Origin of the sequence: Pseudomonas sp. NPDC086278 (assembly GCF_050280905.1) — a bacterium.
In the GTDB taxonomy this organism is placed as follows: domain Bacteria; phylum Pseudomonadota; class Gammaproteobacteria; order Pseudomonadales; family Pseudomonadaceae; genus Aquipseudomonas.
In genome coordinates, this window is record NZ_JBNNWE010000042.1 from 1 (window position 1) to 49,851 (window position 49,851).

The 49,851-nt window shown below is 58.2% G+C and carries 42 protein-coding genes and 3 pseudogenes; 26 read left to right on the forward strand and 19 right to left on the reverse strand.

Annotated elements, in window-relative coordinates:
• The coding region (locus ACQKP4_RS14920; protein WP_427634278.1) for an aminotransferase class I/II-fold pyridoxal phosphate-dependent enzyme at positions 1–1,418 on the reverse strand (1,418 nt) is incomplete at its 3' end.
• 370 nt (positions 1,419–1,788) lie between these two features.
• On the opposite strand from ACQKP4_RS14920, the gene ACQKP4_RS14925 reads away from it, so the two are divergent.
• From ACQKP4_RS14925 to ACQKP4_RS14970, 10 genes are all read left to right on the forward strand, one after another.
• Positions 1,789–3,384 carry an aldehyde dehydrogenase family protein gene (locus tag ACQKP4_RS14925; protein ID WP_427634279.1) on the forward strand — a complete coding sequence of 532 codons (1,596 nt, stop codon included), beginning with the start codon at positions 1,789–1,791 and terminating at the stop codon, positions 3,382–3,384.
• Positions 3,385–3,419: 35 nt separating this feature from the next.
• Positions 3,420–4,754 carry an acetyl ornithine aminotransferase family protein gene (locus ACQKP4_RS14930; RefSeq protein WP_427634281.1) on the forward strand — a complete coding sequence of 445 codons (1,335 nt, stop codon included), beginning with the start codon at positions 3,420–3,422 and terminating at the stop codon, positions 4,752–4,754.
• Positions 4,755–4,775: 21 nt separating this feature from the next.
• On the forward strand, positions 4,776–5,552 hold the full coding sequence (locus ACQKP4_RS14935) for a lysine/arginine/ornithine ABC transporter substrate-binding protein (protein WP_427634283.1): 777 nt from the start codon (positions 4,776–4,778) through the stop codon (positions 5,550–5,552).
• 85 nt (positions 5,553–5,637) lie between these two features.
• Positions 5,638–7,701: an FAD-dependent oxidoreductase gene (locus tag ACQKP4_RS14940; protein ID WP_427634284.1), complete on the forward strand. Its 2,064-nt coding sequence runs from the start codon at positions 5,638–5,640 to the stop codon at positions 7,699–7,701.
• Between the two features lie 34 nt (positions 7,702–7,735).
• Positions 7,736–8,422, forward strand: coding sequence for an ABC transporter permease (locus ACQKP4_RS14945; RefSeq protein WP_427634286.1), 687 nt, complete (start codon positions 7,736–7,738; stop codon positions 8,420–8,422).
• Positions 8,419–9,135, forward strand: coding sequence for an ABC transporter permease (locus ACQKP4_RS14950; protein WP_427634287.1), 717 nt, complete (start codon positions 8,419–8,421; stop codon positions 9,133–9,135). Before ACQKP4_RS14945 ends, ACQKP4_RS14950 begins: the two co-directional genes overlap by 4 nt.
• A 38-nt stretch (positions 9,136–9,173) precedes the next feature.
• Entirely contained in the window at positions 9,174–9,995 is an 822-nt protein-coding gene (locus ACQKP4_RS14955; RefSeq protein ID WP_427634288.1) for an ABC transporter ATP-binding protein, read from the forward strand.
• Positions 9,996–10,061: 66 nt separating this feature from the next.
• Positions 10,062–11,387 carry an aspartate aminotransferase family protein gene (locus ACQKP4_RS14960; RefSeq protein WP_427634290.1) on the forward strand — a complete coding sequence of 442 codons (1,326 nt, stop codon included), beginning with the start codon at positions 10,062–10,064 and terminating at the stop codon, positions 11,385–11,387.
• The gene (locus ACQKP4_RS14965; RefSeq protein ID WP_427634291.1) at positions 11,380–12,252 is read left to right on the forward strand and encodes a MurR/RpiR family transcriptional regulator; all 873 of its coding nucleotides are present in this window, start codon (positions 11,380–11,382) and stop codon (positions 12,250–12,252) included. The genes ACQKP4_RS14960 and ACQKP4_RS14965 overlap by 8 nt, the downstream gene beginning before the upstream one ends.
• A 179-nt stretch (positions 12,253–12,431) precedes the next feature.
• Positions 12,432–13,946, forward strand: coding sequence for an MFS transporter (locus tag ACQKP4_RS14970; protein ID WP_427634293.1), 1,515 nt, complete (start codon positions 12,432–12,434; stop codon positions 13,944–13,946).
• Positions 13,947–14,794: 848 nt separating this feature from the next.
• On the opposite strand, the gene ACQKP4_RS14975 is transcribed toward ACQKP4_RS14970, so the two are convergent.
• The 4 genes and pseudogenes from ACQKP4_RS14975 to ACQKP4_RS14990 form a co-directional block, all read right to left on the reverse strand.
• The gene (locus ACQKP4_RS14975) at positions 14,795–15,151 is read right to left on the reverse strand and encodes a DUF7079 family protein (protein WP_427634294.1); all 357 of its coding nucleotides are present in this window, start codon (positions 15,149–15,151) and stop codon (positions 14,795–14,797) included.
• Positions 15,136–15,499: pseudogene (locus ACQKP4_RS14980) on the reverse strand (hypothetical protein); the annotation flags it as partial. The pseudogene ACQKP4_RS14980 and the gene ACQKP4_RS14975, both read right to left, overlap by 16 nt.
• 31 nt (positions 15,500–15,530) lie before the next feature.
• Positions 15,531–15,785 (reverse strand): hypothetical protein, encoded by a 255-nt coding sequence (locus ACQKP4_RS14985; protein ID WP_427634296.1) that lies wholly within the window; start codon positions 15,783–15,785, stop codon positions 15,531–15,533.
• 11 nt (positions 15,786–15,796) lie between these two features.
• Complete coding sequence (locus ACQKP4_RS14990; protein WP_427634298.1) at positions 15,797–16,921, reverse strand: zinc-dependent alcohol dehydrogenase family protein; 1,125 nt, start codon at positions 16,919–16,921, stop codon at positions 15,797–15,799.
• 128 nt (positions 16,922–17,049) lie between these two features.
• Here ACQKP4_RS14990 and ACQKP4_RS14995 point away from each other — a divergent pair, with 128 nt between their 5' ends.
• From ACQKP4_RS14995 to ACQKP4_RS15015, 5 genes are all read left to right on the forward strand, one after another.
• On the forward strand, positions 17,050–17,625 hold the full coding sequence (locus ACQKP4_RS14995) for a cupin domain-containing protein (protein WP_427634300.1): 576 nt from the start codon (positions 17,050–17,052) through the stop codon (positions 17,623–17,625).
• Positions 17,622–18,680, forward strand: coding sequence for an L-dopachrome tautomerase-related protein (locus tag ACQKP4_RS15000; RefSeq protein WP_427634302.1), 1,059 nt, complete (start codon positions 17,622–17,624; stop codon positions 18,678–18,680). Before ACQKP4_RS14995 ends, ACQKP4_RS15000 begins: the two co-directional genes overlap by 4 nt.
• A complete protein-coding gene (locus ACQKP4_RS15005; RefSeq protein ID WP_427634304.1) occupies positions 18,677–19,054 on the forward strand; it encodes a hypothetical protein in 378 nt (125 codons plus the stop codon). Before ACQKP4_RS15000 ends, ACQKP4_RS15005 begins: the two co-directional genes overlap by 4 nt.
• 222 nt (positions 19,055–19,276) lie before the next feature.
• Positions 19,277–19,696, forward strand: coding sequence for an SRPBCC family protein (locus ACQKP4_RS15010; RefSeq protein ID WP_427634305.1), 420 nt, complete (start codon positions 19,277–19,279; stop codon positions 19,694–19,696).
• Positions 19,697–19,943: 247 nt separating this feature from the next.
• Entirely contained in the window at positions 19,944–20,960 is a 1,017-nt protein-coding gene (locus ACQKP4_RS15015) for a zinc-binding dehydrogenase (RefSeq protein WP_427634307.1), read from the forward strand.
• A gap of 74 nt (positions 20,961–21,034) precedes the next feature.
• Here the strand turns inward: ACQKP4_RS15015 and ACQKP4_RS15020 are convergent, their stop codons facing one another.
• From ACQKP4_RS15020 to ACQKP4_RS15055, 8 genes are all read right to left on the reverse strand, one after another.
• Positions 21,035–21,715: a GntR family transcriptional regulator gene (locus tag ACQKP4_RS15020; protein ID WP_427634309.1), complete on the reverse strand. Its 681-nt coding sequence runs from the start codon at positions 21,713–21,715 to the stop codon at positions 21,035–21,037.
• A 127-nt stretch (positions 21,716–21,842) separates the two neighbouring features.
• Positions 21,843–22,898 carry an ABC transporter permease gene (locus tag ACQKP4_RS15025; RefSeq protein WP_427634311.1) on the reverse strand — a complete coding sequence of 352 codons (1,056 nt, stop codon included), beginning with the start codon at positions 22,896–22,898 and terminating at the stop codon, positions 21,843–21,845.
• Positions 22,891–24,402: a sugar ABC transporter ATP-binding protein gene (locus ACQKP4_RS15030; protein WP_427634313.1), complete on the reverse strand. Its 1,512-nt coding sequence runs from the start codon at positions 24,400–24,402 to the stop codon at positions 22,891–22,893. The genes ACQKP4_RS15025 and ACQKP4_RS15030 overlap by 8 nt, the downstream gene beginning before the upstream one ends.
• An 87-nt stretch (positions 24,403–24,489) precedes the next feature.
• Complete coding sequence (locus ACQKP4_RS15035) at positions 24,490–25,731, reverse strand: sugar ABC transporter substrate-binding protein (RefSeq protein WP_427634315.1); 1,242 nt, start codon at positions 25,729–25,731, stop codon at positions 24,490–24,492.
• 79 nt (positions 25,732–25,810) lie between these two features.
• Positions 25,811–27,316 (reverse strand): aldehyde dehydrogenase, encoded by a 1,506-nt coding sequence (locus ACQKP4_RS15040; RefSeq protein WP_427634317.1) that lies wholly within the window; start codon positions 27,314–27,316, stop codon positions 25,811–25,813.
• A 64-nt stretch (positions 27,317–27,380) separates the two neighbouring features.
• Positions 27,381–28,658, reverse strand: coding sequence for a carbohydrate porin (locus ACQKP4_RS15045; RefSeq protein WP_427634318.1), 1,278 nt, complete (start codon positions 28,656–28,658; stop codon positions 27,381–27,383).
• 125 nt (positions 28,659–28,783) lie between these two features.
• Positions 28,784–29,956, reverse strand: a complete 1,173-nt coding sequence (locus tag ACQKP4_RS15050) for an iron-containing alcohol dehydrogenase (RefSeq protein ID WP_427634320.1) — start codon at positions 29,954–29,956, stop codon at positions 28,784–28,786.
• Positions 29,957–29,996: 40 nt separating this feature from the next.
• The gene (locus ACQKP4_RS15055; RefSeq protein ID WP_427634322.1) at positions 29,997–31,148 is read right to left on the reverse strand and encodes a glycerol dehydrogenase; all 1,152 of its coding nucleotides are present in this window, start codon (positions 31,146–31,148) and stop codon (positions 29,997–29,999) included.
• Positions 31,149–31,370: 222 nt separating this feature from the next.
• Between ACQKP4_RS15055 and ACQKP4_RS15060 the strand changes: the two genes are divergently transcribed.
• From ACQKP4_RS15060 to ACQKP4_RS15090, 7 genes are all read left to right on the forward strand, one after another.
• Positions 31,371–32,975: a GMC family oxidoreductase gene (locus tag ACQKP4_RS15060; RefSeq protein WP_427634323.1), complete on the forward strand. Its 1,605-nt coding sequence runs from the start codon at positions 31,371–31,373 to the stop codon at positions 32,973–32,975.
• Positions 32,976–32,990: 15 nt separating this feature from the next.
• Positions 32,991–33,791 carry a shikimate dehydrogenase family protein gene (locus tag ACQKP4_RS15065; protein WP_427634325.1) on the forward strand — a complete coding sequence of 267 codons (801 nt, stop codon included), beginning with the start codon at positions 32,991–32,993 and terminating at the stop codon, positions 33,789–33,791.
• Positions 33,792–33,819: 28 nt separating this feature from the next.
• Positions 33,820–34,512: an SDR family NAD(P)-dependent oxidoreductase gene (locus ACQKP4_RS15070; RefSeq protein WP_427634327.1), complete on the forward strand. Its 693-nt coding sequence runs from the start codon at positions 33,820–33,822 to the stop codon at positions 34,510–34,512.
• A 123-nt stretch (positions 34,513–34,635) separates the two neighbouring features.
• Positions 34,636–35,727, forward strand: coding sequence for a glycerol dehydrogenase (locus tag ACQKP4_RS15075; RefSeq protein ID WP_427634329.1), 1,092 nt, complete (start codon positions 34,636–34,638; stop codon positions 35,725–35,727).
• A 105-nt stretch (positions 35,728–35,832) separates the two neighbouring features.
• On the forward strand, positions 35,833–36,720 hold the full coding sequence (locus ACQKP4_RS15080) for a transketolase (protein ID WP_427634331.1): 888 nt from the start codon (positions 35,833–35,835) through the stop codon (positions 36,718–36,720).
• A 2-nt stretch (positions 36,721–36,722) separates the two neighbouring features.
• Positions 36,723–37,703 carry a transketolase family protein gene (locus ACQKP4_RS15085; RefSeq protein WP_427634333.1) on the forward strand — a complete coding sequence of 327 codons (981 nt, stop codon included), beginning with the start codon at positions 36,723–36,725 and terminating at the stop codon, positions 37,701–37,703.
• A gap of 208 nt (positions 37,704–37,911) precedes the next feature.
• The gene (locus ACQKP4_RS15090) at positions 37,912–39,219 is read left to right on the forward strand and encodes an MFS transporter (RefSeq protein WP_427634335.1); all 1,308 of its coding nucleotides are present in this window, start codon (positions 37,912–37,914) and stop codon (positions 39,217–39,219) included.
• An 81-nt stretch (positions 39,220–39,300) separates the two neighbouring features.
• Here the strand turns inward: ACQKP4_RS15090 and ACQKP4_RS15095 are convergent, their stop codons facing one another.
• The 3 genes from ACQKP4_RS15095 to ACQKP4_RS15105 are packed head-to-tail and all read right to left on the reverse strand — an operon-like array spanning position 39,301 to position 45,006.
• A complete protein-coding gene (locus ACQKP4_RS15095; RefSeq protein WP_427634337.1) occupies positions 39,301–40,683 on the reverse strand; it encodes an efflux transporter outer membrane subunit in 1,383 nt (460 codons plus the stop codon).
• Positions 40,676–43,858, reverse strand: coding sequence for an efflux RND transporter permease subunit (locus ACQKP4_RS15100; RefSeq protein WP_427634339.1), 3,183 nt, complete (start codon positions 43,856–43,858; stop codon positions 40,676–40,678). Before ACQKP4_RS15100 ends, ACQKP4_RS15095 begins: the two co-directional genes overlap by 8 nt.
• Positions 43,855–45,006: an efflux RND transporter periplasmic adaptor subunit gene (locus ACQKP4_RS15105; protein WP_427634350.1), complete on the reverse strand. Its 1,152-nt coding sequence runs from the start codon at positions 45,004–45,006 to the stop codon at positions 43,855–43,857. The genes ACQKP4_RS15100 and ACQKP4_RS15105 overlap by 4 nt, the downstream gene beginning before the upstream one ends.
• 240 nt (positions 45,007–45,246) lie before the next feature.
• Here ACQKP4_RS15105 and ACQKP4_RS15110 point away from each other — a divergent pair, with 240 nt between their 5' ends.
• Positions 45,247–45,411, forward strand: coding sequence for a hypothetical protein (locus ACQKP4_RS15110; protein WP_427634341.1), 165 nt, complete (start codon positions 45,247–45,249; stop codon positions 45,409–45,411).
• Positions 45,412–45,593: 182 nt separating this feature from the next.
• On the opposite strand, the gene ACQKP4_RS15115 is transcribed toward ACQKP4_RS15110, so the two are convergent.
• On the reverse strand, positions 45,594–46,496 hold the full coding sequence (locus tag ACQKP4_RS15115) for a LysR substrate-binding domain-containing protein (protein ID WP_427634343.1): 903 nt from the start codon (positions 46,494–46,496) through the stop codon (positions 45,594–45,596).
• Between the two features lie 566 nt (positions 46,497–47,062).
• Between ACQKP4_RS15115 and ACQKP4_RS15120 the strand changes: the two genes are divergently transcribed.
• A complete protein-coding gene (locus tag ACQKP4_RS15120) occupies positions 47,063–48,163 on the forward strand; it encodes an alkene reductase (protein WP_427634345.1) in 1,101 nt (366 codons plus the stop codon).
• 169 nt (positions 48,164–48,332) lie between these two features.
• On the forward strand, positions 48,333–49,265 hold the full coding sequence (locus ACQKP4_RS15125; RefSeq protein ID WP_427634346.1) for a TIGR03571 family LLM class oxidoreductase: 933 nt from the start codon (positions 48,333–48,335) through the stop codon (positions 49,263–49,265).
• 151 nt (positions 49,266–49,416) lie between these two features.
• On the opposite strand, the pseudogene ACQKP4_RS15130 reads toward ACQKP4_RS15125, so the two are convergent.
• A pseudogene (locus ACQKP4_RS15130) lies at positions 49,417–49,599 on the reverse strand (Arm DNA-binding domain-containing protein); the annotation flags it as partial.
• Complete coding sequence (locus tag ACQKP4_RS15135) at positions 49,533–49,667, reverse strand: hypothetical protein (RefSeq protein WP_427634348.1); 135 nt, start codon at positions 49,665–49,667, stop codon at positions 49,533–49,535. The gene ACQKP4_RS15135 and the pseudogene ACQKP4_RS15130, both read right to left, overlap by 67 nt.
• 40 nt (positions 49,668–49,707) lie before the next feature.
• Here ACQKP4_RS15135 and ACQKP4_RS15140 point away from each other — a divergent pair.
• Positions 49,708–49,851, forward strand: a pseudogene (locus tag ACQKP4_RS15140) (IS66 family transposase); the annotation flags it as partial.

Genomic DNA, 49,851 nt, shown 5'->3' on the forward strand with positions numbered 1-49,851 from the left:
AGGATGCGTCCCTGATCCGGAATTTCGAGCATGTTGATGCAGCGCAGCAACGTACTTTTACCCGAGCCGCTGGCGCCGATCAGCGAGATCACATCACCTTCGCGGGCGGTCAGCGATACGCCTTTCAGCACTTCGATATTGCCGAAGCGTTTGTGCAGGCCGTCGACTTCGATCATGGTCTTGGCCTTGACCGGCTCCACCACAATGTCGCTGGTCACACGGCAGATCACCGGGCGTGGCGCCTCGCCTTTCAACACCAGGACAAAGTCGCGAATCCGCTGGCAGGCCTGCTCCAGGCGTTCTTCACCGAGGGTGAAGGAGAGTCGCACAAAGCCTTGCGCCGGTTCACCGAACGCCGCCGCATCCAGCACCGAGACGCGCGCTTCGCGCAGTAAGCGCCAGGCGAATTCCAGCGAGGTCAGGCCGGTGGCCCTGACGTCCAACAGCACGAACATGCCGGCATCGGGGTTGAGCACGCTGATCCCCGGGCAATCCGACAGGCTCCTGACCACCAGATCGCGACGCCGACGATAGATGTCGCGCATGCCGTGGGTCACGTCTGCATGGGCCTGCACCGCTTTGAGCGCAGCTTCCATGACAAACCCGGGCAAGCCGTAAAGCATGCTCAGCACCAGGTTTTCCGCGTGCGCGACCAGGCTTGGGTCGGCAACGATCCAGCCGGTACGCCAGCCCGTCATGGCGTGGGATTTCGACAGGCTGCCGATCACCACACACCGCTCGGCCATGCCTGGCAACGACGCCAGGCACAGGTGATCGCGCTCGAACGTCAGGCTTTCATAGACCTCGTCCACCACCACCCACAAATCATGGGCGATGGCGAGATCGGCAATCGCTTGCAGCTCTTCGCGGTTGAGCACCACGCCGGTCGGGTTGTTGGGGTTGGAGAAGAAGATGGCCCGAGTGCGCGGGGTGATGGCCTTGGCCAATACCGCGGCGTCGAGGCGGAAACCGGAGTTCGCCGAGCACGGCACGCGCACCAGGGTGGCGCCGGAAGCCTTGAGCGTTGCCTCGTAGGTCACGTACATCGGGTCCAGGGCAATCACTTCGTCGTCCGTGTTCAGCAGGCACAGCGAGGCGATGAACAGTGCGTTCTGCGCACCCGCCGCGATGATCACGCCGGACGCTTGCAACTCACGGTCGAACAACGTGCTGTAACGCGCCGCGATGGCTTCGCGCAACGCCATGCGCCCGGCAATTTCGGTGTAATGGGTGTCGCCTTCACGCAAGGCGTGAATGGCCGCATCGGTGATGAAATCAGGCGTAGGGAAGTCCGGGTCGCCAACGCTGAGGATGATGACATCCTCACCGCGCCGCTGGGCTTCGAATGCCGCATTGTGAATATCCCAGGCGGCGACACCGTCGCCTGAAATCCGCTCAACAAAGGGTGAAAACCGCATGCCAGTGCCTCGTTCAAATTGAAGAAACGCCCTACCGGCCCCACTCAGGCCATGCCCGGCATGAAGCACGTACAAACCATATGATTCTCTCAGTATAAAAATAATACAAGTGAATCATTGCACGTTTTTTTACGTTGACTCGTGTGCCGAGAGGCCGCAAAAAAACCACCATGAGCCATTCAAACCGACGCACTCCATCCCCTTCATCTGACCGATCACCCCGCAGGGCCTGCCTCGAAACACATCCTGAGCCGGCTGTGCGACAAAACAATTCATTTGAATCTATTGACTAGTTGATGATTCAGATGAATCATTCGCTCACTGATTCAACCCCAAGTCGCCGTACCTCACCGGTACCCGAGGAAAGCCAATGAGCGATTTCAAGCTGACGTATTCCACGATGTTCAATCCACCCGCCGAGCTGCACGAGCAGTTCGAGATCGCGATGAGGGAGGTCAAGTGGGCGTTCAATGACGGCCCCCAGGACGACCAGGGCCGCGACTTCGGCGTGTTCATCGACGGCAAGAACGTAAAAACCTCAGAACAGATCGAAAAACGCAGCCCTATCGACCAGCACTGGCTGTTGGGCCGATTTCATATGGCTACCGAGGTGGAAGTCGAAGGCGCCATGGCCGCTGCCCGCAAAGCCTTCCCCGCCTGGCGTGCCACACCCTGGAAAGCGCGTATCGCGTTGCTGCGCCAAGTCGCACGCCTGATCGAAGAGCGGGTTTATCGCATCGCCGCCGCCGTCAGCCTCGAAACCGGCAAGAACCGCATGGAAGCCTTGGGCGAAGTCCAGGAAACGGCGGTGTTCTTCGACCACTACTGTGACCTGATGGAACAGAATCAGGGCTTCGACCACGTCCTGCCTAATGATCCGCTCGCAGACTTCGTCAGCACCAACCGCAGTGTCCTCAAGCCCTACGGCGCGTGGGTGGTGATTGCGCCGTACAACTTTCCATTTGCCCTGGCCGGCGGTCCGACCGCTGCCGCACTGGTCACCGGGAACACCGTGGTGCTCAAGGGCGCCAGTGAAACCCCTTGGTCCGGGTTGCTGCTGGCCGAATGCATTCGTGACGCGGGCATTCCCGATGGGGTGTTCAACTACCTCAATGGCAGCGGCAGCGTGGCTGGCCAGGCCTTGGTCGACCATCCGCACACCGCCGGCATCACGTTTACCGGCTCCTTTGACGTGGGCATGCGCATCGTCCGTGCCCAGTTCGCCAAACCGTACCCGATACCCTGCATTGCGGAGATGGGCGGCAAGAATGCGGTCATCGTCAGCCAGCACGCGGACCTCGAACGCGCCGCCCTGGGGATCATCCGTTCGGCCTTCGGCATGCAAGGGCAAAAGTGTTCGGCGCTGTCGCGCATCTACGTTGAAGAACCGGTGGCTGACGCTTTGATCGCGTTGCTCGCGGAGAAAATCAACGCCCTGCAGATCGGCGACCCGGCCGTCGCCGGCAATTGGATGGGGCCCGTCTCGACCCGCAAGGCCTACGACGATTTCGCCGGCTACAGCGCGCAACTCAAGCAACACGGCGCCCACTTGATCACCGGCGGCGAACAGCTCAAGAGCGAGTCGTACAGCGCCGGTTTCTATTGCACGCCGACCCTGGCTGAAGCGCCGCTCGACCACCCGCTGTGGACAGTCGAGATGTTCCTGCCCATCGTGATGCTCGCGCGCGTGAAGAATCTTGATGAAGCCCTGCAGCGGGCCAACGGCAGCCGGTTCGGACTGACGGCTGGCTTTTATGGCAACCCGCAGGAAACGAACTGGTTCTTCGACAACATCGAGGCCGGCGTCACGTACGCCAATCGCCCCCAAGGTGCCACGACCGGCGCGTGGCCAGGCTATCAGCCGTTCGGCGGCTGGAAAGGCTCGGGCAACACGGGCAAAGCCATCGCCTCGTTCTACTACTTGCCGCAGTACCTGCGAGAGCAATCGCAGACCCGCATCGAGTAGTCCCCCTTCAAGCGTTTTTACTGAGGAAACCGCACGTGAACAACAGCCAGAACAAACACCTGCTGACCGCCCTGCCCGGCCCCAAATCCCTCGCGATGATCGAGCGCGACAGCGCCGTCGTCTCGCCGTCCTACCCGCGTGACTACCCGTTTGTCATGAGCCATGGCCGCGGCGCCGAGGTCTGGGATGTGGACGGCAATCGCTTCATCGACTTCGCCAGCGGCATCGCCGTTTGCTCCACCGGTCACAGCCATCCCAAGGTGGTCGAAGCGGTGAAGAATGCCGCCGATAAATTCCTGCACATCTCGTCCGACTATTGGCATGAAGAGCAGGTGCACCTGGCGGAAACCATTAATCGCCTGTCGCCGTTCGGCGAGCCGGCCATGACCTTCTTCTGCAACTCCGGCACCGAAGCCGTGGAAGGCGCGATCAAGCTGGCGCGCTACGTCACCGGCCGTTCGCGCTTCATCGGTTTCATCGGCGGTTTCCATGGCCGGACCATGGGCTCGCTGGCGTTCACCGCGAGCAAGTACACGCAGCAGGCCGGGTTCTTCCCGAGCATGCCCGGGGTCACGCACATTCCTTACCCGAACAATTACCGGCCGTTGCTGGCGGGTGAAGACCAGGGTGCGGCCGTGCTCGATTACCTGGAAAACGTGCTGTTCCAAAGCAACGTCCCGGCCAACGAAGTCGCGGCCATCCTGCTCGAACCGATCCAGGGCGAAGGCGGCTACCTGGTGCCGCCGGACGGCTTCCTCGAAGGCCTGCGCGCGTTGTGCGATCGCCACGGCATTCTGCTGATTGCCGATGAAGTGCAATCGGGCGCCGGCCGTACCGGCAAGATGTTCGCCTGCGAGCACTGGGGGCTGAAGCCGGACATCGTGACCCTGGCCAAAGGTCTGGGCTCGGGCTTGCCAATCGGCCTCGTCACCGCCAAGAAAACCATCATGCAACAGTGGAAACGCGGCGCTCACGGCAACACGTACGGCGGCAATCCACTGTGCTGCGCCGCTGCGTCGGCCACCCTGGACCTGGTCGAAAACGGCTTCATGGAAAATGCAGCGCAGATGGGCGACTACCTGATGGGCCGCCTCAATGAACTGCAAGCTCGTTACCCGGACCTGATTGGCCAGGTGCGTGGCAAGGGCCTGATGATCGGCATCGAGTTGATCACCGACCGCAAAACCCGCAAGCCCGCCAAGGCCTTCGCCGACCGGTTGTTGCACACCGCCTATCAGAAAGGGCTGTTGCTGCTGACCTGCGGCGCCAGCACCGTGCGCCTGATGCCGCCGCTGATGATCGACAAAAACCTGTGCGACGAAGCCCTCGTGCTGCTCGACGCCGCATTGGCGCAAACCCTGAACGACTGATCACTCCCGAGGAAAGCAGACATGAAGAAGTTGCACGGTGTATTGGCTGTTGTATTGAGCCTGGCGGCGCTGACCGCCAGCGCCAAGGACTGGAAAGAGATTCGCCTGGCGACCGAGGGCACCTACGCCCCGTTCAACGAAATGGGCCCGGACGGCAAACCGCGGGGGTTCGACATTGATATCGCCCAGGCGATCTGCGATCAGATGAAGGCCCAATGTACTTGGACGATCCAGTCCTGGGACGGAATGATTCCGGCGTTGCTGGCGAATAAATACGACGCCATTGCGGCGTCCATGACGATCACCCCGGACCGTCAGCAAAAAATCAGTTTCACCAACAAGTACTACACCTCCTTCGCCCAACTGATCGCCAAGGCCGGTGCCCCGTATGACGCGGCCAAACCTGAAACGCTCAAAGGTGTGCGCATTGGCGTGCAGTCGGAAACCACCCATGAGAAATACGCCAGGGAGGTGCTGGCCAAGGGCGGTGCCGAGATCGTCACTTACCAGTCCCTGGAAGAAACCTACATGGACTTGAAAAACGGTCGTCTGGATGCCGCGTTGCAAGACACCATTCCGGGCATCGAAGGGTTCCTGAAGAAGCCTGACGGCATCGGTTTTGCGCTGGTCGGCGAACAGGTCAGTGACCCCAAGTACTTCGGCGAGGGCCAGGGCATCGGCTTGCGTAAAGAGGATGTCGACCTGAAGGTGGCAATGGACAAAGCCCTGCAGACGATCATTGCCAACGGCACGTACGAAGCCGTGCGCAAAAAGTATTTCGACGTCCCTATCCTCTGATGTGCTCCAGGACGCGGCATGCGTGCCGCGTCCGCCCAAAGCCTACATAACAATAGCGGCTGCCTGATCAGCCGGGAGGTTTGCCGTGTCTCGCGATCCACGTTTCGACATCCTGTTCGAGCCTATGAAAATAGGTCCCGTCACGGCCAAGAACCGTTTTTTCCAGGTGCCCCACTGCAACGGCATGGGCTGGACACAACCACGTGGCCTCGCCGAACTTCGCCGGGTCAAGGCTGAGGGTGGTTGGGGGGTTATTTGTACCGAAGAAGTCGAGATTCACCCCAGCAGCGACTGCTCGCCGTTTCATGAAGGTCGCCTGTGGAGTGACCTCGACATTCCGGCGCTGGCCCTGATGGCTGAAGCGGTGCACGGCTATGGCGCCCTGGCAGGCATCGAAATCATGCACCACGGCCCGTCGTGCGCCAATTACGACAGCCGCGAAATCCCCATCGGCCCGTCCCATCGGCCGATCACCTATTACTCACCCGTCCAGGCGCGGGCCATGAGCAAAAGCGACATTCGCGAACTGCGTCAATGGCACCGTCAGGCGGCATTGCGCGCCAAGCGCGCCGAGTTCGATATCGTCTACGTCTACGCCTCCCACGACCTCGGCCTGCCGATGCACTTCCTGCAACGGCGCAAGAATGATCGCTGCGACGAGTACGGCGGCAGCCTGGAAAACCGCGTGCGCTTGCTGCGCGAGCTGATCGAGGACACCAAGGACGCCGTGGGTGACCGTTGCGCGGTCGCGGTGCGCCTGGGCGTCGAAGAACTGCTGGGACCGGACGGCATTGTCAGCGCCGAGGAAGGCCGCGACATCATTGCCATGCTCGCCGAGCTGCCCGACCTGTGGGACGTCAACGTCAGCAGTTGGTCCAACGACAGCGTCACCTCGCGCTTCAAAAAAGAAGGTTATCAAGAGGAACACACGGCTTTCGTCAAATCCCTGACCAGTAAACCGGTGGTCGGTGTGGGCCGCTTTACCTCGCCGGACACCATGGTCAGCCAGATCCGTCGTGGCGTGATGGACTTCATCGGTGCGGCCCGGCCTTCCATCGCCGACCCGTTCCTGCCGAACAAGATCAACGAAGGCCGCACCGACGACATTCGCGAATGCATTGGCTGCAACATCTGCGTGTCCAGCGACTATTCCAGCTCCAACCTGCGCTGCACGCAGAACCCGACCATGGGCGAGGAATGGCGTCGCGGCTGGCACCCGGAAAAAATCCCGGCCAAGGGCTCGGACAAAACCCTGCTGGTGGTGGGCGCAGGCCCGGCCGGGCTGGAAGCAGCCTTGTCCGCTGCCCGCCGTGGCTACGAGGTGCACCTGGCCGAAGCCAGCAGTGAGCTGGGTGGCCGGGTGCTGCGCGAATCGACCCTGCCCGGCTTGATCGAATGGGGCCGGGTGCGCGAGTGGCGCATCGGCCAGTTGCTGCCGATGACCAACGTCACCATCTACCGCGAAAGCCCGCTGGCCGCAGCGGACATTCTTGAGTTCGGCGCCGGTCACGTAGCGATTGCCACCGGCTCTCACTGGCGCAGCGATGGCGTCGGGCGGGCCAACGGCTGGGCCATCCCGGGCTTCGACGCGCCCAATGTGTTCACCCCGGACGACCTGATGGCCGGCCGCGTCCCGCAAGGCCCCGTGGTGATTTTCGATGACGACCATTACTACATGGGCAACGTCCTGGCTGAACGCTGCGTCGAGCTGGGACTGAAAGTCACGCTGGTCACTCCTGCCGTGCAGGTCGCCAGTTGGACCAGCAACACCCTGGAATCGACCAGCATCCTCAAGCGCCTGATGACCCTGGAGGTCGACCTGGTTCGCCACCACAACGTCACCCGCCTCGAGGCCGGCGTCGTGCACCTGCGTTGCGAAATCACCGGGCAGGTCCGCCAGCTGGAATGCCACGCGCTGATCAGCGTCACCGCGCGCTTGCCCGAGGATGCCCTGCACGAAGAACTGGTCGCACAGCCCGACGCATTGAGCGATGCCGGCATCAGCACCGTCAGCCTCATCGGCGACTGCATGGCCCCCGGCACCATCGCCGCAGCCGTGTACCAGGGACACAAATTCGCGCGTTACCTGGACAGTGACCTGCCCCCCCACGAGTACGCCCGGGAACTGCCGATCATCCAGATTGGCTGACCTCCACGCACTCCCGAACAGTGAGACCGCAGACATGCTTTATGGATACGCAGACAGCATCATGACCGGCGCGTGGGTGACGATAAAAGTCGGCGTGGGCTCATTCGCCGTCGCCGTGGCGCTCGGCCTGCTGGTGGCCAACGGCAAGCTCTCGAAAAGCCGCTGGCTGGCGTGGCCGTCCACCGGGTTCACCTCGGTGATGCGCAGCGCACCGGACTTCGTCTGGTTGCTGTTCCTCTACTACGGCGGGCAAACCGCGCTGAATCTGCTGGGTCAGCGCATGGGCTTCATCGCAGTCGACATCGATGCCTTCACGGCCAGCGTGATTATCCTCGGGGTGATTTATTCGGCCTATCTGGCCGAGACGTTTCGCGGGGCGTTCATGGCCGTGGACAAGGGGCAAGCGGAGTCGGCCCAGGCCTTCGGCTTCAATAAGCTGCAAGTGCAAATGCACATCGTGTTCCCGCAAATGATGCGTTTCGCCCTGCCGGGCATCAGCAACAACTGGCTGGTGATGCTCAAGGCCACGGCCATCACCTCGATGGTCAGCCTCAACGAGCTGATTTTTCTCTCCAGATCAGCCGGCAAAGCCACCGGTCACGGCCTGGCCTTGCTGATGGTGGCGGCGCTGATTTATCTGCTGCTGAGTACGATCTCGGTGATCGCCCTGAGGATGCTCGCCACGCATTACGCGGCCGGCAGCAAGGAGATCACCTTATGAATTGGCAGATCGTCCTGGACAACATGGCGCTGTTTTTGTGGGGCGATGGCACCCGCACCACGGGACTGTTGCTGACCTTGCAGTTGTTCGTCACTTCCCTGGGACTCGGCATCGTTCTCGCGATCCCGCTGTCCCTGCTGCGAGTGTCAAGCAATCCCCTGTTACGCACACCGGTATGGCTGTTTACCTACGTGTTTCGCGGCACGCCGCTGCTGGTGCAAATCTTCATCTTTTATTTCGGCCTGGCCGAGGTTAGCTGGATCCGCTCCAGCTGGGCCTGGACCTACCTGCGTGAAGCCTACATCTGCGCCTGGCTGGCCATCGGCTTGAACACCGCGGCCTACAGCATCGAGATTCTCGCCGGCTGCATCCAGAAAACCGTCCCCGGCGAAATCGAGGCGGCGCGGGCGATGGGCATGAGTCGCTGGACGCAGATGCGCCACATCATCCTGCCGGGGGCCATGCGCCGGGCGATTCCCGCCTACAGCAATGAAGTGGTGCTGACCCTGCACTGCACAGCGCTGGTGTCGAGCATCACCCTCCTCGACCTGGCCGGCGTCAGCCGCGCGATCAGCATGCGCTACGCCTCGCCGTACGAGGCCTACATTGCCGCGCTTGTGCTGTACGCCATCTTCACCGCCCTGCTGTTTTTGCTGTTTCGTCTGGCGGAAGGCAAATGGCTAGCCTATTTGCGCCCTCGCTCAACTCATTGATGACAAGACAGCCCCACAGGGCTGCGAAGGGGAACGACATGTCCACACTCCAGGTCAACGACCTCCACAAATGTTACGGCCAGCACGAAGTGCTCAAAGGCGTATCGCTCACCGCCAGTGCCGGTGACGTGATTACCCTGATCGGCTCCAGCGGTTCGGGCAAGAGCACCTTCCTGCGCTGCCTTAATTTGCTGGAGCAGCCTCAGGCCGGGGAGATCATCTGGGACGGGATCCCCATCGCCTTCAAAAAGGCCCGGGACGGCAGCCTGCAAGCCAAGGACGCCCGGCAATTGCAGCGCCTGCGCACCCAACTGTCGATGGTGTTCCAGAGTTTCAACCTGTGGGCGCATCTGACCGTACTGGAGAACGTCATCGCCGCACCGATGCGCGTGCAGAAACTCAGCCGATCCGAGGCCACGGAAAAAGCCCTGCACTATCTGAACAAGGTGCATATGGCCCCGGAGAAATTCGCCAACAGCTACCCCTCGCAATTGTCGGGCGGGCAGCAGCAACGCGTCGCCATTGCGCGCGCCTTGGCCGTGGAGCCGGAAATGATCCTGCTCGACGAGCCCACGTCGGCCCTGGACCCGGAGCTGGTCGGTGAAGTACTCGCCGTCATTCAAGGACTGGCCAGGGAGGGCCGCACCATGGTCATGGTGACCCATGAAATGAGCTTCGCCCGTGAAGTCTCCAGCCAAGTGATTTTCCTGCATCAGGGCCGGATAGAGGAACAAGGCCCGCCAGCGCAATTGTTCAGCGCTCCCCGCAGTGAGCGGCTTAAAGCGTTCCTCGGCAACGCTCATCGCGGCGTCGACGGTCCTGCCATGCCCGCCGATAAACCGTTTGTTTCACAGCCTTAAACAATCAAACAACCGAGACTGCTCGCGTTGCACCTGCACAGTGGGTGGCGCCAAGGAAGTGTCCACATGAGTCATATTATTCACCGCAACCCCAGCCAAACCATTCCGCTCGCCGTGCGGGGTGAAGGCTGCTACCTGATCGATACCCAGGGCCGCCGTTATTTCGACGGTTCCGGCGGTGCCGCCGTGTCTTGCCTGGGGCACGGCCACCCCAAGGTCATCGCGGCCATGAAGCAGCAACTGGAGACGCTGGAATACGCCCACACCAGCTTTTTCAGCAGTGAGCCGGCCGAGCAACTCGCCAACCTGATGGCGCAGCAGAGCCCACCGACGCTGGGTCATGTGTATTTCGTTTCCAGCGGTTCAGAGGCGATGGAAACCGCCCTGAAAATGGCGCGCCAGTACCACGTCGATAACGGCGAGCTGCAGCGCCATCATTTTGTGTCCCGTCGCCAGAGCTACCACGGCAACTCCCTCGGCGCGCTGGCCATCGGCGGCAATCTGCCAAGGCGCAAGCTGTACGAACCGTTGCTCATGCCCACCACTCAGGTCTCGCCGTGCTTCGCTTTCCGCTACCGGTTGGCGGGTGAAAGCGACGCCGATTACGTGGATCGCCTCGGCCTGGAACTGGAGCAGACCTTTCTGCAATTGGGCCCGGAAACCGTGGCGGCGTTTGTCGCTGAAACGGTGGTCGGCGCGACGTCGGGCGCCGTGGCTCCAGTGCCAGGCTACATGGCGCGGATGCGTGAAATCTGCGACCGGTATGGCGTGTTGCTGGTTCTCGATGAAGTGATGTGCGGCATCGGCCGCACCGGCACTTACCACGCCTTCGAACAGGAAGACGTACTGCCTGACATCATGACCCTGGCCAAAGGTTTGGGTGGCGGCTTTGCGCCCATCGGGGCGGTGATGGCCAGCGATAAAGTGGTGCACACCATCAATGCCGGCAGCGGCAGTTTTCAGCACGGCCATACCTACGTCGGCCACCCCATCGCCTGCGCCGCCGCGTTGGCCGTGCAGCAGGAAATTGTCGACCAACAACTCTGCGCCAAGGTTCGCAGCAGCGGCGACTTGCTCGCTCGCCTGCTCAAGGAACGCTTCGCCCATCACCCCCATGTGGCCGACATACGCGGTCGCGGGCTGTTCTGGGCGATTGAACTGGTGCAGGACCGCGACGGTAACGTGCCGTTTCCCGCCGAGTTGCGCCTGAACGCCCACATCAAAAAAACGGCGCAAACCCACGGCCTGCTCTGCTACCCCGGCGGCGGCACCCTCGACGGCATCAACGGTGACCACGTTCTGCTCGCCCCGCCGTATATCAGCACCCCCGAACAACTGGCATTCGCGGTCGACACGCTCGCCGTGGCGCTGGATGAAAGTGTCCATGGATAAGCAACAACTGGATAAGTTGATCGAGGAGACGTTTCCCACGCTGACCCCCACACTGCGGCGCGCTGCCCGTTTCATACTTGATCATCCCGGTGAAATCGCCTTGCAGTCGATGCGCACCGTGGCAACCATGGCCAAACTGCAACCCGCATCGATGTTGCGCCTGGCCAAACAGTTGGGCTTCGGTGGTTATGAGGAGATGCGAGACTGCTTTCGCCAGTGGCTGACTGAACGAGACTCGATGTTCACGCAACGAGCCGACTTGTTGAGAAAAGGCTCCCACGGCGACCAGAATTGCGAACTGATCAGGGAGATATTGAAAGCCGAACAGGGCAATCTTGAAGCCACGTTCAGTGCGCAGCGGTATGCGCCGATCATCGCCGCGCATGGCATCCTGACCCATGCCAGGCACATCTACGTCGTCGGCCTGCGAAGTTTGTTCCCCGCCGCGTACTACTTCAGTTATGTGTGCGGGGTGTTTTTAAATAACACCACGTTGCTCAGTGGCGTCGGCGGTGCCTTTGCGGATGAACTAAGACGCATCGGTCCCGATGACGCACTGGTGGTGTTCAGTTACCACCCGTATGCACAAGATGCACTTCGCGCCGTGCAGTTCTCCCGCGAACAACAGGCTAAAGTCATCGCGATCACCGACAGCGCGGTGTCGCCGATAGCTAGCCCCTGCGATGTATTGATTGTGGTGCGTAACACCACGCCTTCATTGTTCCCGTCAGTGGTCCCCGCCTTGGCGGTGTCCCAAACACTGGCCGCGTTGTTGGTCGCCAATGGCAGTGAAGACAGCCTGCAGCAAATCACCAACAGCGAAGCGCAACTAAAGCGATTCAGTGTTTACATCGAGCAAAGATAACTGGCGAGGCCGGTTGTGATGTTGGTCAACTGCGTAACTGAAGAGGTCCATTTCTCAACCGCTGAGATCGGTTATAAGATCCGGGGCGGAACGGGTCGCGTGCCTGAGCGATGAGGCACGCCCTGCCCCGTCAGTATCGGCCTTTCTAATTCGCCCACTGTTCAAGAGGGGTTACGTTAATGCCACTGGAAGCAGTAAAAAGTCAGTCCGCCAAAAATTGGTGGGCACTCGCCGGTGTCAGCCTGGCGAGTTTTTTAGGCTGCGCGGACTTCACCATCGTCAACACTGCCATGCCAGCCATACAGGACGGTTTCGTGGTGGGTCTCAAGGAATCCCAGTGGGTCATATCGGCGTTCCTCATGGCGTTAAGCGCCACGATGGTGATCATGGGACGCCTGGCGGATCGTAACGGTCGACGCCGGGGCCTTTACCTTTCAATGGCGCTGTTTGGCGGCGCATCCATCGCCGCGGCCGTGGCACCTTCCCTGGCCTGGCTGGTTTTTTTCAGGGCACTCCAAGGCGTGGCGTGCGCCGGCTTGTATACGGCGTCTACCGCCATCGTTTCAAATGCATTTTCCGATACCCACCGTGGCAAAGCGCTTGGCATCCTGTTCGGCGTCAACGGCATGGGGCTCGCCGTTGGGCCGGTTTTAGGGGATGTGCTAGTTGAACTTTACGGGTGGCGTTCGATATTTCTATTGAATGTGCCCGTTGTGATTATCAGTTTTGTGATTTGTTTTTTTTCGGTCAGGGAGTCCAAGGCCGGCGGAGACGCCCAGCGTATGGATTGGCTCGGGGCCGTGCTCCTCGCAGCAATCGTTTCGATGTTGATATTTTTAATTGTCTACGCAGGCAGCTGGGGCTGGATGTCGGAAAAGACTCTGCTTGGCGTTGCGCTGGTCGCGGTACTCAGTGTGCTGATGGTAAAAATTGAAACTCGACACACGTGGCCGATTTTGCCCTTTCATTTGTTCAAAGTGCCGGGGTTCATCGTTGCCACGGCGTCATCCTGTGTGCTGGCGGTCTTTTACTGTACAGCGCTGTTTTTCATGCCGTTGTATCTGAAAATTGTCGCGGGTTACGGTGCAGGCGTGGTGGGTCTGATGCTCTTGCCCACGACGGCGGTCATGGCCGTGGCATCCCCTCTTGTCGGGCGCTGGGTTGATCGCAAAGGGCCCTGGATAGCGATCAAGACGGGCTGTCTGTTGTTGGCCGCGTCAGCCGCGATTCAGTGGTTTTTTGATATCAACACAGCCGTGCTCCTCATCGTTCTTGCGTTCACTGCCATGGGTATTGGTTGGGCCTGTATTTTGGGGCCCTCCACCGTCGCAGCATTGTCTTCGGTCGACGAGGCCGAGGGAGCCAGCGCTGCCGGGGCATCCTGGACGTTGCACAACGTAACGGGCGCAGTAGGGTTGGCGATCGGAACGTCTGTGTACCAACTCTTTGTGAAAAACTGGTTCGAAAACGCTCAGCTCGCGGCACAGGGCATCGAGGAGTGGAAACTTGCCGCCGATCCGGCCGGCGCGAGCCAGGCTCTGCAGAACGCCGGTATTTCCGGCGCCCACGCGATTGAGCTTTCACAGCAGATGTTCGTCGCGGGCTACTCGCACGTGATGCTGCTTTTGCTTGTTATCAGTGTCGTGGGGTTCCTGGCATTGGCGCTGACCACAAAACATCGGATTTTCGCTTGAGGGGTGAGAGCAGCGTCGGACAGCTCCAGTCGAGCAACGAGCAACGCTTGGGTGGATGACCCGCCAGTGACAGAAATAATGGAACAGGTGGTTGGCGTCTCGTGTCGATTGCAGCCCTTCATTAAAAACAACAATCGGCCAGAAGCGGACGTTCGAAAACCCAAGGTAACGCGATGAAGAAAAAAGCAAGAATGACTGCGCTTCTGGCCTGTAAAGCCACCGCTCAACCTGTGTCTGGTTGGACGTTTGACCCTGATCACATGATCCAAATACCCGATTGTCATTCGATCATCGAAGTACTTCACCGCATCAAAAACGGTGGGCCCGAATGGGTGCATCGTAACGTCACTATGTGCTTTCCCGGCCCATCAAATGCCTGGGCTATGGGGTACTCGCTTCAGGATGCTAGTGCCCCGCACTTTGACTTCATGTACATCCGCAAAGAACCACCTCAGCAAACCCTGTCCGCACTGCTAGGGAAATACCCACAGTGCTCCGTTGTCGATTGGTCGCTCGGACGCTTGGCCTGCATCAGGGCCCAAGGTGTGGATGTTGAGACGCTCGCGGAAATTATCCGGGATGTTGCTGAAACCTGTTGGATGAGCGCATCACGGTCGTCGATGCTTCGTACGAGGAAATGGGTAGAGCATGACCCAACAGCGGACTGTCGACCTTAGCTCCCAAAGCGCATGCGCAAAACCGGGCCTTGGGCAAAAATCGGCCAAAAGCGGTCATTCGTTACCGGCAGCGGTCGGCAAAAAGTGGTTTGTTACAGGTACAGAAAAAACCCGGCAATGTAGCTGACTTTGGATACGGTTCAGCGAGTCAAAAGTCCATTTCGTTCAGAATCAAAGCCTGCAAGCGATCTCTTTCCACATGTAGTCGTAGTTGTATTTCAGCCATAGAACCAGCGCTTTATCAAACTGTCTGCGAAGCCAATTACCCTCACGCGCCGCCAGCCTTTCCTCGATCCTAGCTCTGAGCCAGTCGGGGTCAAAGCCTGTCCAGACAGTGGGCAAGACTGCTGCAAGATTGGAGAAGCACACCGGTGCTACCTCTGAAAAAAAGATTTCGCACAGTACGTCAGGATCGACGCCTTTGATTTGGCGCGTGATGTAATCGTAATCGGTCGGAAAATAGTTGAATGGCTCAGACAGTGCGGCTCTGACCTCTGTCAGTTGTGGCTCGATCAGAAAATGTCCCAATGCGAAAACTCCTCCAGTTCCTCATCAAGCGAGTCCGCGACCGCGCCGCCTGCGACGCCACCAGCCACTGATCCCACCAAGACGCCGCAATTGCGCAGAGCGGAGCTCCAGGGCCACACAGCGCACTGACACCCATCCCAGCAGTACGCCGACTAACGCACCTCCACCGACGATGACGCCTTGTCGGGCCGTTTCTTTGGGGTTGTTTTCAGCATTCAGGATTTGATAAGTCGCCAGCGCAGCGGTCACGAGAACGCCGAGTTTGCCCATGATCAGCATTTTTTTAGTGCCTTTCGTGAATTTGGCATCATCCCGGCCGGCGGCTTCCAAAATGGTGTAATGAATTTTTTTCAGTCAACTCGCCGACCCAAGGATGGCGTCATGGCACATTCGAAATTGTCGGGGATTTCGTTGTCGAACATCTGGGTGGAAACCTTGATGAGCAAACAAAGCGCCGGATGGACTTTTCTTTGGCCCCTAATGATTGCACGCGCCCCCGCACCTTGCCAGTAGCCGAGTTGGTGACGGTGGTCGTACGACCCTCGCCCGCCTTCACCCATTGGCCATCAATGTAGTTTGCCTCACGAAATAGCGTCGGGTCGTCGAGCGTCGAAAGAAAGTCTGAATCAGCCATGCCGCTACTCCTCAAAATTCAATGACCTGACGAACCGCACTGCCTTCATGCAAGCGGTCGAAGCCTTCGTTGATGTCTTCCAGTTTAAGTATGCCACTCAACAGCCGGTCTACCGGCAGGCGACCATCTCGATAGAGTTCGATGAACCGCGGGATATCGCGGATCGGCACACAGGTACCGATGTAGCTACCCTTGAGCGTGCGCTCCTCGCCCACCAACTGAACAACATTGACCGACAATGCCGAACCTGGTGGCGGAAGTCCGGCGGTCACTGTCATGCCGCCACGCTTAGTCATCTTCATCGCGTTATCCAGAGCGCGGATCGAACCGGCCATTTCGAACACGTAATCAGCACCGCCACCGGTCAATCGCAGCACCTGCTCAATAGCGTCAGCGTCACCTCCGTTGACCACTGCAGTCGCACCGACTTCTTTGGCCAGCGCGAGCTTCTCTGGGGACAGGTCGACGGCAATAATTTTGCTTGCGCCGGCGGCCCTTGCACCTAATACCGATGCCAGTCCTACGCCGCCCAAACCGATCACCACGGCGGTCGAGCCTACCCGCAACTGCGCGGTATTAACCACTGCACCGACCCCCGTCAACACCGCGCAACCAAAAAGCGCAGCTTCAACAAAGGGCAGATCCCGATCAATCTTGACCACGGAGTTACGCGACACCACAGCGTACTCGGCAAACGCAGAGACGCCCAGATGGTGATGGACCTGACCAGCAGGACTGCTCAAACGTACAGAACCGTTTATCAGCGTGCCGGCCGCATTCGCTTTGGCACCTGGCTCACAGAGTGCTGGGCGACCTTCAGCACATGGCAGGCAATGGCCGCAACTGGGCATGAACACCATGACCACATGGTCACCTGGCTGGAGATCAGTGACGCCCTCCCCTAACTCTTCGACCACCCCTGCAGCTTCGTGGCCGAGCGCCATAGGCATTGGTCGAGGGCGGTCACCATTGATCACCGAAAGGTCGGAATGGCAGAGGCCGGCGGCACGGATTCGCACTAAAACCTCGCCGGGACCCGGAGGCGCCAGTTCGATTGTCTCGATCACAATCGGCTTGCTCTGGGCATAAGGCGGCGCAACATTCATTTGTCTTAGAACGGCAGTTTTGACTTTCATCTTTTGTCTCCAATGCAGCTGAACTCGAGAGTGAGTACTCGCCACTATGCCGCAGCCTGCCGGCGCCAGAAATGCATCGCCGGGCGCAGCAGTTTGGAATTGGATTCGCAAAACAGTGAAGTGCACCAGTGACTGAATTGTTAATTCAATTCTCAAATCTTGTGCCCGACCACTGCGTTCTCTGCCATCGACTCAGTGCTTATTCTGAAACCCTGAACAACATCACTGCGTCCTTCGAATGGCGCCTGAATGAGGGTTTCAACATGACCGAATCAAGCACTCGAAAAAAACTGGTAGAGGCAGCGCCCCACGCGTCCTTCAACCTTGACGAGATCGTCAAGACGTTCCCCGAAACGGCCGAAACGCTATTGGTCGATACCCGGTTAACCGACGAGGATGAGGCCAGTGCACGCGTCTTCCGCGTTTACCACCCAACCCCTGCGCACTACCACGCCACCTGTGATGAATACCTGATTGTGTTATCAGGTCGCGCTACCTTTTTCATGGGCGACCGCGAAGAGTTCGAGGTTGGCCCGGGCGAAATGTTGTTCTTCAAGAAGTTCACTATTCACGGCATGCCCAAGATCCTCGAACACCCGCTGTTCATGGTCTCGGTGGATACCCCAAGACGCGATCCGAGCGACATCATTTTTGTCGATCCATCCAGCGGCACCGCTGAATCGTTCGTGCAGGCCAAACCATGAACAGCGCCCCCTTGGAGATTTTCGCCACTTTCCCGGGCGAGCGCCCAGGCAACCCTACGGTCATGCCTGACGGGCGAGTGTTGGTGTCGATATCCGCCATCATCACACCGGATATCTCGGTGCGCGAAGTGTCGGCAGACGGCGAGCATTCGGCCTATCCCAATGAGACTTGGGCGGGCAAACCCGGCTTGGATGGCCGCGGCATGTCTGCGGTGATCGGCATCCGCACCGGTCCTGACGGTATCGTCTGGATCCTCGACATGGGCAATGCGCAGCAACAGCCACGGCTCATCGCCTGGAATGATCGCGAACAAGCCCTGCATCGGCTGATCGTGTTGCCGCAAAACGTCCTTCGTCCAAGCTCCTTCACCCAAGACTTCGTCATCGATTGGAGACGCCAGCGCATTTACATCGCAGACATGACGATGAACACAAGCGGCGTCAGCGACTATCCCGCGATCGTCGTAGTCGACCTGAAAACAGGCCTCTCGTGGCGATCACTCGAGTGCTATCCAGGGTTGATGCCTGGAGATGTACCGCTGATGATCGCAGGAAAACCGCTGGCGCTGCGCACGCCGGAAGGCGAGGTCGTCCCCTACCAATACGGTCTCAATCCAATCGCTATCGACCCATTGGGCCGCTGGGTCTATTTCGGTTCGATGTCTGCACGTAAGGTCTACCGGATCGCCACCGATACTCTGGCGCAACCTGCCAGCTCCGCGTCACTGGGCGAGGCGGTCGAATACTGGTGTGAGAAGCCCCATTGCGACGGGTTTGATGTCGATGCAGAGGGAAATGTCTATGTCACTGACATTGCGAACAACGCTATCGGAATGGCTTCGCCTGCGGGCTACCGTATTCTTGCCCAAGACGACCGTTTGCTTGGCTGGCCGGACGGAGTGGAACTCGATCCCCTGGGCAAATGGCTCTACATCACGGCAAACCAGTTGCACCGTCATCCCCTGCTCAATGCGGGTGAGGACGACAGCCAGCCACCGTTTCATGTGCTCCGTTTGCTTGTAGATGCGCCGATGGGCTCAAGTGAGACGCCATGAACAATCGCCGTGTCGCATCCGTTGCAGCCGTGTTGTTGCTGATGACAGCCAGCGTCGCAGGCTTGATGCGGACTGAAGGCAACAGCGATATCGGCGTCTGGATCTATGCCGCGGTGGCCATCCTGGCAATCGCATGCTCGCACGGCAGGCCGGATGCCTGGCCCGGCCGCGTGTTCGAGCCATCGAGATCTTCGCGGTCCACCCCGGGCCATCGTCTGCTAACCCAAATGGCAGCGTTGGTGTGTCTCCTGTCGGCCCAATATTTGAGTGGCGAAGCATCGGCGATCGCCTCGGTTGCCGGTGTTCTTCTGTTCATTCATACCTTGGTGCTGGTTCATCTGCCCCGGCTTGTTCGGGCCACAAGGACGCACTGAGCGATGACAGCACAGACCCCGCTGGCGGAACACCATACCGGTATGACCGCCAATCAGTCATCGCCCGCGCCACGGCCGTATTTCGTTGTTGACGGGGAATTTCCCGATTTCCCCCCTGTTACCGCCATGGCCTGCCTTATCTTCCCGCTGATCAGCGCCGCTAATCCACGACCGGTAACGTCATTCTTTCTTTGAATACCCTCCTCCCATACAGGTGAATATATGAGTGAAGTCAACGTTTCGATCACCATCGAACGCCCCATCGAAGATGTCTGGTCACTACTTGGCGGCTTCGATCTCCTACCCCGCTGGCTGGACGTCATTGCCAGCAGCTCCCTCAGCGACGGAGGACGCATGCGTCATCTGACAACGGCTGCCGGCGCGATCATTGTCGAGCACTTGCAAACGTTTGACGAAGCGGCGAAGACCTATAGCTATGCCCTGCTTGAAGGGCCCTCTCCGGTCATCAACTATGTCGGCACCATGTCTGCGCGAGCCGATGGCAAAGGGGCAACGGTGGCGTCCTGGTCGAGCATTTTCGACGTCCACGGCGCCGATGAAGCAAAGACCATCGGGCATTTCGAGGCGCTCTACCGCACAGGCCTGGAACGCTTGAAGGTCGTCGTTGAATCGAAAGATTGATGAAGGCAAGTCCGCTCGAGGGCATCAGCTATATGGGCGGAATGCACAACGCTGCGGCCATTTAGCATCGCTGAAATGGCGTTGAGCCGATTGATGATTTCCTTTCACAACACCTGGGCATCGACAGACGGTTCCCCTCCGCACGCTGGCAAGGATACTGGTCCCTGAACCGTGGCCGGTTATGGTCCACTCGAAGATTTATCACCGGGCGAAACGACTTCAATCCCGCCTTTTATGAGGACGCACAATGCACGCTGATTTCGCCGCCTGGTCCTGGACTTCAGGCAAGGGGATCGATGGCCTGGAACTGATCCGCAAGCCGTTTGTACAACCAGGCCATGGGGAGGTGCTGGTGGCAAACCGCGCACTGGCGCTAAACCCGGTGGACTGGAAAATCATTGAATGGGGCCACCCCGCGTGGAGAACCGGCCACGTGCCTGGCGTCGATGGCATGGGAGTGGTGGTTAGCTGCGGTGCCGGTGTGCCGATCACGCCAGGCACTCGCGTGGCGTATCACCAGTCGCTGGAGCGCGATGGCAGTTTTGCCGAGTTCTGTTTGCTCGATGCGGACACCTTGTTGACGGTGCCAGCGGCGCTGGATGACACCGTCGCCGCATCGTTACCCTGCCCCGGTCTGACCGCGTGGCAGGCGTTGGACAAAGTGCCTGTGACCGGGCCGAGCGATGTGCTGGTGGTGGGTGCCGGTGGCGCCGTTGGCCTGCTGTTGCTACAACTGGCCGTGCAACGAGGTTGGCGGGTCTGGGCCACGGCAGCCCCACGGCATCATGAACACTTAAAGGCGCTGGGTGCCGTTGGCGTGTTCGACTACCGGGACAGCACTTGGCAACAAACCCTCCGGGCAAGCCTGGGTGAGCGGCGCCTGAAGGCGGTGTTCGACACCGTCAGCGGCACTCATGCCGCCACACTGACACCACTGTTGAGTTACAACGGCCATTTGGTCTGTATTCAGGATCGGCAGGAAACAGCCCCCCTGCCTGCTTTCACCACTGCGATTTCCCTGCACGAGGTAGCGCTCAACAGCTTTCATGCCCACGCCAGCCTCAGTGATCGGCAGTTGCTGCGCCAGGCCGGAGAACTTCTGCTGGAAGGACTACTCGCCGGCAGCCTCATCATCCCCAAGCGCCAGGACTTCGACTTCTACAACCTGCCGCAGGCGTTGCATGCTCTCAAGCAAGGTGGCGACGGTGGAAAATGGGTCGCCCGGCTGAAAGAGTCAAGCCAGATCGAATTCAGCCAACCGTAAAAACGACATCGCCCGAGACTTCTGGAGTGGAGCTCGGGCGACTGGTTTAACGGGATCCGACAACGGTATTGTGACTACGTCTCAGCCAGGTTTTCCTTTTTTTCCAGCCATTCGATCATCAACTCACCCCAGGCGATATCGGCCTGCAACGCGTCTTTGGCTTTGACCGAGTCGCGGGTGCGCAATCCTTCCAGTACTTCAAAGTGCTTGTGCTTGGCACTGGCCAGCTCCCGCTTGGGCACCTCGGCGTGGAACCGGCTCAGCAGCGGCCCCATGATGACCCACATGTTTTCCAGGGTTTTCGATACCACAGGCATGCGCGCCGCAGAGATCAAGCCGAAGTGGAACTCCCGATTGAGCAACGCGGCCTGCCGGTAATCGACCGTGACCGCCTTCTGGAACGCGTCCTGAATAGCCTCGAGTTTCGCCAGTTCCGGTTGGGTGATCCGCTGCGCCGCAACGCCTGCCGCTTCACCTTCCAGCAGATGACGGATCAACTGGATTTCCCGCAATTGACTGACCGTCAGCTCCGGCACGTAGATCGAAGTGGCCGCCTTCATGTCCAGCGCATGATCGCTGACCAGGCGGAAAATAGCTTCCCGCACGGGAGTGATCGAGACGCCGAACTGCTCGGCCAACGTGCTGATGCGCAACCGATCCCCGGGTTGATATTGCCCATCCATCAATGCTGTACGGATGATGGAATAGACCCGTTCGCTCAAGTTGCCTTTATCAATGGGCTTATGCACGGTCACTATGACTCGGTCTCCATGGTTGATTACTGTGCGTCGGACGACAGACTTGTGAATCCGTCGACCTGAAACGTCGAAAACGCATCATACATCATCAACATACGCCTGCCACTCTGCCCGACGGATCTGCTTAAATGCGCGCGTCCCGGCGGCCAACGCCTTGCAACAACACCGCGATGACGATAATCGCGCCTTTGATAATTTGCTGTGGATAGGCCGGCACACTCAACAGGTTCATGATATTGCCGATCAGGCCCAACACCAGCACGCCGACGACGGTGTAAAAAATCGTACCTTTGCCACCTGACAACAACGCGCCCCCGATCACGCAAGCGGCGATCGCGTCCAGCTCAAGCGCCATGCCCGCGCTAGGTGTTGCCACCCCCGAACGCGAGGCAATCACAACCCCGGCCAATGCCGCCAGGCCGCCGCAAATACCATACGCAGCGAGTTTGTAGCGCTCGACAGGAATTCCGGCCAGGCGCACCGCTGTTTCGTTGCTGCCGCTGGCAATGGTCAGGCGACCATAAGCGTTGTAGCGCAGGATCAATGCAAACACGATCGTCACCAACGCTGCCAGCCACACGGGCCACGGGATGCCGAGCACGCCATCGGCCAACCGACCGAAATCACGCAGCAGTTGGGCACTGACCAGCCGGTCATCCAGACGTTGTGGCTGGCCGTTGGACAGGATAAACGCCAAGCCGCGGGCGACCGTCATCATCGCAAGCGTTGCGATAAAAGGCGCCATGCGGAAGTAGGCGATAAAAGTGCCCGTTATCAGGCCCATCAGGACACCGGCCGTCACCGCAATTGCTACGGCCAGCAGCAACCCGAGACTGCCGTCGACCGGCAGCACATTGAGCGTCATGGCAACCACTACGCCACCCACTGCCGCGACCGACGCCACAGACAAATCGATGCCTGCCGTGAGGATCACGATCAGCATGCCGACGCTGACCAGCAGCAACGGTGTCAATTGGCGCAACAGATTGCCAATGTTCTGATAGGTGAAAAAGTCCGCCGACAGCACGCTCGCGACGATGATCAGTATCACCAGCATCACCAGCGCGTTGTGTTGCAGAAACAGCCGTTGCAACGAACGTCGGTCAGCCCGGCCCTCGTCGCCGGGATTTTGTTTCTGTAGAAGCTCGGCCGTGGCCAGCTTGGAATTAGGGTTACTCATGGTGCTCGACTCCCATTGCCAGGCAAATCATTTGCTGTTCTTTAATGCGCTCGCCCACCAGTTCGCCAGCGATCGCGCCTTCGCGCATCACCAGCACGCGATCACACATACCGATGATTTCAATCATTTCCGAAGAGACCATGATGATCGCGACACCCTGTTCGGCGAGGTCATTGATCACCCGGTAAATTTCGGTTTTGGCCCCGACATCGACCCCGCGGGTCGGCTCGTCGAGAATCAACACGCGGCAGCCCGCATCGACCCATTTCATCAGGGCGACTTTCTGTTGATTACCGCCTGAAAGATCGCCAACCAACTGCTCTATCGAGTGAGTTTTGACCGCCAGTTGCTGGCGCAAGGCTTCGATTCCCTGGGTTTCCCGGCCACTGGCAATCCAGCCCATACGCCCGGTGTAGGGACTGTCGGGGCGCAGCGCGCCGTTGACCCTGATCGACATCTCCAGCAGCACGCCCTGCTGCTTGCGGTCCTCAGGCAACAGGCCGATCCCATTGGCAATCGCTTCACGGGGGGTGCGGTTATGGATCTCTCGCCCTTCGAGGTAAAGGCTGCCGGAGGTTTTCCGGTCCGCGCCAAAAATCGCCCGCATGGTTTCAGTACGTCCGGCGCCCACCAGCCCACAAAAACCCAGCACTTCCCCCGCTCGAACCTCAAAACTGACATCGCGCACCAGACGTCCGGCGTTCAGTTGCTCAACCTTGAGCAAGACTTCGCCAAGCTGTTTGTTGCGCGGAGGAAATAGATCGCTGAGCTCTCGACCGATCATCATTTCGATCAGGTCACGCTCGGTAATGTCTGCCAGTTCCAGCGTGTCGACCGTCTTGCCGTCCTTGAGCACCGTGGCGCGATTGCAAATGCGGAATATTTCATCCATGCGGTGCGAGACGTAAACAATGCACGCGCCTTTGCGGCGCAACTCATCAAGAATCTTGAACAGCTTTTCCGCCTCATGAGAGGTCAGCACCGCCGTGGGTTCATCGAAAACCAGCACCGACGAATTCCGCGACAGCGCCTTGCAGATCTCCACCGCCTGCTGATACGCCACCGGCAAACTGCCAACGGGCTGGCGCACGTCGATATCGCTGAAACCCAGTTCATCGAGAATTGCCCGGGCCTTTTTACGCATGGCCGCCCACTGCACGAATCCCTTGCTCTTGCCCAGATCATCGATGCAGATGTTCTCGGCCACCGACAAATGCGGGGCCAACGCAAACTCTTGGTAGATGATCGAAATACCCAGTTTCAAAGCATCGCCAGGGTTGCGAATATCGACTTTTTCGCCGCTCAGGCTCACCTCACCCGTATCGCGCACATAGGCGCCGGACAGAATTTTCATCAAGGTAGACTTGCCGGCGCCGTTCTCGCCCATCAGCGCGTGAATTTCCCCTGCTCGTGCCGAGAAACTCGCATTGTCCAGCGCGCTGATACCGCCGAATTTCTTTGAGATGTCGAGCATCTCTACGGCAGGTTTGTGTATCGCATTCATACTGTTCACCGTCTATAAGCCGTCACCGTTCGAACTGTAACCACCGACAAAAACGCGGTGGTCACAAGCCGGTTCACTCTCGCGAAATCACTTCATCGCGCTTTTGATCTGCTCGATGGAACGGAAGGGTGGAACGGTGTCGGTAGACGGCGGCAGGCTGTCAGCCTTGATAAAGGTGTCGACGTTATCTGCTGTGATCAACGTGACGGGAAAGTAAGACGCCAGCGGCAGATTGTTGGCGTTCAAGCCTTTGTCGAGCATTTGATGGATCAACTCGATGGCGGCTACACCGGTTTCCGATCCACTGTTGGTAGCGCTCACCAACAATTTGCCTTGTTTGATCAAGTCCAGCGCAACCCGAAAGCTGCCGGCGCCGGAAGCGACCATCACGCTGTTTTTCTTGCCGGCATTTTCAAGGGCATTGATCGCACCAATGGCGATGAAGTCGTTTTCTGCCAAGACCAGATTGAGTTTGTCGCCCTGGGACGAAAGGATGTCTTCTGTGGCGGCCAGACCACCTTCTTCAGTCCAGTCACCACGCCCCCAAGCCAACACGTTGAAGCCACCTTCCGGCCAGCTGAAGCTGCCTTTGGCCTTGACTTGCTGGAACAGCTTGAAGCCTTTGAGCATCGCGTCTTCTTTGGACAAACCCAGCTTGCGCTCTTGTGCACGGGCGTAGACGATCCCGGAGATCATGCCGTTGAGCCGGCTTTCAGAGGTGGAGTTGCCCATCACCCCGATAACCATGGCGGCGTTGATCACCTTGGCCGGATCGGTCTTGGCGGCCACGAAACGCCCAGCCTCGAAACCACTGCCGTACGGGTTGCCGGTGCTGGTGGTGATGACGGGAGCTCGGGCGTCCGGGGCGGTGCCGACGGTGATCACCGGAATGCCGGCGGCCACCGCACGTTCGACATCCGACACCGAACCGAGGACATCGGTTGGATCAATCACGATCAGGTCTACACCCAGGGTAATGAAGTTATCGACCTGGGCACTCTGCTTGGCGACATCACCGTCCGCCACTTGCAGTTCAATGTCGTAGTTGTACTTTTTGGCGATGATTTTCGAATCATCGATCATCGTGACAAACCAGGGGTTGCCCAGAGTGATTTCAGTCCAGCCGATCCGCAGGCGCTCGCCCTTCTTTTTCAGCGGCAAAGCTTTGTTGATCGACGTGCGATCAGGCATGTCGGGGTCAATCACCCCGGACAAAGCGGTATTGGGCATCAAACTATAGATTTCATGCTTGGGCGCAGCCCAGGCGTGAGTGCCGATCAGGCCCAGCAAGGCCAATGTGGTAATTGATCGAACAGCTGACAGCTTCATAATTATTATTCTCCAGTGCACTGATTTTGTTCAGTGCCGCGGGTGCTGTCACACACAGCACCGGTTGCTCGTTGACGTCTCAGCCCTGCAAATCGATCCACGCAGACTTGAGTTCCGAGTATTTGTCCAGCGCGTGCAATGACCGGTCACGACCGTTGCCCGATTGCTTGTAACCGCCAAACGGCATGGTGATGTCGCCACCGTCGAAGCAGTTGACCCAGACGCTGCCGGCGCGCAGCGAACGGATGATCGAATGGGCTCGCGAGAGGTCACTGGTCCAGAGACTGGCGGCCAAGCCGTAGGGCGAATCGTTGGCGATGCGCACCGCATCCAGATGATCCTTGGCGTTGATCACCGACAAGACGGGGCCGAAGATTTCCTCGCGGGCAATGGTCATGTCATTGGTGACGTTGTCGAAGATCGTCGGCGGGATGAAAAAACCGTCGGCCAAGGCTCCAACGGCGCGCTCGCCGCCCAGGATGATGCGGGCGCCCTCTTCCGAGCCTTTTCGGATGTAGCCGAGCACGCGATCCATCTGCGCCTTGTCGACCATCGCTCCGAGTTGGGTGGCGGGATCAAGTGGGTCACCGACGGCGATGGTCCGGGCGACTTTCAACACTTCGGCGACAAACTCGTTGCGAATGCCCTCCTCCACGATCAATCGCGACGGCGCCACGCACACTTCACCCTGGTTGAAAAACATTGACCTGGCAGCGGTAGTGGCAGCCTTTTCCAGGTTGCGGCAGTCATTGAGAATGATGTTCGGGGTCTTGCCGCCGCACTCCAGCCACACCCGTTTCATATTCGACTGGCCGGCGTACTGCAGGAACAGTTTCCCGACCTCACCGGAGCCGGTGAACACCAGCGTATCGACATCCATGTGCAACCCAAGCGCACGGCCTGCGGTAGGACCGAAGCCCGGCAACACGTTGAACACACCCGGTGGAATGCCCGCTTGAGCGGCCAACTCGGCGATGCGCAGTGCCGTCAGCGGAGACTGTTCGGCAGGTTTGAGAATGACCGAGTTGCCCATCGCCAGCGCCGGGGCGACTTTCCACATCGCCATCAGCATCGGGAAATTCCACGGAGTCACGGCGGCAACCACGCCGATGGCTTCGCGAGTAATCATGCCCAATGCGCCCGGTCCTGAAGGGGCAATTTCGTCGTAAACCTTGTCACAGCATTCGGCGTACCACTGCAGGCACTCAAGCACCGCATGCACATCAAAGCCGGCGCTTTCGGACACCGGTTTGCCCATATCGAGGGTTTCCAGCAACGCCAGTTCCGTCATGTGCTGCTCAAACAACGCAGCGAAACGCAGCAGAATTTTCTTGCGTTCCTTGGGTACCAGCTGCGACCACACGCCGCTGTCGAACGCTTGGCGAGCGACCTTGACCGCGACGTCGACGTCTTCTGCCTGGCAGGACGCCACGTGATTGAGCACCTGGCCGTTGCGCGGGGAAATGTTGGCGAAGGTTTCGCCGCTCAAGGCATCGACGAACCGGCCATTGATGAAGGCTTTCCCTGGCAGATTCAGGGCGGCGACTCGCTGCTGGACCGCAGCGATATCAACGAGAGTGTTCATGCTGTTGCGTCTCCTGTTTGGGTGTTTTATTCACAAGTGATATTCGCAAAAAGCGTGTAATTCCTTAGAAACTAACCTCGGTTTTCAGGCCGAAGACCACGACGCTTTTGTCCCCGCTCAGTCCGCCGGGACTGGCGACGTATTGCACATTGGGTCGCAGCGTCAGGGCCGGCGTCACGCTGATGCCGTAGTAGAGTTCCATCGGATATTCGGTGTCCGGCGCCGGTAGGGTGAAAGCGTTTTGTTGTCGAATACGCTTGGTGGATTTTTCATTTACCTCAAGCCGACCGATCGCCAGGCCGATTTCATCCTGAGGCCGCGCCGCGAACGGGCCGCTGACAAACGCGCCGACGTGAAAGACCTTTTCCACGTAGGACACATCGCGATCCGATTGGATGAAGTTGGCAAACAGGGTCAAACCACGGGCGCTGTTGCTCGGGTCTTGATAGACCCGCTGCTCGGCCATCGCGTAATAACCACTGGCCTGATCGTGCTGATCCGGCGCATTGCCAGTCAGGCCGATCGGCTGGCCATTGACGTCCTGATAGACATCGTTGAAGTCGCCGGTATTGCGCCAGATCCCCGCTCTGTAGCTGCCGGGCAATCCATTCAGGGTGGGCTTCCACGCCAACTCTCCGACAGCCAGGTAGCCGGTGGTGCCGGACGGACTGCCAAAGTTAAGGCCCTGGGAGTTTTCGGTGAAACGCGGATTGACCTGATACAGCGAGGCATTGACGGACAACTCGTCGGTCAGCTTCGCCGCCACGGCCGCGCCCCACTGGCTGACGGGCCAGGTGAACCAGTTAGGCGTGATGTAACCGGGCACTGTGCCGCAGAACGTCAGGTTCTGAAATTTGCACGAAAACGGAAACACATCACCGCTCATGGGCAAGCGGCCGAGTTTCACCACCAGTCGATCATCCAGTAGCGCCTGCTGGTAATAGAACTGCACCAGTCGCGTGACGCTGCCGTAACCATAGATTTCCTGGGCCGCCAGCAAAGTGTTAGTACCGGCCTCGGCAGTCAGGCTCTCGCCGTTGCGGTTACTCAGTGTCATGCGAAAACTGGCGCCCTGCCAGCCCAACAATTTCTGTAAATCAAAGTTGCTGTCGAGCATCAACTGATCGCTGTAAGTCCCTTTGTGCTCGTCGCCACCCTGGGTGTTGTAGGCCAGTTCGTTGACGTAGGTCAGCTGAAAGTCCACACCCTGCTCATGCAAGCGCGCACGTTCGCCATTCCAGTCCCCCAGCAGGAAATTATCCGGCGAGTAAGTGGCTGCATGAACACCTGGCAATGCGCAGGCGCTCAAAAGTCCGACGGCAATTGTCGTTTTATTGGTCATTATTATTGTTCCCGAAACTGTTTTTATTGTTGGTCTTAGTGTTTTTCGAGCATGCAAAACCCCGCCAACCCAACTCGCGGGTCGGTCAAACTTCTTACTTCAGAACTGCGTGACAGAAACTTGGGTTAGAAACACATTTTCACGATGGCGGAGACCTCCTCTTTGCTGTTGATCTTTTTCGGGTGACAGGCCAGGTCCTGGTTGAAACTGGTCCAGACGGTTTGGGCAAACTCATCAATCTGTTCCGGGCGCAGACCGTAGCTGCGGAAGGTGTCGGTGACGCCCAAGGCGGTAAACAGTGTTTTCAGGATGTCCGGAAGGCGTTCGGCGCGCTCGGTTTCTGCAAGCCTCAGCGTCGACGGATCGAGAATCCCGGCCACCCGCGCGAACTTGTCCGCACACACCGGCAGCGTCCAGCGGATGACATAAGGCGTGCTGGCCGCGACGGTGCCGCCATGCGGTGCGTCGGTCATCGCCCCCAATGGCTGACCCAGGGCATGGGAAACCGTGACGCCGGCACTCGCAATCGCCATACCGCCGAGAGTCGAAGCAAACGCCATTCGGGCGCGCGCCTCTAGGTCATCGCCGTGTTCCACGCACTGCCGGGCATTGGCTGCGAACAGCCGAATCGACTCCAGCGCGACCATTTCCACCCAGGGCGTGCAGTGAATACTGATGTACGCCTCCAGGGCATGGCAGAAGGTGTCGACAGCGGTCAACGCGGTCAGCTTCGGCGGCTTCGACACCAGAATCTGCGGGTCGATCAGGGCCACATCAGGGTAGATGAACGGGTTGACGATGGCGCATTTGAGGCCCAATTCAGGATTATTGATGACGGCAAAGGGCGTGGCTTCGGTGCCGGTACCGGAAGTGGTCGGCACCACCAGTAAAGGCAGGCCGCGACTTTGCGGGCGGGTGACGGCTTCACCGAGGCGCTCGGTATAGTCCCAGCAATTGCCGCCATGAACGGCAACGAACGCCACGGCTTTGGCCGAGTCGATCGCACTGCCGCCGCCCACCGCTACTACCACATCACAACCGCTATGGCGAACTTGCTCCACCGCTCGATCAATCGTGGTGTGCCGCGGGTTGGGCACAATATCGTAGAACTCGAGAAACTGCAGACCACGCTCCGCAAAACTACGGGTAATTTGCGCGATCAGATCGCTGCCCTGAAGAAACGGGTCGACCATCAGGAAGACCTTTTTGCCGAACGGTTCTACCTTCTCGCCCATGCGCTTGATCGCCCCGACTTCAAAATCCAGGGTCAGCGGCAGACTTGCCTGAAATGCTTTCATCAGTTCACCTGTAGTAATGGCGCGTGTGCTGCAACCGGGTTTATCCCGCCAGCAGCGACCCGCCATTTTTATAGAGTTGGCCAAGGTCGCTGGCCGAGATCAGTGCCGCTTTCATTTCGTCGAAGGTCACTTCGAACGGCTCGACGTTGCTGGTCTGGCCAGGGTCGGCGGCGGTGCGCGCCACGCAGTCGAGTTCGTGTGCGGTGATATCGGTCAGCCCCAGGTCTTCGAAAGTGACCGGCAAACCAATGCTTAGGCAGAACCTCAGCACCGTATCCAGTTCACGGCTGGATTTGCCTTCGAGCACCAGCATCACCAGCACGCCGAAAGCCACGTACTCGCCGTGGTACATCGTCGCCCGGACACCCAGTTCGCTGAACCCGCAATACACTGCATGGGCAGTCGCCACGCCGTTGCTTTCGAAGCCGATGCCGCTCATGAGTGCGTTGGCTTCCACCACGCGATTGAAGGCCTTGGTCACGCATTGCTGTTCAGCGGCGCGCCTGGCTTGCAGGCCATCCTCAAGTAGCACCCGATAACACAGCTCGGCGATGGCCATGGAAGTCAGCGTCGATTTGGCACCGCCGCCGCCCTCCTTCAATCCCGCACCGGCATTGCCAAGAAAATTGTCCCGGTGCGATTCGACACAGGTGCGCGCTTCGAAATACGTCGACAGCGCATCGCCCATTCCGGCTACCAGCATGCGCACCGGCGCCTGGGCGATGATCCAGGTATCCACCACCACTACGTCCGGGCTGCGTTCATAAAAAAGCACGTCGTCAAACGCGCCCGCTTCGGTGTACAGCACCGATAGCGAACTGGTGGGCGCGTCGTTGGAAACGATAGTGGGGACGATGCACAGCGGCACTTTGGCCTGATTGGCAACGGCTTTGGCGACGTCGAGTACCTTGCCGCCACCGACCCCAATCACACCATCGCATTCAAAGGAGTCGATGCTTGCCGTGAGCCGCTGGATTTCTTGCCGCGTCACTTCGCCGGAAAAAATCGCGTAATGCAGCTGAGTGTCCTCGGCACCGAAACTGGCGTTCAGGGTATGTTTCAGACTGTCGAGGCGGCCTTGGGTGGTGATCACCAAAAACCGCCGACCGAACCATGCCACATGCCGGTGCAGTCGATCGAGTTCCTTGTAGCCCTGGATATAGCGGCCGGGTGCAGCAAACATTTGAGTCATGTCATCGTCATCCTGGCCTCGTCGAGGAGGCTTTTTTATTGCTTTGAGGACGTTTTGCGAGAGGCTCGGCTCTCGGCTGATCGATGATATATCATATTTTATTTTTAACCACCAATAGCTTTTTTGCCGGAATGCACAGCGTTTTAAACCCGGGATTGACGCTTGGGGTCTACAAAGATATATGATGCATGAAAATAAAAACGACGCAGTTTGGAGAAAGGCATGCACGATTACATTGTCATTGGAGGCGGCTCGGCAGGCTGCGCGTTGACGGGCCGCCTGATCGAAGCAGGCGCCTCGGTTTTGCTTATCGAGGCGGGCCCACGCGATACACACCCGCTGATCCACATCCCCGCCGGATTTACCCGGCTGCTCTCCAGTCCACTGCTGTCACGCCACGAAACCCAGCCGCAAACGACTATGGATGGACGCAAACGCATTCTTCCGCAGGGCCGGGTGTTGGGCGGTGGCAGCTCAGTGAATGCGCTGATCTATATCCGCGGCCAGCACGAGGACTACGACGACTGGGCCAGCGCCGGCTGCAACGGCTGGTCGTTTCGCGAAGTGCTGCCGTACTTCAAACGTGCCGAGGACAACGAGCGCTTCGACAATGGCTACCACGCTACCGGCGGCCCGCTCGGTGTTTCTGACCTCAAGCAAGTGTGCGAACTGTCCCGTGGTTTTGTGCGCGCTGCGCAGCAAGCAGGCATCCCCTTCACACCCGATTTCAATGGCGAACGCCAGAACGGCGTCGGCTTCAACCAGATCACCGCGCGCAATAATCGCCGCTGCAGCGCAGCCGTGGCGTACCTGCGCGTGGCGGAAAAATCCGACCGCCTGACCGTCGTCACCGACGCCACGGTGCAACGAATCCTCATCGAAGGCGAACAGACCGTAGGGGTCGAGTACATCCATAAAGGCCAACGGGTGCAGACGCGTGGCAGCAAAGAAGTGATCCTCAGTGCCGGCGCCATTCAGTCACCCAAACTATTGATGCTGTCCGGAATCGGTCGCGTCGAAGAGCTTCAGCGCCATGGCATTCCGGTGCTGCATGAGCTGCCCGGCGTCGGCCAGAATCTGCAAGATCACGCGGAAGTCGGCAGCATCGCCTACTGCCATGGAAAGTACGGTTACTACGGTCAGGACAACGCCTTCAACACGGTCAAGAACGGTTTGCAGTATTTGATGTTCGGCAGTGGCCCGGTCAGTTCCAACGTCACCGAGGCCTGCGCATTCGTCAACACCGACAACGCCCGGGAACGGCCCAACGCGCAGATGCATTTCGTGCCCATCGTGTTTTTCGACCTCGATCAGGACGTCATCAAAAAACCCGGTGCGACCATCAACACCTGCGTGCTGCGCCCGATGAGCCGCGGCGAAATTCGCCTGGGCGACAACAAGGCCGACACCCCGCCAAGCATCGATCCTCGGTACTTTGCCCATCCGGAGGACCGGCGTGTCGCGATCAAGGGCTTGAACCTGTCGCGCGAAATCCTCGCGCAACCGGCCATGCGCGCGTACACCGGCGAAGAGGTTTTCCCTGGACTGAGTGTGCGTAGCGATGAAGCATTGCTGAGCTACATCAGCCAGCGTGCCAAGACCGTTTACCACCCGGTCGGCACCTGCAAGATGGGTGATGACGAAATGGCCGTGGTCGACCCGCAACTGCGCGTTCGCGGCGTGCGTAATCTGCGGGTGGTGGATGCTTCGATCATGCCCAACCTGATCTCCGGCAACACCAATGCACCGTCAATCATGATCGGCGAAAAAGCCGCGGACATGATCCTCGGGCGCGCCGCGTTGCCCGCGTCTACATCACATTTTTGAAGGAGGGGTCTCCACATGCCCATTAGCGGTAAAACCCGAGTCGTCGTGCACCTTACCTACCCGGCCAAACATTTGCGTACCCCGGAATTTTTCAACCCGTTGCTGGAACGGCTCGGCTATGACGGCGTGCTGGTGCCCTGGGAAGTCTCCCCCGACAACCTTGCCACCGCATGGGAAGGATTGCGCGGGATTGAAAATCTGGCGGGGGTGATTGTCACTGTTCCGCACAAGCTGGAGGTGGCGAAATTGTGCGATGAACTGCAAGGCACGGCCCGCCTGCTCAACGTGTGCAACGTTGCCAAACGCCTGCCCGACGGGCGCTTCAGCGGGCGCATGTTTGATGGCGACGGCTTTGTCGGCGGCCTGAAAAAACAGGGCCATGACCTAAGCAACAAACGCGTGCTGCTGCTGGGTGCGGGCGGAGCGGCAACCGGCATCGCCCATGCGTTGCTCGCCGAAGCGATTGAAGAATTGGTGATCAGCAACCGCACCCCGGCCAAGGCCGAAGAGCTGGTTCGTGAACTGCGGCAGATTTTCCCTGACCGGCAGATCAATGCCGGCCCCGCCGACGCGACGGGTTTCGATGTGGTGATCAATGGCACGGCGTTAGGCCTCAAAGCTCATGACCCGTTGCCGCTGCCCGTCGACACGCTCGCACCCGGAACGGTGGTCGGTGAAGTGGTCATGAACCCGGACATCACGCCGCTGTTGAGCGCCGCCGCCGAGCGTGGCTGCGTCATCCATAAAGGTGCGCACATGATCACCGGCCAGATCGATCTGCTGGTCGAGTTTCTGTTTTCCAAAACCGGTGTTTAGCACGCCCTCCCCAATGCAAGGAAAGACCATGAAAAAGACTGCGATCGTTACTGGCGGCGGCTCCGGTATCGGCCTGGCCACCGCACAACGTCTGCTCGCTGACGGTTATGAGGTGTTCACCGTAGGGCTCGGCGAACCCGAGCAACGCATTGAGGGCATTCATTACCAGGAACTCGACGTAACCAATGACGCAGCGGTGAAGAGCTTCTTCGAGCCGTTCGAGCGCGTCGACGCCATCGTCAACGCCGCCGGGATCATTGACCACAACCGCGAGTGGGAACTGGACGGCTTCAGCCGGGTCATGGACGTCAATCTCACGGCCGTGTTGCGCATTACCAACTCAGCCCTTCCCGGCCTGAAAGCCGCTCGCGGTGCGGTGGTGAATTTCGCCTCGATGTGGGGGATTTTCGGTTCCGCGAAGACCCCGGCGTATGCGTCGAGCAAAGCCGCCATCTCCGAACTCACACGCTGCATGGCTGTCGCGTGGGCAACCGATGGCGTGCGCGCAAATGCGGTGGCGCCGGGCTGGATTCTGACCAACCTGTCGCGACGCGCGTTCGAGGATCCGGCGCGCTCGGAAAGCATCATGGCGCGTATTCCAATGAAAAGCTGGGGCGCGCCGGAAGATGTCGCCAACGTGATCGCCTTCCTGGTTTCGGACAACGCACGTTACGTGACGGGTACCACCTTGCCGATTGATGGCGGTTATTCAATCGCCTGAGGTCATCTCGTCGCTTGGGCGCTTGACCGTGTAAAAACATGATATATGATGCATTATAACGAATACTCGACAATCAGCCGTCGAGCCCCGAATAACAATAAGCAGTGAAGTGAGAGGTGCTGAATGAATTTGGTTTTCGGCTCGCCCGGACGGTACGTCCAGGGCACTGAAGTGCTCGCTCAGGCGGGCACTTATCTGGCGCACTGCGGGCGCAAGGCCGTGGTGGTCATCGACAGCTATGTGCTGGGTCTGATCCGCCAACGACTCGATGACACTTGCGCGCAATCTGACGTCGAATTGCACTACATCACCTTTGATGGCGAGATCACTGCAGACGGGATTGCCGGCCTGAGAGCGGCCGTCGCCGAGGTCGCGTTCGACATGATCCTGGCCGTCGGTGGCGGCAAATGCATTGACGCCGGCAAAGCCCTCGCCCACACCTCGGGTTGTGCGCTGATCACCATGCCAACCGTGGCCTCCAACGATGCGCCCACGTCGAAAAACTACGTGATCTACGATGCTCACCATCAACTCAGCGAAGTCGGGCATCTGCTCGTCAGCCCTCGCTATGTGCTGGTGGACACCTCGCTGATTGCCCAGGCCCCGCGCCAATTCCTGCTCGCCGGAATTGCCGATGCGCTGACCAAAAAGTTCGAAGCCGAGCAGTGCTACAAGTCCGGTGGCGTGAACATGTTTGGCGCACGCCCGGCACTCTCGGGGCTGGTGCTGGCGCGTGAATGCTACCGCATCATTCGTCAATACGCCGAACCGGCGCTGGCCCAGGCCGGCACCGGCAAGGTAACGGTCGCCTTCGATCACTTGATCGAAGCCGTGCTGTTGATGAGCGGTTTGGGGTTCGAGAGCGGCGGTCTGTCGATTGCCCACGCGATGACTCGCGGCCTGTCGAAAATCCCCGGCGCACAACAGCAGGTTCACGGCTGGCAAGTGGCGTATGGCTTGCTGGTGCAACTGGTTCTGGAGGACCGCGACGCCGAACTGATGGGCGATATGTTGAGCTTCTATCAGCGTATCGGCTTGCCTCGCAACCTGACCGAACTGGGCGTCCTCAACGTTGACGATTCGGTACTGATGCAAGTGGCCGAGCCCACCTTGAAAGCCCCACACGCTCGCAACTTTGCCACGGCTTCAGGCGGCGCACCGACGTGCGACGAACTGATCGGGGCGATGCGCGCGCTCGAAGGGCTCACCCACTGAGTACTGACTCAAAACCCTGTTGAACACACAACCACCCCGTTGAAGTTCAAACCCCGTCACTGAGATTCAACTTCAACAAATTCATGCCTGTGATTGGAGGTAGAGATGTCTGCACCCCGAAAAACACTCGAACAGTGGAAAGCCAGCAACTTTGTGCCTTCCGCCGAGACGATTATCAAGTTGAAAGACCGGGCGAAATTCGTCCGTCTTGAAACCATCCGCCTGATCGAAATCGCCAAGACCGGTCACTACACCTCGGTGTTTTCCGCCGCCGAATTGTTCTCCGCGCTGTACTACGACGTGATGACGATTCGCCCCGACGAACCGAAGTGGCCGGGGCGCGACCGCTTCCTGATGGGCAAGGGCCACGCTGCCGTGGGTCAGTTCCCGATTCTTGCGGACCTTGGCGTGTTCCCCAAGGAGTGGCTCGATGAATACACCCGCCTGGGTAGCCCTCTGGGCGATCACCCTGACATGCGCAAAGTGCCCGGCATCGATTTCTCTTCCGGCTCCATTGGCCACGCCCTCTCCGGCGGCTTGGGCATGTGCCTGGCCCAGCGCTTCACCGGCGAAGTCTACGACGTGTTCGTCATGCTCGGCGACGGTGAAATGCAGGAAGGCCAGGTCTGGGAAGCCGCGATGAGTGCGGCCCACCACAAGGCCAAACACTTGATCGCGATTGTCGACCGCAACGGCTTCCAGCTCGACGGCTCGGTGGACGACGTGATCGGCATTGAACCGCTGGACGAAAAATGGCGCGCCTTTGGCTGGGAAGTGCATGTCATCGACGGTCACAACATCGCCGAAGTGACTGAAACCCTACGTCGGGTGAAAGCCGACGAAACCCGCGACAAACCGGCGTGCATCATCGCCAAAACCGTCAAGGGCAAAGGCGTTTCCTACATGGAAACCGAACCAGGCTGGCATCTCGGTTACCTCGACCCGGAAGACGCCAAACGCGCTATCGCTGAAATTGAAGCCATGGAGATCTGAACATGAATGCCCCTCTTTCCCCTAATTCCTGGCAGTACCGTGGCCTCAACGCTCTCAACCCGGGCCTGTCCTATTTGTCCGATGCGCTGATTGAATTGACCAAGGCCGGCTACCCGGTGATGGCCGGCTCGGCTGACTTGCAGTACTCCAACGGCCTGAACAAATTTGCCGGTGAGTACCCAGAGCGCTACCTGCAGTTCGGTATCTCCGAGCAAAACATGGTGACCGCCGCCGCTGGCCTAGCCACCTGTGGCGTGATGCCGTTCGTGGCGACTTTTGCTTCGTTCCTCGGCTTGCTGTGCTGCGAACAGATCCGCATGGACGTGGCCTACTCGGCGCAACCGGTGCGCTTGATCGGTCACCACACCGGTATTTCGCTGGGTTTTTACGGCACGTCGCACCACGCCACTGAAGACATCGCCACCATGCGTTCCATTGCCGACCTGGCGGTCGTTTCTCCTGCCGACGGTCCGCAACTGGTCGCGGCGATCCGGGCTTCGGCCACCTACGACAAGCCGGTGTATTTCCGTATCGGTCGTGGCCGCGATCCAATCGTTTACAACGACGACGTCGTCTTCGAATTCGGCAAGGCCCATGAGCACATCGATGGTGAAGAACTGACCATCATCGCCTGCGGTATCACCGTGCACGCGGCGCTGACAGCGGCTCGCAAAATGAACGCGGAAGGACGTTCCGTGGGTGTGATCGACATGGCCTCGATCAAACCGATCGACCGTGATGCCATCCTGCGCGCCGCGGCACGCAGCAAACGCATGATGACCGTCGAAGAGCACAACGTGCTGGGTGGCCTGGGGGCGGCGGTCGCTGAGGTGCTGGCGGACGAAGGCGTCGGTGTGAAGCTCAAGCGCCACGGCATCTACGACGAATACAGTCTGATCGCCCCGCCGACCCACTTGTATGAGCACTACAAATTGGACGCCGTCGGGATCGAGGAAGTGGCGCTGGCGCATCTGCGCGCCTGATTCGCAATTTAAGCGACGACCACCTCCAGGAGCCGGATTGCTGGCGATGATTTCACCGCGGTGTAACGGACACATCGTGGCGCCTCGATCGTCAGCAAGCCAGCTCCTACACGTTGAGTATTCAAGGAACCTTGTTTTTTCAGCGAGCGTTACGCCCTCCGTCGTCACCCACCACATCCCGTGCTTCATAAACATCTCGGAGCTAACAATGAATAACATCACCGAGACCATGCCCGACTACTCGATCGGGCAGGCCAAAACACGTAGCGCCCTGCGCAGAAAGTCATTGATGGCCACCGGCGTCGGCAACCTTCTGGAGTGGTTCGACTGGACGATCTATACCGTCGCATCGGTGTATATCGCCGCAGCGCTCTTCGATAAAAGCAACGCCACCTCTGCCCTGCTGAACACCCTAGCTGTATTCGCCGCCGGTTTTTTATTAAGACCGATTGGCGGCATTTTCTTCGGCATCCTCGCCGACAGGCTGGGCAGGCGCGTGGTGTTGCTCAGCACCATGCTGCTGATGGCCGGCGCCAGTGTGCTGATTGCCTTCATTCCCTCGTATGACGCGATCGGCAGCTGGGCATCAGCGCTCCTGTTACTGGCCAGGCTGGTGCAGGGCTTTGCCCATGGCGGTGAAACCACCACCTCCTACGCCTACATCGCTGAAATTGCCCCGCCGAAACGCCGGGGACTGTGGTCAAGCACAGTGTTTATCGCGGTGGGCTGCGGCTCGTTGCTGGCGACGTTCTACATGGCGTTGCTGACGTCCTTGTTGTCCGTGAGTGAAATGCAGGAATGGGGCTGGCGTATCCCCTTCGCCACCGGTGGTCTGTTGGCCGTCTTTGCCTTGTGGCTGCGTCGCAACATGATGGAAAGTGAACACTTACCGAGTGCTGGTGGTGAAACAACAGCACCGGCCTGGAGTCGAGGCAAGATCATCCAGCACGGCGTGCGTCTGTTTCTTTATGAAGCCGGTGCCACATTGACCTACTACACCTGGGTCACCTCGGCCTCGATCTACGCCATCAGCGTCAAAGGCATGGACCCGCGCAGCGCATTTACCATGAGCTGCATTGCACAGGTCATTTACCTGGTCTTCCTGCCGGTGTCCGGCTGGATATCGGATCTGTGGGGACGCAAGATTTCCGCACTGATTTCCTTGCTGGGGATTGCCGCCACGCTATTCCCGCTGTGGGGTCTGATTTCCAGTGAGCCGTGGACGTTGATGGTGGCGCAAACAGCAGGCTTGTTGTTGGTAGCCTTTATTACCGGCTGCAAACCGGCGTCGATCTCCGAGCAGATTCCAACCCGCTATCGCACCCGAATGTTTGGGGTGTGCATTTCTCTGGGCGTGGCGGTGTTCGGCGGTACAGCTTCCTATCTGACGACTTGGTTGTACTCGGAAAACATGGGCTGGATGTTCAATATCTATCTGATCGTTGTTGCCATCATCGCCAGTGTCGTCGTGCTGATGTGGAAGAACAATCACGGCGTGCCAATGAATAAAGTCTGAACCGCGATACTGCTGCTCATGAAAAACCCGCGCTCAAGGCCCTATCTGGCCTTTGACGCGGGCATATCTGTCGCGGCCCCTCTAACCGCCCAGCGCGTTCACCAGCGTCGCCTGATTTTGCCACTGGGCAGTCTTGACCTGGGACAGCGCGTTCTGCGCCGCTAGCTGCACCCGTTGCGCTTGTAGCACATCAAGAAACGGCGTCTCCCCGGCGCGCCAGGCACGCTGAATCTGCTCGGCGGCAGAACTGGCCTGACTCGCTGCGCTCGTCAGAAAGGTCTGCCGTTCGGCATTGCGCTGCGCGGCTGCCAACGCCGACTCCACTTCGGACACCGCCGTCAAAACACTGCGGCGATAACTCAGTAATGCCTCCCTTGCCTCTGCGTCACGCAGGTCAACCACGTTGCGTCGACGACCACCGTCAATTAGCGGCACGCTGGCATTCACTCCTGCCAGCCAGAACGTGGAGCTGGCCAGACTGGCAGCACTCGCACCATCAATCAGCGAACCCAGTGCTGCCGAAAGACTCAAGCGCGGCATCAGATCAGCCCTAGCCACACCGACGCGCGCATAGGCGGCAATTAAGCGTGCTTCGGCGGCCCGAATATCGGGCCGACGGCGTAACAGATCCGCAGGCGTTCCGGCATCCAGCAACGACACGGTCGAGGCCTGCGCCGGGCTGTCCTTGAACTGCCGATACAACGACTCGGTCGGTTGGGCCAGCAACACCGACAATCGATGCAGCGAACGTTGCCAGTTCAGTTGAAGCGACGGCACTTGGGCTGCGGTGGAATCCGATTGTGATCGGGCACGCAGCACGTCGGCCTCAGGACTGGCCCCGGCCGCGTATAACTGCTCCGTCAACTGCAGAGTCTCGGCCTGGCTAGCAGCGCTTAGCTTGACGATCGCCAGACGCTCCTCAAATCCGCGCGCTTCGGCATAGGCTTGAACCACTTCCGTGATCAACGCCACCCGCACGCCTCGAGCTACTTCCTCGGTTGCGTTGAGATCGGCATCGGCAGCTCGTACGCCTTCACGGATTCTCCCGAACAGATCGATCTCCCAGGCTGCACTCAGCCCTAGCGAGGTGGGCTCGGTGATTAGAGAATCGTTAAAGCCCGCCTGCCCCGCCGGGATTCGCTGACGGGCCACGCTAGCGCCGAGATCGACCTGCGGGCTGCCGGGAGCGTCAGCGATATTTCGCAGTGCGCGCCCGGCATCGATTCGCGCCAAGGCGATCTGCAAGTCGAGGTTCTGCCCCAGTGCACGTTCCACCAGGCGGTCGAGCAAGGGATCTTGATACAGCTTCCACCAATTATCGGTGACGCTGGCAAGCACCGTCGTTTGCGCATTAGCGAAATGGTCGACAGGCAAGTCGCTCTTGGGCGGCATGACGGGCAAGGCACAAGCGCTCAAAAGTGCCGCACCCAGTACCAGAGCAGGGACGCTGAGAAAGTTAATCATGGACCACGCCCTGTTCAGAAGGTAAGGATTTAGGCAGTGCCTCGCGCTCGCCACCGGCCAGACGCCGAATCAGCACATAGAACACTGGTGTGAACAACAGCCCAAACAGCGTGACCCCGATCATGCCGAAGAACACCGCCGAGCCTACTGCCTGACGCATCTCCGAACCTGCGCCCTCGGACATTACCAGCGGCAATACACCCAGAATGAACGCCAGCGAGGTCATCAGAATCGGCCGCAAGCGAAGACGGCAGGCTTCGACCACCGCATCGACGATGCCCTGTCCTTCTTTCTCTTGCTGGCGTGCAACCTCGACAATCAAAATCGCATTCTTGGCCGCCAACCCCACCAATACGATGAAGCCAATCTGCGTCAGGATGTTGATGTCCAGCCCCATCAGGCGAACGCCGCCGGCAGCCGCTAACAGACACATGGGCACGATCAGCAAGATCGCCAATGGAAGACTCCAACTGCCGTACTGCGCCGCCAGTACCAGATAGACAAAGATCACACACAACGGGAACACCAACAGCCCCATGTTTCCGGCGGTTGTCTGCTGATAGCTCAGGTCAGTCCACTGGTAGGTGATACCCGGTGGCAGCGTCTCGTCCGCCAGACGTGCCATCGTTTTGATTCCGAACTCCGAACCCAGTCCCGGCAGCGTATCGCCATTGATTTCCGCCGTGGGAAACAGGTTGTAGCGTGGGAATCGCTCCACACCCAGCGCCTCATGCAAGCGCGTCACACTGGCAATCGGCACCATCTGCCCGGCATCGTTGCGTACCTTGACTCGCGCCAGATCTTCGGGCGAGACCCTGTACGGCAAGTCGGCCTGTGCCGTCACTCGATAAGTGCGCCCTACGAGGTTGAAGTCGTTGATATAGGACGAGCCAAAGTAGGTCTCGATGGCCTGGTTGATCTGACTGCTCGGCACACCCAGCATTTCCGCCCGTTCACGATCCAGCTCCACGAACACTTGCGGCGTCCTTGCTGAGAATGGCGAGTAAACACCAGTCATGCCTTGAGTCGCGTTGGCGGCAGCAATCAAATCATCTGTCGCCTTCGCCAATGCAGCAGTACCCAACCCGCCAATGTCTTGCAAGCGCAAGGAGAAGCCGCCCGTGCTACCCAACCCTTGAACCGGTGGCGGCGTGGCAACGATAACGGTTGCACCACTGACCGCCTTCAGCCGCTCACGCAAGTCCTCGGCGATTTTGTCCGACGTCAAGCCATGCACCTTACGCACGGACCAAGGCTGGAACACTGGCGCAAGGCCGGCCGAGTTAGATGAGCTGGTACCAGTGACCATCGAGAAGCCAGAGAATGTCGGTACTCGGTCCACGCCCGGCACATCCAGGGCGATTGCTTCGATCTGCTGAGAAATCTGGTTGGTGCGCTCCAGCGATGCGCCGTCGGGCAGCTGCACGATCACTACCAGGTAGCCACGATCCTGAATCGGAATAAAGCCTTTGGGCGTCGACACCAGCAGATAAGCGGTCGCGCCAATCAGTACCGCGTAGATCGCCAGCATCAACGGCGTTTTTGCCACCAGGCCGCGCACGCTGCCGGCATAGCTGGTTGAAAGTTTAAGGAAACCTCGATTGAAACCATCGGCTGCACGCTTGAGTACACCGAGAGGGCCTTTTTTTGCCTTGTGATGATCTTCCGGTTCATGCCGACGCAAGATCATCGCCGCCAGCGCCGGAGACAAGGTCACCGAGTTGAACAGCGAGATCGCAGTAGCTACCGCGATAGTGATGCCGAACTGGCGGAAGAACTCACCGGAGATACCAGGAATGAATGCGGTCGGTATGAACACCGCACACAACACAAGGGTGATAGCGATCAGCGCACCGCCAATTTCCTGCATGGTCACGATGGTTGCTTCTAACGGGGTTTTGCCATCGGCGAGGTGTCTTTCGACGTTCTCCACCACCACAATCGCATTATCGACGACGATCCCCACTGCCAACACCAGCCCGAACAGCGTCAAATTGTTGATCGAGTAACCCAGCATCGCCATGACCGCAAACGTACCGACCAGCGATACAGGTATGGCCAGGATAGGAATGATAGACGGGCGCCAGCCTTGAAGAAAAATCATGATCACCAGCACCACGAGGACAACCGCCTCGAAGATGGTCTTGCCCAGCTCACCGATACTGTCGGCGATAAACGCTGTCGGGTTGTAACCGATGCTGTATTCAATGCCTTCAGGGAAATCCTTGCCGATTTTCTCCATGGTCTCTTCGACCACTTTCATCGTGGCCAATGCGTTGGCGCCCGGCCGTTGCAACACTTGGAGGCCGATGGCGGGGTTACGCAGGTAATAGGTGTTATTGACGTAAGCCAGCCCGGCGATTTCCGTGCGCGCAACATCCTTCAGGCGCACAAGACGCCCTGCAGTACCTGATTTGAGAACGATATTGTCGAAGTCGGCAGGCTCTTTCAGACGACCTTCGAAAATCAGGTTCGGCTGAAACGCTTGAGAGGCCACCGGAGGTTGGGCAATGACCCCGCCTGCCACCTGAGTATTCTGCGAACGCACCGCGGCAATAATATCCGCTGGTGTCAGATTGAAGGCTGCAACGCGCTCCGGATCAAGCCAGATACGCATCGAGTATTCGCGGGCCCCCAGTGGGTTGACGTCGCCTACCCCATCGATACGTTTGAGCACATCCGCAACGTTACGAATCGCAAAGTTCGAGACATAGAGCTGGTCGTAGGTACCCTTGGGTGACGAAATGAAGATCGTCGACAGCTGCGTTGGCGACGACTTGCGTACAGTCACGCCACTGCGCTGTACCGGTTCCGGCAATCGCGGCGTGGCCAGCGCAACGCGGTTTTGTACAAGTACCTGCGCCTTGTCAACATCGGTGCCGGGCTTGAAGGTCACCGTCAGGTTCAGACTGCCATCGGAGGTCGCCTGACTGTACATGTAGAGCATATCTTCAACACCGTTGACCTCCTGCTCGATAGGAATCGCCAGTGTTTCCGCAACGGTCTGCGCCGACGCACCAGGATAGGTCGCGGTGACCACCACAGTTGGTGGTGCGATGTCCGGATACTCGGAAGTCGGCAGGACCAGATAGGCCAGGCCTCCGACGATCATCAGAACGATGGACAATACAATCGCGAGTACCGGTTGTTCGATGGACGTACGTCCCAGGTTCATAGCGGTGCCCCTTGGTCGTCAGCTTTCGCGGCTTGAGCCAGTGAGCGATTTTCGGCTATCGCCGTATCACCGGTGCGTACGCGCTGAAGACCATCGACAATCACGCGGTCCTGCGCCTGCAATCCGCTAGCGATTTCGCGCAAGCCATCATGCAGTTTGCCCAGCGTCACCGGACGAATTTCGACCTTATTCTGCGGATTGAGCACATAAACGACTTTGCGGGTCGCATCGACGCTAATGGCCGTGTCTGGCAAGAGCAATGCAGCATAAGGTGCCTGGCTGGAGAACTGTACCCGGCCAAATTGCCCGGGACTCAGTTGCAGATCCCGATTGCTGACCCGGGCGCGCTGGCGCAAGGTCCCGGTCGAGGGGTCAAGTCTGTTGTCGATGAAATCCATGCGGCCGGTCATGCTCGGTTCGACTTCACCTGGCAAGGCGATACGGACCTGACTTTGATCCGCAGCGCTATGGATCTGTCGACGGTATTTAAGATAACTCTGCTCATCGATGTCGAAATAGATATCGATCGGATCGATTGAGACGATGGTGGTCAGCAACGTGGCGCTGCTGTTACCGCCGTTGACCAGGTTACCTTCACTGATCAGTTTGCGGCTGATTCGCCCGCTCATGGGCGCGGTGATTCGGGTGAATTCCAGATCAAGTTTCGCGGCGCTCAAGGCACCCTCTGCGCTCAAGACCTCGGCCTGCGCAGCCTGACGTGCTTGCAAGCGCTGGTCATAGAGACTTCGAGCGATGGTTTTCGATTCGATCAGTACGTTGGCCCGTGCAAACTCCTGCTCGGCCAACGACAGTTGCGAACGAACCTGAGCCACCTTGCCTTGCGCCTGGACTACAGCAGCCTGGAACGAGCGTGAATCAATCACGAACAGCAAGTCCCCCTTTTTAACGATGGCACCGTCCTGAAACGGGACTTTTTCGAGATATCCACTGACTCGCGAACGAACTTCAACCGAGTCAGTCGCTTCGAAGCGACCGATGAAACTGTCCCAATCCGTGATCGTCGATTTGACTGGCTGACTGACGGTGACGACCGGCGGTGCTGACACGTTGCCTGCCGCATCAGGTCCACACCCGGTCAACGCCGCCAGCAGAGTGAGACTTACAGCGGATAAAGCTGTTCCTTTGATGGCATAGGCTTTATATGAAGGCGGTGATGCCGATTTTCCTGCTGAATTCAAACTCACTTAGTATGCTCCCCGGTTGACTACTGAATAACGGCCACTCCATAGCCACAAAAAAATTCAGAACTTGAACATCAGTTCTTATTTTTCAAATATCGACGTCAACACGAACTCCACGACTTAGTCTAAGCCTGATCGTTCATTCAGTGCTTTATTACGATCGACAAAGGCCCCGGACTCTTCAGCATGAACTACGAAAGAGGTAGAAATAGCAGCGAAGATGGCGAACAGCGCAGCGGACTTCTTAAAATATTTCATTGCAGTGATCTCGGTAGTGGTAAAGAAGAATTGGATTCTCCAGTACCGCGACTCGAAGATAAACTACGGATACACGAAAAGAATATTGACTAAAAAACAAGAAAGAACGAATTTAAGAAGACGCTGAATCCGTAGCGCACAATTAGATGCGCTTATTAGGTGAGCAACTTGCTAATGACTTGTGAAGTTTTTTCACTATGCAATATGAGTCGAGATGGACTCCATATCGCTCGAATATTGGCAGGGTTCGTCGAAATACCAGCGACCTTGAGAGGTCAATCCCGGCTCATGAATTTTTGCAACCGCGGGACCATGAAGTCTAGAAAAGTGCGTATACGTTGGGGAACGTGATGACCGCCCTGATATAACGCATGGACCTCCTCGCTGTCATGACCGGTGCTTGCAAGCACCTCGACCAGCCGTCCGGTGGCAAGATCCTCATCGATATGGAAATCGGCCAAGCGTGCAATCCCGACACCGGCAATGGCCATGCGGCGTACAGTCTCACCATTGTTCGCCTGTAAATTTCCCTGAACGATGCGATCGATGATGCGTCCGCTCTGATGCATCGGCCAGACTGGGCACGACCGAAGGAAGTTAAAGCTCAAGCAGTTGTGCCTAGACAGATCCTCAAGCGTTTCGGGGACACCACAACGTTGCAAGTAAGATGGGGATGCAACGATCTTGCGCCGAGCGCTCCCTATTTTTTTCGCTCGCAGTGTCGAATCACTCAATACACCCACTCGAAAGGCAATGTCGGTGCGGTCCAGGTACATGTCAACAATGTCATCTGACAAGGCCAGGTTGATCTGAATGTTTGGGTGAGCTTCCCAGAACGCCGGCAGATGCGGTTCTATTGCCAGGGTGCCGAATGCTACTGAAGTATTGATTCTCACTGTGCCGTGAGCTTTCTGTGCGCCCTGTGCCAAAACCCTTTCGATATCATCAAGATCCGCGAGCAATGCAATACTGCGCTCGTAGTAAATCCGTCCTTCATCGGTCAACGAAAGCTTGCGTGTCGATCGTTCCAACAGGCGCACGCCAAGGCGTAACTCCAGACGAACAATCAGCTTGCTGACGGTTGAAGGCGTCATCAGCATCTGACGCGCCGCTTGGGAAAAACTGCCGGCATCGACCACCCTCACAAATACCAACATTTCTCCTGCTCTGTTATCCACACTAACCTCCGCTGACTGACTCGTGAAAAAATATCACACGTGTGATCAAGAACATCCATAAATGCCATCGCTTGAATTCACTTCACCTGTGAATAAATTTCATCGATTGACAAATACTTATACCCGTTAATTCGAGTTTTTAAACATCAAAGCTCATCGTTGAATGATTCAAATATTACGAAGACGAAAAAGCAAGACATCGATCGCTCTTTATTCGTTCCTGTAGAACAAATGTCATTTCTCAGTTTTGGTCTTACTCACCTGGAAGCGAGGCAAGTATTGGCGGAGTTAATTGCGCGCCCTGATTTCCGTGAGGTTAGCTTGAGTGGTTTCTCCGAGGACGGTCGCGGATGTCATCCGCAACATCGCTCGACATGACGCCGACAAGTGGCGGACCTCTATTCTCTTAGACGCCTGTGATTCCAATGTTTGGAAAAAGCCGGGTTATCCGGCAGGCTAATGGCGAAACTTTTGAAACTGCCTCACAGGTCCTTTTCAGTTTTGGCAGGTTATCACTCGGCATTAAAGCGCCTACCTTCTGAGCACCATTAGCAAAGGGCCAGGTCATGAACTCATTATTTGAACAATGCCACGTTGGCGGGCTGACGCTGCGCAATCGCATCGCAATGGCGCCGATGACGCGCGCTCGAGCGCCCCAAGGCGTGGCGAACGATCTCACTGCACTTTATTACGGGCAACGTGCCAGTGCTGGATTGATCATCACAGAGGGAACTCCGATTTCTCGTTCGGCGGAAGGGTTTCTGGAAATCCCTGGTATCTATACACCCGAACAGATCAATGGCTGGCGAAAGGTGACCCAGGCGGTGCACGATGCCGACGGCGTCATTTTCTCGCAACTATGGCACGTAGGCCGCGTCTCCCACGTCAGCATTCAACCTGAAGGTATCGCGCCGGTTAGCTCGACCTCACAAATTGCTCGTAACTCTCAAGCGTGGGGGATGACAGAACAAGGTGAACCCGGGCCTGTCGACGTATCAAAGCCTCGTGCTCTCAGCACAAACGAAGTGAAGGAGGTGATCGCTGATTTTGCTCAGGCAGCTGCTAATGCCATTACAGCCGGTTTCGATGGTGTCGAGCTGCATGGTGCCAACGGTTACCTGATTGAGCAGTTTCTTAATCCACTGGTCAATGACCGCACGGATGAGTATCGCAGCGATACTCTCGAGAACCGCTCACGTTTCTTACTTGAGGTCGTCGATAGCGTCGTTGATCGAATTGGCGCGCAGCGCACATCCATTCGTCTATCGCCTTTCGGAGGCTTGTTCGACATGGGGCCTTACGAGGGCATTGAGGAAACCTACCTATATGTTGCCGACCAGCTTTCCCAACGGGGACTAGCTTACGTCCATTTTATGGATCAGTTGTCACGAGGCAGCTCCCCGATCCCCGGTGATTTTCTGAAAAAATTCCGCAGCCACTACCGCGGAATACTGATTCTTGCAGGTGGCATGACCAAAGAGCGCGCCGAGCAATTTTTGCGCGATGGGATGATAGATCTAGCAGCATTCGGCGAGCCGTTTATTGCAAATCCCGATCTGGTCGAACGACTGAAAAATAATTGGCCTTTGTTAAAACCAGACCGCGCACTGAGCTATGGCGGCGGAGCGGCTGGCTACACCGACTACCCGAAACACTCGATCACTTGAGGCCTTTTGAATAGTGGGCTGGCTCTGTCAGCCACTGTTCCTAACCCATCGTGCTTTTTGCTCAAGACTATTGTGCTTGTAGATGCATTTTTCTCTCAGTGTGCTGCACAGATAATGCAGGTAATCACTCATAGAGACACGTTGCATCATGCAATGCGCAGGAGACCCAATGAACTCTCATTTTCAACGATTGCTCGGACCAAATAACTTCTCCATCGGACTTGAGTTGCCACTGGACAACGACTGGTCACCTTCCGGCCAGCGGCTGCGCATGACGGAAAATCGTCCGTTTGGCGTACCTGACCTTAAACAACATGCCCATCTGGCCCGATTGGCAGACAGCAGCGGTTTTCGAGCCCTTTGGGTACGTGACGTTCCTGTCTACGATCCGAATTTCGGAGATGCTGCACAAGTTTTCGAAACCTTCTCCTACCTGGGTTATCTGGCTGGCATCACCCAAAATATAATGCTGGGTACCGCTGCGGTAGTTTTGCCGCTGAGACAACCGTGGCTCACGCTCAAAGCTGCCAATAGTATCGATGAACTCAGTAACGGACGCCTATTACTGGGAGTGGCCAGTGGCGACCGGCCAATGGAGTACCCGTTATTCGGCTGTGATTACACAACTCGAGGAGCTAGTTTTCGCAGCGCTGTCGAACTACTAAAGAGCAAGGGCGTCGGACGTCTGCCAGAAGGTGCCCACCTATTGCCACAGCGTGAAGATCCTTTTCCCCTACTGGTGGCTGGACTTGGTCAACAATCACCAGCATGGATCGGGGAACATATGGATGGCTGGCTCGCCTACCCTGGAACCGCGCAGGAACATCGTCGGCGTGTAGGTCTCTGGCGAGAGGTTGGGGGTGATAAGCCTTACATCAGCTTTGTGCATCTTGACCTTGAGGCCGATCCTCAGTCGCCGATGAAACCATTGCGGTTTGGGGGCCGTGGGGGACGCGTTGCACTCATAGCCGAACTTGAAGCGATGCGCGAATCAGGTGTGCAGCATATTGGCCTACAGTTGCGTCACAGCGAACGACCTGTGGCGGAAGTGATTGAAGAAATTGCCGAATACATTTTGCCAAGATTCCACGGAGCAATTTGACCCTCTTTTCAACCGTGTTGTAGCTCGCAAGGAAGCGTACTTTGGCGGCCTGTATGGAGGGTGCCTGCCTTATAAACGTGCGCCAAGCCAGGAAGACGGCAGCAAACGAGTTCTCTATCGCGGCACAAGCTGCCAGATGCTCTTCCCTCCTGATAACACGGGGATCTACTTTCTTTGCCACCAACGTTCGCGCCTGTTCTCGAGCCACACGCGCACTCTTGAGACTAATTTCCAGATAACTGCCCAACGAGATACGAACCTGCCGGCCTAACCAATAGAAACGGTAATGCCAGCTTTTTCCGCCCTTGGCACCAATGAACAGGTACAACCCATCAGGTCCTTGAGGGTGTAGTTTTTTCCGTAGAGTTTGGCGTTACGATCTGCCGTATCGGTCAAAGACATGGGTACATCCCCTCGTCTCGTTCGATTGAGGAGAGATGTCCAGCAAGCCAGCACCGAAATCCGCTGTATGGTCCACGCCCGCCGCAAGTTTTTCGATCCGCACGCAACGAACAAAAGCCAATTGGCCGAACAGACGTTTGCACTCAATTGGCAGCTTGTACGAAATCAAACGACAGCTCGGGAA

Bases quoted from the DNA above. Each gene is read 5' to 3' on its own strand.
- ACQKP4_RS15055 (WP_427634322.1), bottom strand. From the start codon at position 31,148: ATGACTCAAATGTTTGCTGCACCCGGCCGCTATATCCAGGGCTACAAG.
- ACQKP4_RS15125 (WP_427634346.1), top strand. From the start codon at position 48,333: ATGAACTCTCATTTTCAACGATTGCTCGGACCAAATAACTTCTCCATC.
- ACQKP4_RS14990 (WP_427634298.1), bottom strand. From the start codon at position 16,921: ATGAAAGTCAAAACTGCCGTTCTAAGACAAATGAATGTTGCGCCGCCT.
- ACQKP4_RS15050 (WP_427634320.1), bottom strand. From the start codon at position 29,956: ATGAAAGCATTTCAGGCAAGTCTGCCGCTGACCCTGGATTTTGAAGTC.
- ACQKP4_RS15000 (WP_427634302.1), top strand. From the start codon at position 17,622: ATGAACAGCGCCCCCTTGGAGATTTTCGCCACTTTCCCGGGCGAGCGC.
- ACQKP4_RS15025 (WP_427634311.1), bottom strand. From the start codon at position 22,898: ATGAGTAACCCTAATTCCAAGCTGGCCACGGCCGAGCTTCTACAGAAA.
- ACQKP4_RS15090 (WP_427634335.1), top strand. From the start codon at position 37,912: ATGAATAACATCACCGAGACCATGCCCGACTACTCGATCGGGCAGGCC.
- ACQKP4_RS15065 (WP_427634325.1), top strand. From the start codon at position 32,991: ATGCCCATTAGCGGTAAAACCCGAGTCGTCGTGCACCTTACCTACCCG.
- ACQKP4_RS15120 (WP_427634345.1), top strand. From the start codon at position 47,063: ATGAACTCATTATTTGAACAATGCCACGTTGGCGGGCTGACGCTGCGC.
- ACQKP4_RS14950 (WP_427634287.1), top strand. From the start codon at position 8,419: ATGAATTGGCAGATCGTCCTGGACAACATGGCGCTGTTTTTGTGGGGC.
- ACQKP4_RS14945 (WP_427634286.1), top strand. From the start codon at position 7,736: ATGCTTTATGGATACGCAGACAGCATCATGACCGGCGCGTGGGTGACG.
- ACQKP4_RS15045 (WP_427634318.1), bottom strand. From the start codon at position 28,658: ATGACCAATAAAACGACAATTGCCGTCGGACTTTTGAGCGCCTGCGCA.
- ACQKP4_RS14925 (WP_427634279.1), top strand. From the start codon at position 1,789: ATGAGCGATTTCAAGCTGACGTATTCCACGATGTTCAATCCACCCGCC.
- ACQKP4_RS15035 (WP_427634315.1), bottom strand. From the start codon at position 25,731: ATGAAGCTGTCAGCTGTTCGATCAATTACCACATTGGCCTTGCTGGGC.
- ACQKP4_RS15030 (WP_427634313.1), bottom strand. From the start codon at position 24,402: ATGAATGCGATACACAAACCTGCCGTAGAGATGCTCGACATCTCAAAG.
- ACQKP4_RS15085 (WP_427634333.1), top strand. From the start codon at position 36,723: ATGAATGCCCCTCTTTCCCCTAATTCCTGGCAGTACCGTGGCCTCAAC.
- ACQKP4_RS15040 (WP_427634317.1), bottom strand. From the start codon at position 27,316: ATGAACACTCTCGTTGATATCGCTGCGGTCCAGCAGCGAGTCGCCGCC.
- ACQKP4_RS14965 (WP_427634291.1), top strand. From the start codon at position 11,380: ATGGATAAGCAACAACTGGATAAGTTGATCGAGGAGACGTTTCCCACG.
- ACQKP4_RS14935 (WP_427634283.1), top strand. From the start codon at position 4,776: ATGAAGAAGTTGCACGGTGTATTGGCTGTTGTATTGAGCCTGGCGGCG.
- ACQKP4_RS15070 (WP_427634327.1), top strand. From the start codon at position 33,820: ATGAAAAAGACTGCGATCGTTACTGGCGGCGGCTCCGGTATCGGCCTG.
- ACQKP4_RS15135 (WP_427634348.1), bottom strand. From the start codon at position 49,667: ATGTCTTTGACCGATACGGCAGATCGTAACGCCAAACTCTACGGAAAA.
- ACQKP4_RS15060 (WP_427634323.1), top strand. From the start codon at position 31,371: ATGCACGATTACATTGTCATTGGAGGCGGCTCGGCAGGCTGCGCGTTG.
- ACQKP4_RS15095 (WP_427634337.1), bottom strand. From the start codon at position 40,683: ATGATTAACTTTCTCAGCGTCCCTGCTCTGGTACTGGGTGCGGCACTT.
- ACQKP4_RS14960 (WP_427634290.1), top strand. From the start codon at position 10,062: ATGAGTCATATTATTCACCGCAACCCCAGCCAAACCATTCCGCTCGCC.
- ACQKP4_RS15005 (WP_427634304.1), top strand. From the start codon at position 18,677: ATGAACAATCGCCGTGTCGCATCCGTTGCAGCCGTGTTGTTGCTGATG.
- ACQKP4_RS15100 (WP_427634339.1), bottom strand. From the start codon at position 43,858: ATGAACCTGGGACGTACGTCCATCGAACAACCGGTACTCGCGATTGTA.
- ACQKP4_RS14955 (WP_427634288.1), top strand. From the start codon at position 9,174: ATGTCCACACTCCAGGTCAACGACCTCCACAAATGTTACGGCCAGCAC.
- ACQKP4_RS15015 (WP_427634307.1), top strand. From the start codon at position 19,944: ATGCACGCTGATTTCGCCGCCTGGTCCTGGACTTCAGGCAAGGGGATC.
- ACQKP4_RS15075 (WP_427634329.1), top strand. From the start codon at position 34,636: ATGAATTTGGTTTTCGGCTCGCCCGGACGGTACGTCCAGGGCACTGAA.
- ACQKP4_RS14970 (WP_427634293.1), top strand. From the start codon at position 12,432: ATGCCACTGGAAGCAGTAAAAAGTCAGTCCGCCAAAAATTGGTGGGCA.
- ACQKP4_RS15080 (WP_427634331.1), top strand. From the start codon at position 35,833: ATGTCTGCACCCCGAAAAACACTCGAACAGTGGAAAGCCAGCAACTTT.
- ACQKP4_RS14985 (WP_427634296.1), bottom strand. From the start codon at position 15,785: ATGGCTGATTCAGACTTTCTTTCGACGCTCGACGACCCGACGCTATTT.
- ACQKP4_RS15110 (WP_427634341.1), top strand. From the start codon at position 45,247: ATGAACTACGAAAGAGGTAGAAATAGCAGCGAAGATGGCGAACAGCGC.
- ACQKP4_RS15010 (WP_427634305.1), top strand. From the start codon at position 19,277: ATGAGTGAAGTCAACGTTTCGATCACCATCGAACGCCCCATCGAAGAT.